Origin of the sequence: Oerskovia sp. NPDC057915 (genome assembly GCF_042887685.1) — a bacterium.
Taxonomy (GTDB): domain Bacteria; phylum Actinomycetota; class Actinomycetes; order Actinomycetales; family Cellulomonadaceae; genus Oerskovia.
On sequence record NZ_JBHVOS010000003.1, the window covers coordinates 187816 to 235262 of the forward strand.

The following is a 47447-nucleotide window of genomic DNA, read 5'->3' on the forward strand; positions in this document are numbered from 1 at the left end:
GCACGGGCGGTAGCCCCCCAGGGGTCGCGCGCGATGGTCTCCGCGAGGTCGTCGAGCGTCTGTGCGAGCGCCGATGCCGGCATGGGCCGCGCCTTGGGGTCCTTCGCGAGCATCGCGTAGATGAGCGAGGCGAGCGACGGGTGTACGTGCGCGGGCAGCGGCGGCACCTTCTCGTTGACGTGCGCGACCGCGATGTCCACGGGGGTCGACCCGGTGAACGGCCTGTTCCCGGCCACCGACTCGTACGCCACGATCCCCAGCGCGTACACGTCCGAGGCACCTGTAGCGGCCTGCCCGATCGCCTGCTCGGGCGACAGGTACTGGGCCGTGCCCATGACCATGCCCGTCGCCGTCATGGGGATCTGGTTCGCGGCCAGGGAGACGCCGAAGTCGGTGATCTTCACGACGCCGCGGGGCTCGAGCAGGATGTTGCCGGGCTTCACGTCGCGGTGCACCACACCCGCGACGTGCGCGGCGTGCAGCGCCCGGGCGGTCTGCGCCAGGATGGGCAGGAGCTTGGACGGCATGAGGACGGGCTCGCGCTCCAGGAGGTCGGCCATGGGCTCACCCATGACGAGCTCCATGACCAGGTAGCCCGACTGGTTCTGCTCGCCGTAGTCGTACATCTGGGCGATGTTCGGGTGCGACAGCGCGGCGCTGTTGCGCGCCTCGGTGCGCAGGCGCTCCAGGAAGTCCTCGTTGCCCGCGTACTCCTCACGGAGGAGCTTGACGGCGACCTCACGGCCGAGCGCGCGGTCGTTCGCGACCCACACCTCGCCCATGCCGCCGATCGCGATGCGGCGGACGAGGCGGTAGCGGTCGCCCAGGGCGAGCCCTTCCACGGGCCTCACTTGTTCAACACCGCCTCCATCACTGCCTTCGCGATGGGGGCGGCCACGGCACCGCCGGTCGCCTCGTTGCCGCGGTCGCCGCCGTTCTCCACGATCACCGCGACCGCGACCTGCGGGGCCTCGGCGGGGGCGAAGCCCGTGAACCACGCGTGCGGGGCCTTGTTCGGGTCGTTCTCGGCCGTGCCGGTCTTGCCGGCGACCTGGACGCCGGGGATGCGAGCGGGCTTGCCCGAGCCGTTGTCCACGACCCCGACCATCATCGACGTGAGCTGCTGGGAGACCGTCGGGGAGACCGAGGTCCGCAGGACCGAGGGCTCGGTCTGCTCGACCACGTCGAGGTCCGCGCCCCGGACCGTCTGCACGGTGTAGGGAGTCATCTGCTTGCCGCCGTTGGCGATCGCGGCCGAGACCATGGCCATCTGCAGGGGCGTGACCTTGACCTCGCCCTGGCCGATCGAGGCGCGCGCGAGCTCCGCAGCGTCGTCGGTGACCTCCGCGGACGGGAAACGGCTCGGCGTGACCGTCATGGGGACGGAAAGGTCCGTGTCGAACCCGAAGGCCTCGGCCTGGTCCCGCATCGCGTCGTCGCCGAGCGTGACGCCGAGGTCCGCGAACGCCGTGTTGCACGAGATCCGCAGGGCGTCCGCGAGCGTCTGCTCGCCCGTCGGCGAGCAGCGGGTCCCGCCGAAGTTCAGGAGCGTCCGCGTGGAGTTCGGGTACTGGTACTCGTCCGGGGCGGGGATCACGGTGTCCGGCGTGTACTGCCCGGACTCGAGCGCGGCCGCCGAGGTCACGACCTTGAACGTCGAGCCGGGCGGGTAGGTGTTGCCCGCGATGGCGCGGTTGACGAGCGGGTCGCCGTCGGCGTTGATCAAGGACGTGTAGGCCTCGCTCGCCGCCTTGGTGTCGTGGTTCGCGAGGACGTTCGGGTCGTAGGACGGCTTGGAGACCATCGCGAGGATCTTCCCGGTCGACGGCTCGATCGCGACGACCGCACCGCGCTGCTCGCCCAGCGCGTCGTACGCGGCCTGCTGGGCCGCGGGGTCGATCGTGAGCTCGACGGACGCGCCCTGGGGCTTCTGGCCGGTGATCATGCCCTGGAGCCGGTCGATCCACAGCGTGCTCGCCTGGCCGTTGAGGAACGCGTTCTCGCTGCGCTCGATCGCGGACGTGCCGTTGACGATCGAGAAGAAACCGGTGACGTGCCCGAACACGGGCCCGTTGGTGTAGGAGCGCTGGTAGCCGTACGGGTCGTCGACCGGCGTCGAGAGCGCGACCGACTCCCCCGCGACGACGATGGGCCCGCGGAAGTTGCCGTACTCGCGGTACACCTGGCGCTTGTTGCGCGGGTCGGCGTTGAGCGAGTCCGCCTGGACGAACTGGATGTAGGTGGTCGAGACCATGAGCGCCAGGAACATGACGAGCACGACGGTCGCCACGCGGCGCAGGGGGACGTTCACAGGTTCTTCCGCTCGGGGTCGTCGATGATCTCGGTCGCCCCGGTCATCGGGTCGCCGCCGTCAGGGCGGTCGGTGCGCACGACCTGCGTGGGCAGGTCCTGGGAGGGCGCACCACGCGAAGGCCCGACGGCGGCGCTCGCCTCACCCGCCTCGACGGCCTCCTGGGAGCCCGCGCCCACCGCGACGGGCTGGGGGCCCGACCCCGGACCGGTCGCCGCCTGCGACGGGGCGACCTGCCCGCGCACCGGCAGGGACGACGGTCGGCGGGCGTTGTCGGAGATCCGGAGCAGCAGGCCGACCACGAGCCAGTTCGCGAGCAGCGACGAACCGCCCTGCGCGACGAACGGCATGGTCAGGCCGGTGAGCGGGATGATGCGCGTGATCCCGCCGATCACGACGAAGAGCTGCCACGCCATGACGAACGCGAGGCCGCCCGCGAGGAGCTTGCCGAACCCGTCACGCACGCCGATCGCGGTCCGCAGGCCGCGCTCGACGAGCACGAGGTACATCACGAGGATCGCGAGCAGGCCCGCGAGCCCGAGCTCCTCGCCGAGAGACGTGTAGATGAAGTCCGAGTAGGCGTACGGCACGAGGCGCGGGTAGCCCTGGCCCCAGCCCGTGCCGGTCAGGCCGCCGTTCGCGAGCCCGAACATGCCGCCCACGAGCTGACCCGAACCGCCCGGGTCGCGCCCGTAGATCTCCGGGGCGAGGGGGTGGAGCCACACGTCGACGCGCGCCTGGACGTGGGGGAACGCCGACGCCGCGACGACGGCGCCCACCGCGAACATGCTCAGGCCGATCGCGACCCAGCTGAAGCGCTCGGTCGCGATGTACAGCATGGCGACGAAGAGCCCGAAGAACAGGAGCGAGGTGCCCAGGTCGCGCTCGAAGATCAGGACTGCGAGCGAGGCGGCCCACACGATCACGAGCGGGCCGAGGTCGCGCAGGCGCGGGAGCTGGAGACCGAGGACCTTGGGGCCGGCGAGCGCGAGCGTGTCCCGGTTCGTCACGAGGTAGCCCGCGAAGAAGATCGCGAACGCGATCTTCGCGAACTCGGCCGGCTGGAGCGACATGCCCGCGATGTTGACCCAGATGCGGGCGCCGTTGATGTTCCGCCCGATCACGGGGAGCAGGGGCATCACGACGAGCACCAGGCCGACGATCATCGCCGTGTACGAGTACTTGCGCAGGGTCCGGTGGTCCTTGAGCAGCCAGACGACGGCGCACGCCGCGACGACGCCGAGCACGGTCCACATGAGCTGCTTCGAGGCGAGGTCCTGGGTGCTGCCGACGATCTTGCCGCCGATGTCGATGCGGCTGATCATCGCCAGACCGATCCCGTTGAGGGCGATCGCGACGGGCAGGATGACCTGGTCGGCGTAGGGGGCCTTGAGCCGCAGGACCACGTGCCCGACCACGGCCAGCGCGACCAGCGCGAGGCTGTAGAGGGCGAAGTTGTCCGGGAGCTCGTCCGTCAGCCCGAAGCCGACCGAGGCGTAGGCGCCGATACCGAGTGCCAGGGCGAGCACGAGCAGGCCCGCCTCGGCCCGTCGCGACGGGCGCTTGGCGGAGGCCACGGCGTGCGGCTCGATCGTGGCCATCAGGGCGCCACCGGGGTGCCCGTGGTGTCGGCGGGCGGGACGGCGGGGTCCACCGGTGCCGCCGGGTCGACCGGCAGCGTGACCGGGTCGGTCGCCTGGTCCGTTCCCGCTTCGGTCTCCGTGTCGGTCTGGGCGTCGGCGACGAGACGGGTCGCGCGTTCGCGCGCGTCGTCGAGCGACGTGGCGCTGATCGTCTCGTGGAGGCGGTCCACGACGTACGGCGGCAGGTCGTCGACCTTGTCCCCCGTGAGGACGACCGGGGTCGACAGCGTGAGGGGCCCCGCGCTCGTCGGGACGCCACGGAACACCGCGACCTGCCCGTCGGCGACCCCCACGTAGTACTGGTCCTGGGTCCAGCGGTACGCGAGCAGAGCACCAGCCCCGATCGCGGCCAGGACCACGACGGTCACCACCGGGGCGATCCAACGCCTCGTGCGCTTGGCGGGCCGCACGTCCGAGTCGTCGCCGGCCGGTGCTGCGGTGCCCTCCGTGCCGTCGGCGGGCCCCGCGGAGGGGTCGGAGGGCTCCTCGTCGGTGGTGGCCTGCTGCTGGGCGGCGCTCGCCGTGGCGACGAGCGAGGCCGCGCGCGCGGCCGGCCCGTCCTGGGCGGCCGTCGGGCGGTCACGGTCGATCGCCGCGGAGCCGACGACGATCGGCGCCGTCGAGGGGCCCGCGCCGTCGGGAAGGGTGTCCAGGTCGACGACGTCGATGACGACGACCGTCACGTTGTCCGTGCTCCCCGCGCGCAGCGCGAGGTGCAGGAGACGCTCGGCGCTCTCGTCGGTGTCCTCGACCGAGATCAAGGTCTGCTCGAGCGTCTCGAGGCTCACGAAGCCCGAGAGGCCGTCCGAGCAGAGCATCCAGCGGTCGCCCGGGCGGGCCTCGCGGACCGACATGTCGGGAGTCAGGTCGACGTCGAAGTCGCCGAGGACCCGCATCACGACGTTGCGCTGCGGGTGGTACTCGGCCTCCTCCGGGGTGATGCGGCCCGTGTCGACGAGGTGCTGGACGAAGGTGTGGTCGGTCGTGACCTGGTTCAGGACACCGTCGCGCAGCAGGTAGGCACGCGAGTCACCGAGGTGCGCCATCGCGAGCATGTTGCCGCTGCGCAGGAGGGCCGTGACGGTCGTGCCCATGCCGGCGAGCTCGGGCGTCTGCTCGCTGCGCTCGACCAGGTCGAGGCGGGCGTTGTCGATCGACGACTCCAGGAGGGCGAGAGCCTCGTCGGGGCCGTGCGACTCGCCGTCGAGCGGGGCGAGGGCCGCGACCGCGAGGGACGACGCGACGTCGCCCCCGGCGTGCCCACCCATCCCGTCGGCCACGACGACGAGGTGCGGACCCGCGTAGCCCGAGTCCTGGTTGTTCGACCGGACCAGGCCCACGTCCGAGATGGCGGCGTACTTCAGCGCGATGTTCATCCCGGGCGCTACCGCTGCAGCTCGACGATGCTCTGACCGACCCGCACGCCCACACCCAGAGGCAGGGCCTCGATACCGGTGATGCGTCGGTCGTTGATGTACGTGCCGTTCGTCGAGCCGAGGTCCTCCACGTACCAGGCCCCACCCTGGGGGAAGATCCGGGCGTGCCGGGACGACGAGTAGTCGTCGTCGAGGACGAGCGTGCAGCTGGGAGCCCGTCCCAGCAGGATCGACGAGGCCGAGAGCGGGACGGTGGTGCCGCGCAGCGGGCCGGCGGTCACGACGAGCCGCGTCGGACCGGTCGGCGCCGGTGCCGCAGGCGTGGGAGCCGACGGAGCAGCGCCGCGCGACGGCGCGGAACCACGGGACGGGGTGGCACCCGTGGCCGGGTGCGACTCCTGGGTACCCCGGCCCTTGCGCGCCGTGATCTTGGTGCCGTACAGGTCGCGTCGCAGCACACCGATCGCGGCGAACACGAACACCCACAGGAGGACCAGGAATCCCAGCCGCAGCAGGGTGAACGTCAGCTCGGTCATGCGGAGGGGATCACCAATCCTCGTTGTCGGGCGCACCCGTCCAGAACATGATGCGGGTCCGCCCGATGGTCAGGCTGTTCCCGTCGAGCAGGGTAGCGGCCGGGACCTGGTGGCCCTCGACGAAAAGACCGTTGGTCGAGCCGAGGTCCGTCGCGATCACACCGTCCGGCGTGACCCGGATCTCGAGGTGGCGGCGGGAGACGCCCGGGTCGTCGACCACGATGTCGGCCTCGGAACCACGCCCGATGACCGTGACGGGGCCCGTGAGCAGGTACCGCTGCCCGTCGATGTCGACCAAGGGGTGCCGAGCACTGGGGGCCGAGGTCGTCGCAGGCGCGACGTTCCCCCGCACGCTCGCCGACCGCAGCTGGAACCGCCCCGTGTCCAGGGAGTCCTCCTGCTCGAACGACACGCTCACGGGGCCGACGAACGCGTAGTGCTGCGACGCGGCGTGCTCCGTCACGTTGGCGGCGAGCTCGTCGGCGAGCGACTCGGCCCCCCAGCCCTCGACCTGCGCGTAGTCGTCCGGCGACAGCTCGATGGTGAACTGGTTGGGCACGACCGTCCGGTCGCGGTCCACGACCGCGGCCCGGTCGTCGACCTCACGACGCAGAGCACTCGCCAGCTCGACGGGCTTGACCTCGCTGCGCCCGACCTTGAAGGCGTTGTTGACGACGCGTTCGACGCCCTTCTCGAAACGATCCAGGACTCCCATGCCACCTCCTCCCTCATCGACGTTGCTTCGACCGGGTACACGGTCCCCGGGCAGACTACCTAGATCGTAACGACCCGGGGCCTCGCCGAGCCGGTGATCCACTGAAGTGGACGAGGAGATCAGGAGGAGATCGGGTGCCCCGGGCGTGAGACGACCCTCGGGGCGGGGTACTGTTCTCTCTGGTGCAGCACCGGGCTCCGGCTCCGGTGCAGCGCCTGCGGAAGACCTCCCGAGCGTGGCCCGACGACCGATGCAGGTCTGGGTCGGCACTCGTGATAATCTTCTGCGGCACGCGCGAGTGGCGGAATGGCAGACGCGCTAGCTTCAGGTGCTAGTGTCCGAAAGGGCGTGGGGGTTCAAGTCCCCCCTCGCGCACGTGACGTACGAAAGGCCCCGGATCTCAGATCCGGGGCCTTCGTCGTTCTCCGGTGGTGGCCGTGCCCGCTCACCCCACGGCCACCGTTCTCGGTCGTGCCCCAGGACGCGAATCGCCTCGGTGAGGGCGTCGAGCGACGCGTGGCTCCGGTGTCGTGCCGCGCGCCCCTCCCTTGTGATGGCGGTTGTTCGACGGGGTTGCCGCGGAGATCCGGCCGCCCCCGGGTGTGGCACGCGCGACGTCGTCGAACCGTCTGCGGACGCGGTGAAGCGTGTCGATCAGGGCGATGGTCACGCGAAGGTGGCACCCCGCGACGGCGAGAACTCAGGTCGTCGGCCGCACCTCCTCTCCATACCTAGATCTGCTAGGTTAGTTACCCCTAGCAGTCCTAGGTATTGGAGCACCATGCACATCGACAAGGACCTCGTCGCCGCCTCGGCCACGCCGCTCGTCCTCGGCATCCTCGCGGACGGGGAGTCCTACGGCTACGCGATCGTCCGACGCGTCAACGAGCTCTCGGGCGGTCACATGCAGTGGACTGACGGCATGCTCTACCCGCTCCTCCACCGGCTGGAACGGCTCGGGCTCGTCGAGGCGTCGTGGGGAGTGTCCGACGTCGGGCGGCGGCGCAAGCACTACGCCCTGACACCCGCGGGCCACGAGGCCCTCGCCGAGCGCCGCGCGCAGTGGCAGGTCGTCGCCGGCGCGCTCCAGCAGGTGTGGAAGGACATGGGCGACGTCCAGTCCCCCCGCGCCGTGGCCGAGGGGTGGGCATGATGGCCGGCACCCCGGAGCTCGAGGCCCAGATCGACCAGTGGCGCAGCTACGTCCAGCGCCGCCAGGCGATCTCCACGGCCGACGTCGACGAGATGGAGGACCACCTGCGCGAGCAGGTAGCCGACCTGACCGCGACGGGCCTCGACGACGACGAGGCCTTCCTCGTGGCGGTCAAGCGCATGGGCAACCTCGACGAGGTCTCGCGCGAGTTCGCCCGCGAGCACTCGGACCGGCTGTGGAAGCAGCTCGTCCTCGTCCCGGACGCCGGCACCACGGGTCGGGACGGGCGCTCCTGGCGCGAGCTCGCCGTCGTCCTCGCTCTCGCGGTCGGCGCCGGTGTCGCGGTCAAGGTCGCGTCCGAGCTCGTCGGCGACGAGACGGTCCTGATGCGCAACGTCAGCCTGCTGGTCTTCCCGTTCCTCGCGGGCTACTTCGCCTGGAAGCGCCGCCTCACGTGGGGCGTGGGCGCGATGCTCCTGGTCCCGTTCGCGGTGCTCGCGGTCGTGCTCAACGTCTACCCGTTCGAGGCCGACGGCGCGACCCTGCTCCTCGCCGCCCTGCACACCCCCGTCGTCCTGTGGGCGCTCGTGGGGATCGCGTACGTGGGCGGGCGGTGGCGCTCGGACAGCGGCCGCATGGACTTCGCCCGGTTCACGGGCGAGCTCGCGATCTACTTCACGCTCCTCGCCCTCGGTGGCGGCGTCCTGCTCGGCCTCACGTTCGGGACCCTGAACCTCGTGGGGATCGATCCCGAGCCGTTCTTCGAGGGATGGGTCCTGCCCTTCGCCGTGCCCGGGGCGCTCGTCGTCGCGGCCTGGCTCGTCGAGGCCAAGCAGGACGTCGTGGAGAACATCGCCCCCGTCCTGACCCGCGTGTTCACGCCGCTGACGATCGTCATGCTGCTGGTCCTCTTCGTGGTCCTGGCAACCGCCGGCTCCCTGATCGACACCGACCGCGGCCTCCTCATCCTCATGGACGCGATCCTGGTCCTCGTCCTGTGCCTGCTGCTCTACTCGGTCTCGGCCCGCGACCCGCTCTCGCCGCCCCACCTGTTCGACGCGCTCCTGCTCGCCCTGGTCGTCGCGGCGTTCGCGGTCGACGCGGTCGCGCTCACCGCGATGCTGACCCGCATCGCCGAGTTCGGGTTCAGCCCGAACAAGGTCGCGGCCCTGGGGCTCAACCTCCTGCTGCTCGTGCACCTCGTGGGGTCCGCCCTCCTGCTCATCGGGTTCCTGCGGGGACGGCGCCCGTTCGCCGCCCTCGGGCGCTGGCAGACGCAGTTCCTGCCGGTGTACGCCGTGTGGGCGGCGGTCGTGGTCGTGGCGTTCCCGCCGGTCTTCGGGTTCGTCTGACCGGTGACCCGACGGCGCAGGGCGACCCTGCGCCGTCGGGCCCGGAGGGACACCTGCCGGACGGACTTCCTTCCTCTCCCCCGGTGTGTGACAGTGGGCCGGATGCCCCGGGCGCGTCCGCGCCCGTGCTGCTCGCGTCGGTCGTGCGACCGGTGCACCCCCCGACAGCACCGCAGGACCCTGGAGGAGCCATGACCGACGTGCACGTGCCCGTCGCCGCCGACCACGTCGTCACCGTCGACACCGACGGGAACCGGACCGGGACCTTCGCGCGCAGCGACGTCCACACCACGGAGACGCCGCTGCACCTCGCGTTCTCCTGCTACGTGCTCGACGGCGCAGGCCGCCTTCTCGTGACGCGTCGCGCCCTGTCGAAGCGCACGTGGCCGGGAGTGTGGACCAACTCGTTCTGCGGCCACCCGCGCTGGACCGAGACGACCGAGGAGTCCATCACGCGGCACGCCGCGCACGAGCTGGGCCTGCGGATCGAGGGTCTCGAGGTCGCCGTGCCGGGGTTCAGGTACCGGGCCGTGGACGCGTCGGGCGTGGTCGAGAACGAGATCTGCCCCGTGTACGTCGCGCGCGCCGCGAGCGACGTGACGGCCAACCCGGACGAGGTCGCCGAGCTCGAGTGGGCCGCACCGGGCGCGCTGGCGCGCGCGGTCGACGCGACGCCGTGGGCGTTCAGCCCGTGGATGGTCCTGCAGGTCGCGGCGCTGCGCGACGCGGCGAGCGGGCCCGACGGCGCCGTCCCACCCCTGCTGGCCGAGGTCGCCGCGGCCCTGGGCTGAGCGGGCGAGCGGGTCCGACCGTCAGGGGACCGGCCCGGGCGGCTCAGCCGACCGGGGCGCCGACCTGGACGCTCGTCGAGCGCAGCCGCTCGGGCAGGCGCAGGTGGTCGGCGTCGGCCACGCTCGCGCGCAGCCGCCGCGCCGGCAAGGCGTGCGGCAGCACGAGCTCGGCACCCGGCTGGCCGGACCGGTGCAGCGCCGCGGCGAGCTCGTGCACCAGGATCTCCTGACGCCGCGCGCCACGCACCGAGAACACCCACAGGTCCTGCTTCTCGGGCTGGGGCTGCCACGTCCCGGTGCGCGTGAACGCGCGGGCGGCCTCCGCCGTCGGCCCGACGAACGTCACGGACCGCAGCGACCACAAGGCCGTCCGGTTGGTCGCGGACGCCCCCTGGTCGGCCTTGAGCAGCGTCACCGGACGCTGGGTCCCGACGATCGCCGAGACGCTCGGCGCGACGACGTCCGCGTACGGCACGGCGTACGGCGCCATGAACGGCCCGAACGAGCCCACGACGAGGCCACGCTCGAGGACGAGCAGCTTCTCGCTCGCGACGAAGCGCAGGACCACCGCCAGGACCAGGCCCATCGCGAGGGCGAACGCCGCGACCTGGAGCACGCTCCCGTTGAAGACCATCACGGCGACGACCACCGCGAAGATCCCGGCGACCGTCCCGACGGCGCGCGCGGACAGCGTGCAGGACTCGACGTGCCGGAGCTCGCCGAGCGTGCTCCGGTGCTGGTCGGCGACGGCACGGACCTTGCGGGTCGCGCGGTCGCTGAGGGGGTGCGGTGCGGGGCTCAGAGGATGTCCTTGTCGTCAGGTGGGGCGGTGCGGTGCCGGCGCACGAAACTACCGCTTTGTCGCATCCTGTGCGAAGGGCACGTCGGCCCTGGACGCCCGGCACGGTTCCCCCTGGTCCGGTGGAGGTCGTCGTCGTGGGGGCGGGCGTGCCGTTTCGACCGAGCACGCTCTGCCGGGGGACAATCGACGCATGTCTGAAGCCGGAGCCCTGCCCGTCCCCGACCGCGCCGCCCCGTTCGAGGCGCACGTCGAGTGGGCGCGGACGACACCGGTCGTGGGCTTCGACCTATCCCCGATCGACGACCGCTGCATCGAGGACGCCCCGCCCTGGGACTACCTGGTGCTCGCGCGAGAGCTCGTGGGCAGCGGCCGGGGCGCGGTGCTGGACCTCGGCACCGGTGGCGGCGAGGCCTTCGGCTCGCTCGCGCCCTTGCCGGAGGGATCGGCCGCGACGGAGGGCTGGCCCCCGAACGTCCCCGTGGCCCGACGGCGCCTCGAACCCCTGGGCGTGGACGTCCGGCAGGTGGGGAGCAGCAAGGGTGAGGGACTCATGCTGCCGTTCCTCGACGGCCGGTTCGCTGTGGTGCTGGACCGCCACGAGGAGTTCGAGCCGTCCGAGGTCCTGCGCGTCCTGGAACCGGGAGGCGTGTTCATCACGCAGCAGGTCGACTCCCGGGACGGCATCCGCGTCAACACCGCGCTCGGCGCACAGCTCCCCTGGGACCCGGACGACGTGACGCTCGAGGGAGCGGTCGCGGACCTGGCCGAGGCCGGCTTCGTGATCGACGTGGCGCGTGAGCACGTCGGCACGCGGCACTTCCACGACCTGAGCTCTCTGCTCTGGTACCTCAAGGTCATCGCGTGGCAGGTCCCGGAGATCGCGAGCCTGTCGCCCGAGGCGATCGGGCGCTACGAGGCGCCGTTGCGTGCCCTGCACATGCACTTCGCGGCGGGCAACGACTTCGTGGACGAGGCCCCGCGGTTCCTCGTGGTGGCCCGCAAGCCGTTCTGACGGCCACCACCCGCCGAGGCTGACGCCCCCGCCCGCCGACGGTGACGTCGCGACCTGCCGAGGGTAACGTGCACACCCGTCGAGGGTGACGTCCCCACCCGCCGGGGGTGACGTGCGGGCCCGTCGAGGGTGACGTATACGTCCGCCGGGGGTGACTTGTAGGACTGCCGTAGCGGTCATTGCCTGGCAGCTCGCGCAGGTCGACGGCTCGCAGTCCGGTAGGCGGAGTCTTGACGTCGGCGGCCGGTCACGTACCTCGATCTGACGAGACACCTCTCCGCCCGGACGGAGGTGCCGCCTGCCACCAGGACGTGAAGAAGCCCGCGGGCTGGTGGATTCCTCCACCCGTCGCGCTGGACAAGGGCGCGACTCCCGCGGGCTCCGGTGGCTGCATGGTTCTCGCTGGTCGTGGGTGACGTGACGGTCACCTGTCGGCTGCGGGATCCTCGCAAGGTCCGTTGCTCGATGGCACGACTAGCGTGCAACCACCTCATGTGTCCGAAGAATCTTCACTTCGTGGACCACCTCCTTTCGATGTACTGGCGACGTTACGCCTGCCGTCCGCCGGGCCGCCAGGGCTTTTCTCGACAGGTTCACGCCCGTCACCGCCGACGGTCTCGGGTGTCACCCTCGGCGGTCCTGCACGTCACCCTCGGCGGCCCAGCGCGTCACCCTCGGGCTCCGGGTCGGTCACCCTCGGCGGCCCAGCACGTCACCCCCGGCGGCCCAGCACGTCACCCTCAGCGGTCCAGTGCGTCGCCCTCGGCGCGTGACCGGTCGCCCTGGTCCACTCCCTCGCGTCGGGACGCCGCGACGACCCTCGTCGAGCACAGCAGGCCCAGGAGCAGGAAGCCTCCCGCGACGTACAGGGAGATGCGCGTCGCGTCGCTGAACCCGTCGGAGAGCGCGTCGACGACGTCGGGCGTCGTCTCGCCGAACTGGCTCCGGGTGCCCTGCGCGCGCAGCTGCGGGATCGTGCCGCCCGCCGACTGGGCCGTCGCGTCGGCGACCTGCGACGCGACGGCGGGCGAGACGCCGTCGACCCCGTCGAGCGCGGGCGGGACCGCGGTCGTGAGGCCGATCGCGAGGGCCGCCCCGATGAACGCCGTGCCGAGCGCCGAGCCGAGCTGGCGTGACGTGGACTGGGTCGCGGACGCCTGGCCGGACTCCTCCTCGGGGACGTCGACGAGCGTCGTGCCCGTGAGCTGCGCGGACGCGAGCCCGAGACCCAGGCCGTAGACCACGAGCAGGACCGCGATGAGCCACGACGACACGGTCGGGGTCACGACGAGCGCGACCGCGAGCACGCCCACGACCTCCAGGACCAGCCCCAGGACGATCGTGCGCGGCGACCCGATCGCGGCCGCGAGGTGCCGGGCCATCGCCCCCGAGAAGAACGCGCCCGCGGCCATGGTCGCGAGGACCACCCCCGCGCCCAGGCTCGAGAGGCCCAGGATGTTCTGCAGGTACAGCGGGAGCACGAAGATGAGGCCGAACTCGCCGATCGCGACGAGCATCGCGGTGAGGTTCCCCCAGCGGAACGTCGCGACGCGGAAGAGCGTGAGGTCGAGCAGGGCCGATCGTGCGACCTGCGCCCGGTGCCGTTCCCACAGGGCGAACAGCACCAGGAGCAGCACGCCGGCCGCGCCGACGACCGGGACGGGCGAGACGGGCGCGTCGGTCCCCCACACGGCACCGAAGACCTTCAGCTCGGCCTTCGGCACCCACCAGCCGAGCGACTGCCCCTCGATGAGCGCGAACACGACCGCCCCGAACCCGAGCGCGCTCAGGAGCAGCCCGACGACGTCGAGACCTGGCACGGTGATGTGCGCCCGGGTCTCGGGGACGACGAGCAGCGCGCCGACGACGACCGCTACCCCGATCGGGAGGTTCACGAGGAAGATCCACGGCCACGTGAACGACGTCGTGAGCCACCCGCCCAGGAGCGGCCCGACCGCGGCCATGCCCGAGATCACGGCTCCCCAGATGCCGAACGCGACCGCCCGGTCCTTGCCGCGGAACGTCGCGTTGACGGTCGACAGCGTCGCGGGCAGGACGAACGCCCCGCCGACGCCCTGGACGAGGCGCGCGACGATCAGGGTCCCGGCGTCGTCGGCCTGCGACGCGAGGAGGCTCCCGGCGAGGAAGACCACGATGCCCCCGAGCAGCATGTTCCGCCGCCCCAGGCGGTCGCCCAGGCGGCCCGCGGTGAGCAGGAGCGCCGCGAACACGACCGAGTAGGACGCGTTGACCCACTGTGCGTCGTTGAGGTCCAGGTGCAGGTCCTCGATGATCGTGGGGAGCGCGACGCCCACGATCGTCCCGTCGAGCACGATCATCGACAGCGCCGTGGCGAGGACGAACAGCCCGGCCCACCGGTGGTCGGGGACCACGGGGCCTTGCGCGGCGCGTGCGGGAGGCGGCTGGCCCGTCTCGTGGGACTGCGCGCTCATGGACGCTCCTTCGACGTGGCGCCGCGGTGCGCGGCCCGTGGCTGTGCGGTCAGGCCGGGAGGAGCCGGTCCCACTCCTCGGGGTAGTCGTCGAGCCATTCGGCGAAGCTCTGCGCCGGGCGCCCGGCGAAGCGTTCGACGACGTCGCTCACCCCCGCCATCTCGCCCGCCGCGATCGCGGTGTAGGACGAGACCCAGCCGTCGACCTCGAACGGCGGCGCGGCGTAGACGGCGCGCGACGAGTACGCCTCCTCGATCGTCTCCGGGTGGTAGGTGATGGAGCGGCCGGTGACGCCGGAGAGCACGTCCGCGACCTCGCTGAGGGTCAGCGCCTGGGGGCCGGTCACGTCGTACGTCGTGCCGTCGTGCGCGTGGGGACGCTCGTCGAGGAGGATCGCGGTCGCGACGTCGGCGATGTCGTCGTGCGACACCGACGCGAGCCGCCCGTCGCCGGCCGGGCCGCGGATGACGCCGTCGTCGCCGACCATGTGGACGAGGCCCTGGTGGTAGAGGTTGTCGCGCAGGAACGTGTACTTCAGGCCTGTGCCCTTGATGTACTCCTCGGTGTGCCAGTGGTCGCGCGCGAACGTGAAGGTGGCCTCGGGCGCGGCTCCCACGAACGACACGTAGACGATGCGCTCGACGCCTGCGGCGACGGCCGCGTCCACGGCTGCCCGGTGCTCGGCGACGCGGTCGGGGGCCTCGCGCGCCGAGACGAGGAACACCGAACGGGCGCCGCGGAAGGCACGGACCATGCGTTCGGTGTCGGTGTACCCGGCGGTGACCGCGACCTCGGAGTCCGGCAGGGGGTCGCCGTCGGGCAGGCGCGGCGTCCGGGAGGCGTCCCGCACGACGAGGCGCTGGGCGGCCCCCTCGGCCGCGAGCCGCAGCGCGAGCTTCGATCCGAGCTGCCCGCTCGCGCCGGTCACCGCGACGATCCCCGAGTCCGTCCTGATGGTCATGCGTCCACGGTAGGCCGGGCACGCGGGAAGTGCCCGACGGCGGACGGCGGCCGCGAGACGGTTCGGTGCGTCCGAGGCGGGTCGCCCGGGCCCCGATCCGAGCCACCCATCTCGTGCGGGAGCACCCGTCTCGGACCACCCGTCTCGTGCACGCGCACCCGTCCCGTCGCGCCGGAGGGGTCCTGCGCCTGGCTCGGGCAGACTGGTCGGGTGACGACTCCCCACGACGCGACCCCCGACCCCGGCCACGGCCCGTACCGCGTGATGACGGTCTGCACGGGCAACATCTGCCGCTCGCCCATGGCGGAGATCGTGCTGCGCGACCGGTTCGAGGCCGCCGGGCTGGGCGGGCGCGTGGTCGTGGACTCGACGGGCATCAGCTCGGAGGAGCACGGCAACCCCGTGGACCGTCGCGCGCGCCGCGTCCTGGCCGAGCACGGGTACGACACGGGAGACGGCCACCACGCCCGCCAGGTCCGCGCGAGCGACCTCGTGTCCCGCGACCTGGTGCTGCCCATGACGTCGCAGCACGCGCGCGCCCTGCGCCGGATGCACGGCGACGGGAACGTGCGCATGTACCGGTCGTTCGACCCGTCGGCGCCCGTCGTCCTGCCGGAGAGGGCCGAGCGTGACGAGCACCTGCTCGACATCGACGACCCCTGGTACGGCGGCATGCAGGACTTCGAGGACTGCCTGGCGCAGGTCGAGGCCGCGGCGGACGGCGTGGTCGAGTTCGTGCGCGGAGAGCTCGCGCGGCGTCAGGCCTGAGTGCTCCGCGCCCGGGAGCCGCGCGGCCCCCGCGCCCGGGCGGCCCACCCGCGGACGCTCGCGCCCACGGCTCCCGCCGTCGAGCGTGCCCACCGGACCGGTGCCCACGCGCCGACCCCGGTCGCCGCCTCGTCCGACCCGGGCCCTGACACGGGCTCGGGCTCCGGCTCGGGCACGTACCCGTGCACCCACGTCGCGATCTGCTCGTAGGCCGCCGCCCGGACGGGCGCGGCCGAGAGCACGACGTCGTGCAGCGCCCCCGCTATGCGTGCGAGCACGACGAGGGTCCCGAGGTCGGTCGACCGCCGCGCGATGCCGACGACGTCGAGAGCCGTGTCGCTGTGCATCATCTCGGGGGTCCACCGAGGCAGGAGCGTGCTGCTCGTGGACAGCAGCACGAGCACGGGCACCGCGATCCCGAGCCCCAGCTCGACCGCCGCCTGCCCGCGCAGGACCGCGTTGAGCCAGCCCCCGTGCACGACGAACCCGCGCACGGGCCGCCACGTGAGGTCGTAGTCCCACTCGCCGTCGAGCGTCCTGGACACCGAGCGCGTGTAGAAGCCGAGGTCGACCTGGGGCAGGGGCACGCGCGGGTCGAGCCGTGCCTGGAGCGCGATCGCGGGGGCCAGCACCTTGCGCCCGATGTCGCGCGCCTGGAACTCGAGCCACGGGCTGTTGAGGACGAGCCCCGCGACGCGGGCCTGGTTGCGCGCGGTCCACAGGCTCAGCGTGAGGCCGCCCGTGGAGTGGCCCATGAGGACGAGGCCGCGCTCGCGCATCACGGGGTCGGCCGTCAGGACGCCGTGCCCCATCGCGGCGAGCGCGGCCTCGATGTCCTCGTCGTACGTCGAGAGCTCGGTCACGAAGCCGGAGGTCTGGCCCGGACGCAGGCTGCGGCCGTACTTGCGCAGGTCGAGCGCGAAGAACCGCGCGCCCTGGTCCTCCCAGAAGTCTGCGAGCCCGGTCTGGAAGAAGTAGTCGGACCAGCCGTGCACGTACAGGACGTCGATCCCGCGGTCGCGCACGCCTGCGGGGCGCGCTCCTCCGTGGAGCGTGGCACCGGCCGCGTCGCCCGTGGCCCGACGGCGCCGCACCAGCGTCGCGACGACGTCACCCTCGTCGTCGGGGGCGAGGGGCAGGGTGAGCTGCTCGAACCCGTCGAGGACGTCGGGTACCCAGCCCGTCGTCTCGGCGGTCGGGGCGGTGGGTTCGGGCATGTCCCGAGGGTAGGAGCCGCTGCGTGGGAGCGCTCGCCGGGAGCGGGTGAGTCAGGTCGCCTCCGTGCCGTCGGCCGGTCCGCCCCGCCGACGGCGCCACCACCGTCGGGCGCCCGTCGCGCCCGAGCCGTCGCTCGCCCGGGGCGGGCGGTCCCGGGAGGTGCGCGACGTCGTCGGGCCGGAGGACGCTGCCGCGGCGCTGCGGGCCGCCCGTCGTCCGTGCCAGAGGGACACCTCCTCCTCGACGTCCCGCACGGGGGTGACCACGGGCGGACCGCCCAGGAGCTGGCGCCGCGCGTCGACCACGCGCGCGTTGAACTCCGCGAGGACCTCCCGGACCGATGCCTCGGAGAACTGGCGGTCGAGCTCGTCGCGCAGCCGGGCGTCGTCGGCGCGCAGCTGCGCCGGCGGCAGGATGCCCGTGATCTGCTCGCGCTCGACGAGGTTCTTGAGCCACCAGTCGGGGTCGTGGCGCGCGCTCAGGCCCGGGATGGGCTTGCCCGCGAGCGGCAGGTCGTCGAACTCGCCGCGGGCCATGGCCTGGCGGACGAGCTCGTCGACCCACTGGCCGCGGTTCTCGAGCGGGAGCCGCGGGCGCGCGTGCCCGTCGCCGTCGGCGGGGGGCTCGTCGGCGGGCTCCTGGGTGCTCGCCTCGGCCGCCGCTTCGGCCGTCTCGCGCGCGGTCTCGCGGTCCACGCGGTACTGCGCGGCCCGGCGCACCGGGTCGTCCTCGGTCATCGGGTCCTCCCACGGTCGTCGCTGGACGGGTGCTGCTCCCATCCTCGCCGATCGCGGGCGATGTAGGCTGGGCCGCTCGTGCTTTTCCTGGACGGGCCTGCTCGTTCCCGGTGATGAAGCCCGCCGGGACCTGGTCGGCAGCACGCTGCCGTGAACGGCCCGCACCCTGCGGGAGGTGGAGTGCACATGACCCAGCGCACGGACGACGAGCTTCTCAGCCCCGCCGAGGCGGTCGACCTCGAGAACTGCGCGCGAGAGCCCATCCACGTCCCCGGGCGCATCCAGCCCCGCGGTGCGCTCCTCGTGGTGCGGGAGTCCGACGGGCACGTGGTGCAGTGCTCGACCAACGTCCGCGAGGTCCTGGGGCACGACGTCGAGCAGGTGCTCGGCGCCCCGCTGGCCCAGGTACTCGGTCCCGACGACGGCGCCCGGCTCCTCGCGCACGTCGCGCTCCACCCCGACCTGGCCCCGCACAACCCCGTCGAGATCCGCACCGGGACGACCCGCGACGTCGAGACCGACGCGATCCTGCACCGCCCACCGCTGCCCGCCGGGGCCGAGCCCGTCGTCGTGATCGAGCTCGAGCCCGCCGTCGTGCGACCGCTCAGCTTCCCCAACACGTACCAGGCCGTGCGCGTGGCGCTCGCGGACCTCGACCGGGCCGGGACGCTGCCCGCGCTGTTCGGGACCGCGGCGCAGCACGTGCGGCGGCTCACGGGCTTCGACCGCGTGATGATCTACCGCTTCGACGCGGACTACAACGGCGAGGTCGTCGCCGAGGCCAAGCGCGAGGACCTCAACTCGTTCCACGGCCTGCACTACCCGGCGACCGACATCCCGCGCCAGGCCCGCGCGCTGTACGAGAAGAACTGGATCCGGCTGATCGACGACGTGGGCTACGTGCCGTGCGACGTCGTCCCGACCGCCCTCCCGACCACGGGGCAGCCGCTCGACCTCACGTACTCGACGCTGCGCAGCGTCTCCCCGATCCACCTCGAGTACCTCGCGAACATGGGCGTGGGTGCGTCGATGTCGATCTCGCTGCTGCGCGACGGGAAGCTGTGGGGCCTCATCGCGTGCCACCACTACTCTGGGCCGCACCACCCGCCCTACGCGGTGCGTGCCGCCGCGGAGTTCCTGGGCTCCGCTCTGTCGGTGCTGCTCGTCGCGCAGAGCGAGGAGGACCGCCTGGCCGCGTCGCGCGCGTCGTCGCGCCTGCTCGCAGCCCTGGTCGCCGACAGCCGCGACGAGGACGCGACGCTCGTCGAGGCGCTCACGGCCGACCGGCGGTTGCTCGACCTCGTGGGCGCCGACGGTGCCGTGGTCGTCGCGGAGGGCCGCTCCGGCTCGCTCGGCCGCGTGCCCGACGACGCGGGGGTCGCCCTGCTCGCCGGGTGGGTCGCGGACCGGCTCGCGGGCACGGGCGACGAGGTCCTCGCGATCGACTCGCTGCGTGTGGCCGCCCCCGAGGTCGCGGCGCACCTGCCCGACGTCGCGGGCGTGCTGGGCGTGCACCTGAACGACGGCCAGGTCGTGCTCTGGCTGCGTGACGAGGTGCTGCGGAGCGTCGACTGGGGCGGCGACCCCCACAACAAGGCCATCGCGCGCAGCGAGGGCGACACGGTCCGGCTCAGCCCCCGCAAGTCGTTCGAGCGCTGGCGCGAGGTCGTGAGCGGTCACAGCGACCCCTGGGCCGAGGAGGCCGTCGAGACGGCGGGAGCGCTGCGCAGCCACCTCGTCGAGGCGCTCTACCTGGCCGGGCGCCGGGACGTCCGCGCGGCCGAGGCCCTCCAGCGGAGCCTGCTCCCCGCGTCGCTGCCCGACACCCCGGGCTGGACCGTGACCGCACGGTACGAGCCGGCCGGCGGCGGATTCGTCGGCGGTGACTGGTACGACGCGCTCCGCCTGCCCTCGGGCGCGCTCGGGCTCGTCGTCGGGGACGTCACGGGCCACGGGCTCCAGGCCGCGGCCTCGATGGGGCAGCTCCGCAACACGCTGCGCGCCGCGCTCGTCCAGGCCGGGACCGCGCGCGGGGCCGTCGAGCAGCTCGCCGCGACCGTGCGATGGACCATGCCGGGGCAGATCGCGACGCTCGTCGTCGCGGTCGTCGACCTCGACGAGGGCTCGGTCGAGTACGTGACGGCGGGTCATCCGCCCCCGTTCTTCCTCGTGCCCGGCGAGGGCGTCGTGTGGGGCCGTCTGCTGGGCGGTCCGCCGCTCGGGCTGGGTGCGCTGCGGTTCGAGCCCGGGACCACGTCGATCCCGCCCGGCGGTGCCCTCGTGCTCTACAGCGACGGGCTCTTCGAGCGCCGTGACGAGTCGCTCAAGGTGGGGCTGCGGCGGCTCGCCGGGACGTTCGCCGAGCACGTGGGCGACGTCGACGCCGTGCTGCGCGAGACCCGGGACCCCGCGTCGGAGGACGACGCGACGCTGCTGGTGCTGCGCCGTCGGGCCACCGACGAGGCCGGCGGCCCGGCCGGCGAGGCCACCGGCACGGCCGGCACGGCCGGCGGCACGACCACCGGCACCGTCACCGACGACTGAGGGCCGACCTGCGCCTCGCGCAGACCGGCCCTCAGCGGGAGCGAGCGGTCAGGGGACCGCTGCGACAGGCAGCGGTGGAGCCACCGCGTCGCGCGGCACTCCGAGCCGCGCCCAGACGTGCTTGCCGTCCGCGACGAACCAGCCCACGTCCAGGGCGATCCGCTGCGCGAGCACGAGCCCGAAGCCGCCGTCGCCCGGCAGGCGCGGCGCCGCGACCACGGGGGCACGGCTCGTGTCCTGGTCGATCACGTCGACGATGTACTCCTCGCCGTCGGTCAGGAGCTGGACAGTCGTCGGCGGGCGCCCGTGGCGCAGTGCGTTGGTCGCGAGCTCGCTCGCGACGAGCACGATCTTCTCGGGTACCTCGGCGAGGGCGCCGTCGGGAGCGAGCGGGCGCCCCGTCAGCTCGAGGTGGAGCGAGGTGCGCAACGTCGAGAGCTCGTCGATCGAGTCGAGCTGCCAGACGCGGACCACGTGGAAGTTCTCGGGCGGACGGGACGAGGCGATCGAGGTGTCCAAGAGGTTCCTCCGATGGGTCCGGTGGGATGTGCGGGTGGGTCGGGCACGACCGTGCGGCCAGGGGTGGTGGCCGGTGCGCCGGAAAGGGGTCAGTCGACGATCGTGAACTGCGCGAGGACGCCGCTGATCTCCAGCAGGTCCTTGATGCGCTCAGGGACACCGACCAGGACCGGGGCCTCGCCACCGGCCAGGAGGGACAGGTACAGCAGCCGCAGGCCGCCCGAGTCCATGAAGGTGACGTCGGCCAGGTCGATCGTCACAGGGCCGTCCGCGCGCTGGAGGGAACGGACGAGGTCGTCCTCGGAACGGTCCTGGACCGCGGCGTCGACCTCGCCCCACATCGTCCATCGAGGTCCGGAGTCGTCGATCCGGACTCCCCCTTGCGTCGTGTGCTCCGGCACTGCTCGCCTCTCGATCGGTTGACCTGAACGTCCTCCCGGCCGCGCTGGGCGACCGGGACTCGTGCCAGGTTACGGAACTTCCCGCCCGGTTTCCTTGTGGGACTCGCCCCGTCACCGGACCTGCACAGTTCACCCGGTGCTCACCGAGCCCGTGAGCCCCGGAATCCCGGGCATGATGGGCTCATGAAGGTCTCGCGCAGGTCGCACGTCCCCCCGTTCGCCGTCATGGAGGTCCTGGCCGCGGCCAACGCCCGGCGGGACGCGGGCGAGTCGATCCTCAACCTGTGCGCCGGGGAGCCGTCGACGGGGGCGTCCGACGTCGTGCGGCGCCGGGCGATCGAGCTGCTCGAGTCGGGCGACCTCGGGTACACCGAGGCCCTGGGCGTGCCCGCGCTGCGCCAGGCGGTCGCCGAGCACTACGAGCGGACGTACGGCGTGGTCGTCGACCCGGCGCGGGTCGCGATCACGACGGGGTCGTCGGGCGGGTTCATGCTCGCGTTCCTCGCCGCGTTCGACGCCGGCGACCGTGTCGCGCTGGCTCGCCCCGGGTACCCCGCGTACCGGAACATCCTCGCGGCGCTGGGGTGCGAGGTCGTCGAGCTCGACTGCGGCCCCGAGACCCGCTACCAGCCCACCGTCTCCCAGCTCATGGAGGCGTACTACGGGGGCGGCCTCGACGGGCTCGTCGTCGCGAGCCCCGCGAACCCGACCGGGACGATGATCCCGCCGGCCGACCTCGCCGACCTCGCGGCGTGGTGCACCGACCACGACGTCCGCCTGATCAGCGACGAGATCTATCACGGCATCGTCTACGCGGACCCCGCGTCGGAGGCCGGCGAGACGGCGACCGCGGCCCAGTACCTCGACGGCGGCGCGGTCGTCGTGAACTCGTTCTCCAAGTACTGGGCCATGACCGGGTGGCGGCTCGGGTGGCTCGTGCTGCCCGAGGACCTCGTGGCCCCGGTCGACGCGCTCGCGGGCAACATCGCGCTGAGCCCGCCCGCCCTCGCGCAGCACGCGGGCGTCGCGGCGCTGTCCCCCGAGGGGTACGCGGCCGCACGGACGAACGTCGCCCGGTACGCGGACTCGCGCGCGCTCGTGCTCGACCGGCTCACCGACCTGGGGTGGGACCCGGTCGCCCCGGCCGACGGAGCGTTCTACGTGTACGCGAACGTCGCGGGGTCGGGGCTGGACTCCGTCACGTGGTGCGAGCGGCTCCTCGCCGACACGGGGGTCGCGCTCACCCCGGGCACGGACTTCGACGGCGTGCGCGGCCACGAGTGGGTCCGGCTGTCCTTCGCGGCCGCGCCGGAGGTCGTGGCCGAGGCCGTGGACCGGATCGTCGCGTGGCGGGCGGCGGGCTACCGGCGGGCGTGAGGAACGGTCAGGCGGCCAGGTCGACGGTGCGTGCGTGGGCGGCAGGCACCTCGAGAGGGACGACGACGGCCTCGGTCGCGCGGCGCCGTCGGGCCTTGACGAGGACCACGATGGCCTGACCGCCGATGACGATCCACACCACGTTCGCGACCGCCGAGGGCCACACGCCGTTGACCGCCGCGACCAGGCACATGAGACCCGCGCCCACGAAGTTCGTGAGCTGGAACCGCAGCGAGTCCCCCGACCAGCGACCGCGTGTGACCATCGCGTACGCCGTGACGGCCGCGATCGCGCCGACCCATCCGAGCGGGGTCACGACCAGGTCGACGAGGGCGGGGGAAGCGGACATGGCGGTCTCCGGGCAGGGGTAACGAAGGGATCGGGGAGGGGGGACCTGGTGGGAGCTGCGACGCTGCAGCAACCAGGTGGATTGTGGGCGCCAGCCCCTTTTGAGGAGGACCGGCCGGCGCCACGTCACCAGTGTGGCCCCCAAAATCATTCAGCACAATTGAAGAACTCTGACGTGGCCGTTTAGCATCTCTACATGGCCACGGACCCACGAAGACTTGGTTTCCTGCTTGCCGTGCACCGGTCCGGAGGTGTCCTGGCGGCCGCCGACCTGCTGCACGTGACCCCCTCGGCCGTGTCTCAGCAAATAGCACGTCTGGAGGCCGAGGAGAAGGTCCAGGTCCTCGACCGCGGGCCACGTGGCGTGACCCTGACGCCCGCCGGCCGCATCCTCGCCGAGGCCGCCGAACGCATCGAGTCCGAGATGGTCGAGGCCCGCAAGGCCATCGTCGCGATGAGCGAGGAGATGACGGGGACGGTGTCGGTCGGGTCGTTCCAGACGGCGATCCGCGCGGTCGTCGGGCCCACGTTCGCGACGCTCGAGTCGCGCTACCCCGGCGTCGAGCTCGACGTCCAGGAGCTCGAGCCCGCAGAGGCCCTGCGGCTCCTGCGCAGCGGTGACCTGGACGTCGTCCTCCTGGAGCGCGACGAGGACGCGGACTCCCCCGCGCCGCGCGGCATGCGCGAGGTCCCGCTGCTCGACGAGCCGTGGCGCGTCGTCGTCCCCGCGACGTTCCCCACGCCCGCGCGTCTCGACGACGTGCGCGACGCCGTCTGGCTCGGCCCCGAACCCACGACCGCCGCGGCCCGCGCCCTGCGTCGCCTCTCGCGCACGCTCGGCACGACCCTGCGCACACGTCACTCGTACTACGACTTCGACGTGGCCCTCGCGCTCGTCGCGGCCGGGCAGGGCGTCGCGATGCTCCCCGCGCTCGCCGTCCAGGGCGAGATGCCCGACGGCGTCACGGTCGTCCCGCTCCCGGGTCTCGGGTCGCGGCGGCTCGTCGCGCGACACCGGGCCACCCGGCACGAGCCCCGGCCCGTCGTGAACGCGGTCATCGACGAGATGGTCGCGGCGGCCGCGGCGATCGAGCTGGGCTGAGCGGGGACCGCTCAGCGCCTCCCGAGCGACAGGCTCCCGTCGTCGAGCACCGACAGCTCGTCCAGCACCCGGGTGAGAGTGACCGCCGACCGGTCCCAGCGCATCGACCGAGGGTCCGCAGGCAGGTCGGCGACCCGGGCCGGAGCGGCCGGCGAGGCGAGGTGCCGAGGGACGTAGGCGGTCGTTCGGGGCTGCTTGTCCTGCGACGTCATGTCCATGCTGGGTGAAGCCCCCTCGGGCGCTCGTGGTGGTCCCCGGCGCGGGCACGCGACGAGGTGAGCAACTCATCCTGCCCGGCTCGCGCGCGACGCGACGGAGGCGCGCCCTCGGACGTGGGCGGGAGCGTGGCGAGACTCGTGGAGATCGTGTGGCCGCTACTCACGGACGAAGACCTGGTAGCGCTCCGGGTCCTTCTGGGCCGCGACGGTCGCGGCGACCCGCTCCTCGGCCTCCTCCTTGGTCGGCAGCACGTCGCAGTCGAACGCGTCGTACAACGTGATCGAGGTGTGCGCCCACCCGAGGATCGGTGGGGTCCCTGCGGGGCAGGACCCGACGAGCGGGTAGACGAAGACGATCTGCTTGCCGGTCTGGAGACCGACCTTCCGGGCGATCCCCTGCGCGGTGTCGACGATCAGGCTGCGGTTCGTCGTGATCTGCCCCGGGACGCCCGGGTCCTGGACGGTCCCGTCCACCTGCCCCTGCACCCACGCGCGGACGCGTTCGGGCAGGGGTTCGGCGCTCGTGACGACGACCCGTGTCTCGTCGGGCAGGACGAAGGCGCGCTTGCCCGCGGGAAGCCTGCCGACGTCCTCCACGGCGATCGTCTCTCCCGTGGTGACGGCCAGCTCCTCGGGTGGGGGGGACGCGGCTGCCGCCTCGGCCACGGACGACCCGTCGGCCGGGCCCGCCGTGTTCCCGCGGTCGTCCCCGACACACCCCTCGAGCAGCGCGAGCAGCGTGAACATCACGATCGTGGCCGCAATCAGCAAGAACCCCGTGCGGCGATTCTCGGGGCTCGTCACCGAGCGCACCTCCTCGATCTCGGGCGTGCCCGCCAGGAGGACACGTCGGTTTTCCACCTCCTATGCGCCGGGACCGTCCTTGGCCTGCTTCTCCGCGCTGCCCGGGGCTCTCTCGCGCTGCCGAGGGTCTCGCCCTGGTCGGCGGAAGCGGCCTGCACCGTCGGGCACGCCCAGGCCCGGTCCCGGTCGAGCGCCCTGCCTGCGGAGCGGACTTTCCGGACGTAGCCTGCTCGGATGGACGTAGCGGTGCTCGGAGCGACCGGTGACGTCGGGCGGCAGGTCGTCACGCAGCTCGTCGAACGGCGCGTCCTGCCCACGACCTCCCGGCTGCAGCTCGTGGGCCGGCCCGGCGGCGCGTCGGGGCGCGCGGTCCACGGGCTGCGCGCGGACCTCGTCGACGCCTACGACGAGCACGCCCCGCTCATCGACGTGGCCCACTCCCCCGCCGACGTCGTCGCCGACGTGGTCGTCGTCGCGGCCGGGGCGACGACGCCCGCCCGCTCGGGCGCCTCGCTCGACCGGACCGGGCTCGCCGTCGCCAACCGCGAGGTCTTCGCCGAGTACGCCGACGCGATCGCACGGCAGGGCTCGGGGCACGAGGTCGTGATCGTGGTGTCCAACCCCGTCGAGGTCGGCGTCGCCGTCATGGCCCGGGCGCTGGGCGCGCGACGCGTCGTCGGGATGGGAGCCTGGCTCGACACGCTGCGCTTCCGGCGCGAGATCGCCGTCGAGCTGGGCGTCCGACGGCACCGCATCGGCGGCTTCGTCGGAGGCCAGCACGGCGAGGACGCGGTACCGCTCTGGTCGACCGTCCGTCTCAGCGGGCACGACCTCGCCGAGCGCGACCGGGCCGTGCGCCTCCTGCGGCGCGGGCGCACGCTCGACGGGTTCCCGGACGAGATCGCCGCCGCGAAGGCAGAGCTCGTCGAGGTCGCGGCCACCGACATCGGCGCCGCCTACCGCCTGATCGACACCTGGCCCGCCGACCTGCGAGTCGTCGCGCGCCCCTGGATGACGCACCAGAGCGGCGCCAAGACCGCGACCGCCACGGCGTCCGCGACGGTCGACCTCGTCGAGGTCGTGCTCGACGGGCGAGAGATCGTCGTCGCCGGGCAGGTCGCCCTCGACGACGAGGTGGCGCTCGCGGGCGAGCCGCAGCGCGGCGTCCTGGGCGTCCCGATCGTGCTGGGCCCGGAGGGATGGACGCGCGTCCTCCTGGACTCCCTGCCCGACGACGAGACGCACCGCCTGCGCGGAGCGGCGGCGGCCGTGGGCTCGGCGCTGCGGACGGCAGGTGTGGAGGGAGGGCCGGGCGGCTCGGCCGCGGCGGCCGCCGGGGCTGCCGACGCTGCGGAGCGTGCGGGGTCTGCCGGGGCTGCGGGGGCCGACGCCTCCGAGGGACCCGGGGAAGCCGTCCGCCCCGACGCGGCCGAACCCTCCTGGGTGGCCCAGGTCGAGGGGTTGCACCGCGCGGGCACCCTGACCGGTCTCACGGGCGTGTTCTCGACGCGTGGCGTGAGCTTCGAGCACCTCGCGACCGAGGAGGTCGAGGGCGACGGAGACGCGGGCACGATCCACGTGAGCTTCCGGGCCAGCGAACGTCGCGCCCGGGCGCTCGAGCGGGCCGTGGGACGGCTCGCGACGGTGCGCTCCGTCGTCGTGCACGGCGCTCCCCGCGAGACGGCCGCACCGCCGCGCGACCGCGGGCGCTAGGCTGGGCCCACAACCACATACTGCTGCTCGAACCACTGCGGGAGAGCCCGGCCACCTCAGGGTGAGGTCGGCGCCGAAGGAGCAACTCCTCCCCGAGAATCTCTCAGGCCGACGTACCGCGGTGGCGAGGCAACTCTGGAAAGCGGTGACTCCGCGACCGCCCTCGGGCGGAGGGGTCCCCTACCGACGGTGCAAGCCGGCGCGCCCCGGGTCCGCGAGGACCATGGCGGACCGGCAAAACTCTCAGGTCGACGCTGCGCGTCCGATGACAGAGCGGGGAGGAACGGGTGGGCCCCAGGGTCTGCCGTCGTCTTCCTCGCCGACCCCCGGAGACCTCCGTGACACAGCAGTCCAGCGACGCGTTCGACCGCGCGCACTTCCCGTTCCGCCACCTCGGGCCCCGCCCCGTGTCGGCCGAGCCTGCGGCGGCGCCCTCGGGCGAGATCGCGACCATGCTCGCCGAGCTCGGCTACGACTCCCTCGACGCGCTGATCGACGCCGCGGTCCCGGACTCGATCCGGACCGACCGTCCGCTCGACCTGCCCGCGGCCCGCACCGAGTCCGAGGTCCTCGCGGACCTGCGTGCCATCGCTGCCAAGAACGTCGTCAAGACCCAGATGATCGGGCTCGGCTACTACGGGACCATCACTCCCCCGGTCATCCGTCGCAACGTGCTCGAGTCCCCGGCCTGGTACACGGCGTACACGCCCTACCAGCCCGAGATCTCGCAGGGGCGTCTCGAGGCGCTGCTCAACTTCCAGACCGTGGTGCTGGACCTGACGGGGCTCGAGGTCGCCAACGCGTCCCTGCTCGACGAGGCCACCGCGGTCGCCGAGGCCGTCGCGCTCATGTGGCGCGCGGCCAAGGGCGGGGCGGGCGTCGTCGCCCTGGACTCCGAGCTGTTCCCGCAGACGATCGCGGTGACCCGGGCGCGGGCCGAGTCGGTCGGCCTGCCGGTGGTCGTGGTCGACCTGTCGGAGGGCGTGACGGCGGGGCTCGTCGCGGCCGGGGTGGCGGACCAGAGGCTCATCGGCGTGGTGCTGCAGCAGAGCGGCGCCTCGGGCGTTGTCCGCGACCTGCGTCCGCTCGTCGCCGAGACCAAGGAGCAGGGTGGCCTGGTGACGGTCGCGGCCGACCTCCTGGCTCTCACGCTGCTCGTCTCCCCCGGCGAGCTCGGCGCCGATGTCGCGGTGGGCTCGGCCCAGCGCTTCGGCGTCCCGCTGTTCTACGGCGGCCCGCACGCGGCGTTCATGGCGGTCCGCAAGGGCCTCGAGCGGTCCCTCCCGGGCCGCCTGGTCGGGGTGTCGGTCGACGCCGACGGCGACCAGGCCTACCGCCTGGCCCTGCAGACCCGTGAGCAGCACATCCGCCGTGAGAAGGCGACGAGCAACATCTGCACGGCCCAGGCGCTGCTCGCGATCGTCGCGTCGATGTACGCGGTCTACCACGGGCCCGCCGGGCTCAAGGAGATCGCGGAGCGCGTGCACTCGCGGGCCGTGGCGCTCGCGAACGGGCTGCGTGCCGCGGGTGTCGAGGTCCGGCACGACGTCTTCTTCGACACCGTGGCCGCCGTGGTGCCGGGTCGTGCGGCGTCGCTCGTCGCGGCCGCCGCCGACGCCGGCATCAACGTGTACAACCCAGACTCCGATCATGTACAGATTGCGTGCGACGAGACCACGACGCCCGACGACGTGCTCGCGCTCGTCGAGGTCTTCGCGGCCGGCCAGGACCTCGGGTTCGTCGGTGGCGGCAGCGTGCTGCCCCAGGAACTGCTGCGCACCACCGGGTACCTGACCCACCCGGTGTTCCGCCGTCACCGCTCCGAGACCGCGATGCTGCGCTACCTGCGCGCTCTCTCCGACAAGGACCTAGCGCTCGACCGCACCATGATCCCGCTGGGCTCGTGCACCATGAAGCTCAACGCGACCGCCGAGATGGAGGCGATCTCCTGGCCGGGCTTCGCGGACCTGCACCCGTTCGTGCCCGCCGACCAGGCGCTGGGCTACGCCGAGCTGATCGACGGTCTGCAGGGCCAGCTCACCGAGATCACGGGTTACGCGGGCGTCTCGGTGCAGCCCAACGCGGGCTCGCAGGGTGAGTTCGCCGGTCTGCTCGCGATCCGCGACTACCACCGGTCGCGCGGCCAGGAGGGGCGCGACGTGTGCCTCATCCCCGCGTCGGCGCACGGCACCAACGCGGCGTCGGCCGCCCTGGCCGGCATGCGCGTCGTGGTCGTGGCGACGTCCGAGAAGGGTGAGGTGCAGCTCGACGACCTGCGTGCCAAGCTGGGCCAGCACGGTCCCCAGGTGGCCGCGATCATGATCACCTACCCCTCGACGCACGGCGTCTACGAGGAGCACGTGCGCGAGGTCTGCGATCTTGTACACGAAGCCGGTGGCCAGGTGTACATCGACGGGGCGAACCTCAACGCGCTCGTCGGGCTCGCCCGGCCCGGCGAGTTCGGGGGCGACGTCTCGCACCTGAACCTGCACAAGACGTTCTGCATCCCGCACGGCGGTGGCGGCCCCGGCGTCGGACCCGTCGCCGTCGCCGAGCACCTCGTCCCGTTCCTCCCCGGGAACCCGCTCACGGGCGAGGGAGCGGCTCCCGTCTCGGCCGCACCGTTCGGCTCGGCCGGCATCCTGCCGATCTCCTACGCCTACGTCGCGCTCATGGGGCCCGACGGCCTGGAGGCCGCGACCAAGACCGCCGTGCTCGCCGCGAACTACCTGGCCAGCCGCCTGACCGAGCACTTCCCCGTGCTCTACACCGGCGAGGCGGGCCTGGTCGCGCACGAGTGCATCCTCGACCTGCGCCCGATCACCGCGCAGACCGGGGTCACGGCCGAGGACGTGGCCAAGCGCCTCATGGACTACGGGTTCCACGCGCCCACGCTGTCCTTCCCGGTCGCGGGCACGCTCATGGTCGAGCCGACCGAGAGCGAGGACCTCGCCGAGCTCGACCGGTTCGTCGCGGCGATGGTCGCGATCAAGGCCGAGATCGACGAGGTCGCGGCCGGTACGTGGGCCATCGAGGAGTCGCCCCTGCGCGGGGCCCCGCACACGGCCGCCGCGGTCGTCTCGGACTCCTGGGACCGGCCGTACTCGCGCGAGGTCGCGGCCTACCCGCTCGCTACGCTGCGGTCGGGCAAGTACTGGCCGCCCGTGCGGCGCATCGACGGGGCGCGCGGCGACCGCAACCTCGTGTGCTCCTGCCCCCCGATCGAGTCGTACTCCTGAGGTCGTCGGAACCAGCGTCGCCTCGCGGCCACGCTGGTTCCGACACCTCGGACCCACCCCAGGACCGCCAGGACGCGCGTGACGCAGAGGTCGCCCTCGTCCTGACACCCCGCAGAGAGGATCACCATGACGGAGTCCGTGCAGGACACCACCCCGGCCGCCGACCGCCTCAGCCCGCTCCACGACGAGCACGTCGCCCTGGGGGCCTCGCTCACGAGCTTCGGCGGGTGGCAGATGCCGCTGCGCTACACGAGCGACCTGGCCGAGCACCGTGCGGTACGCGAGGCCGCGGGCCTGTTCGACCTCTCCCACATGGGCGAGATCGAGGTCAGCGGGCCGCAGGCGGCTGCCGCCCTGGACCACGCCCTCGTCGGCAACCTCACGGCGGTCGCCGTGGGACGTGCGCGCTACACGATGATCTGCGCCGAGGACGGCTCGGTCCTCGACGACCTGGTCGTCTACCGGACGGGCGAGGAGACGTTCCTCGTCGTGGCCAACGCCGGGAACGCGCCGCTCGTGACCGCCGAGCTGGTCCGACGGAGCGAGGGTTTCGAGGCCACGGTCACGGACCAGGCCGCGGACACCGCGCTGATCGCGGTCCAGGGCCCGCGCGCGGAGGAGATCGTCGGCTCGCTCGTGACGCCCGACGATGTACAAGTCGTCAAAGACCTGAAGTACTACGCCTCGGTCGAGCTCCGCGTCGCCGGGATCGATGCCCTCGTCGCCCGCACGGGGTACACGGGGGAGGACGGCTTCGAGCTGTTCGTCCCTGCCGGGCAGGCCCGCGAGCTGTGGCAGCAGGTGCTGGCGGCGGGGGAGCCCCTCGGCCTGGTCCCCGCCGGGCTCTCGGCGCGCGACTCGCTGCGCCTCGAGGCCGGGATGCCGCTGTACGGCCACGAGCTCGACACGACCACGACGCCCTTCGAGGCAGGCCTGGGGCGCGTCGTGAAGCTCGACAAGGTCGACGCCGAGGGAGAGCCGATCGACTTCGTGGGCCGCGCCGCCCTCGCGTCGCGTAAGGGCGCCCAGCCCGCGCGCGTGCTCGTGGGCCTCCGCGGTCTGGGCAAGCGACCCGCTCGCGCGGGCTACGCAGTCGTGATCCCGGGCAAGGAGCCCGACGTGCAGATTGGTGTCGTGACCTCGGGCGCCCCCTCGCCGACCCTCGGGTACCCGATCGCGATGGCCTACGTGACGCCCGAGTTCAGCGCCGAGGGCACCGAGCTCGCGGTCGACGTCCGCGGCCGTGAGGAGCCGGTGGTGATCGTGCCCATGCCGTTCTACCGTCGTCCTCAGACCCCCTGACCCGGGCGCACGGCCCGGTCCTCTCCCGCCCCCGACCCTCGACCTACCACCAGCAGACCAGGAGCACCTCATGGCAGACTTCCCCGCCGACCTGCAGTACACCGCCGAGCACGAGTGGCTCGACGCCTCGACGCCCGCCGTCGTCGGCATCACGAGCACGGCCGCCGAGGCCCTCGGTGACATCGTCTACCTCGAGCTCCCCGAGGTCGGAGCGACCGTCACGGCGGGCGCGGTGATCGGCGAGGTCGAGTCGACCAAGTCCGTCTCCGAGCTGTACTCGCCGGTCACCGGGACCGTGGCCGAGGTCAACCAGGCCGCGATCGACGACCCGTCGCTCGTCAACGCCGAGCCTTTCGCCGGGGGATGGCTCCTCAAGGTCGACGTGACCGAGACCGGTCCGGTGCTCACGGCCGAGGAGTACAGCGCGCTCGTGGGCGGCTGACCCTCTCGCTTCCTCCCGAGGTTCCCCCCGAGGGCCGCTCCGCGACGACGTCGCAGGGCGGCCCTCGGGCGTCTCCGGTTGTCACTCAGCATGCTGTGGCGCCAGACTGTGAGGCGGATCACATTTCTTTCCGCAACGGCCTAGGGGTGATCCGAGACACATCGGAGATATCGACCGTTGTCGCCAGAGCCGGGATTTTTGGCATCTGACCTGCGTGGATACTGTGCAGCACGTTGGAGGGGACCCTCTCGTGAAAGACCGCTGAGATTGAGGGTGAAGATCCGCGTCATGAATCGCGGGTTCGCCCATCTCTCCCAGTAGCAGCACCTCACCGGATCGACCCATGACGCGATGGGAAGACCGGTCAGCACATGGAGGAAGCATGAGCATCATCGAACTGGCCCGGACAGAGACGCCGGCCGTCCAGCTCGCAGCACCACTCACCCGCCGTGAGCAGGTCGTGCTGTCGAACCTTTCCGAGGACATCACCTTGGAGCAGATCGCCACCAAGCTGTTCGTCACCCGCAACACCGTGAAGTCGCAGGTGCGCAGCCTCTACCGCAAGCTCGGCGTCTCGACTCGTGCCGAGGCGGTCCAGTGGGCCAAGGACGCGGGTATCCGCTGACCTCGGCTCTCGGGGGAGGGCCCGCCCGTTCTGCGGGCGCGACAGCGAGTACGGCAGGGGACGAAGGGCTTCCTGGCCCGTGGGCAGGAAGCCCGGCGCACGTGGCCGCGCGCGACGTGCCGGACCACGGTCCGGCCAGGTCCCGTCATGGTCGGCGTGAAACACTGCGCACATGATCTCCCGCCGTCTCGTGGTGGCCGCCGCCGTCGTCGACGACCTCACGACCCCCCGCCTGCTGCTCGCCGCCCGCCGTTCTCGGCCGGTCGAGCTCGCGGGGCGCTGGGAGTTCCCGGGGGGCAAGGTCGATCCGGGGGAGACGCCCGTCGACGGGCTGCACCGCGAGCTCCGGGAGGAGCTGGGGGTGCAGGTCGAGCTCGGTGACGAGCTGGTCGGACCTGACGACGGGGGCTGGAACATCACGGACCGCCACGTCATGCGGCTGTGGCTCGCTCGCGTCGTCGCAGGGGAGCCCGAGCCGCTCGTCGAGCACGATGCGCTGTCCTGGCTCCCCGTCGGGGAGTGGGGGAGCGTCGACTGGCTGGACGGCGACGTCCGGATCGTCGACGCCCTCAGCGACTGGGTGGCGCAGGAAGCCGTCTGACCCAGGTCTCGACCTGTCGCCTGCTGCCCAGCCGCACGAGGGTCGGCGGTGAGTCCTGACGTGCGACCGCGGCCGGGAGGCCGCGCAGCGAGTGGCGCGTCGACCACGCCCACCTGACGACGTGCCCCGGGTCCGAGAGGACCGTGCGCAGCGGCGGTTCGACGTTGCCGTTCCACAGCACCTCGCGTGTCCACGCGCGCTTCACCGTACGAGTCACGACCTGACGCATCGTGGTCGCCACAGGCAGGTCGAGCCACACGACGAGGTCGGCCTCGTCGAGGAGCAGCTGACGTGCCGCGCGGTACTGCCACTCGACGACGAAACCCTCCTGCCCGACGACGTCGCGCACGTCGTCGAGGAACGTCGCCCGGGGAGTCCAGCCCGGGCCGTGGAAGAGCGCGTCGATCTCGGTGTGCGGCAGGTCGAGGCGTGCGGCGAGCCGCCTCGCGAGGGTCGTCTTCCCGGCCCCCGAGACCCCGGCCACGACGACGCGGCGAGGGCTGTGCCCGAGGTGCGCGACGACGTCGTCCAGGGGGCCGAGGGTGGTGTGCACCCCGGGACCCTACCCGGTGACGACCTGCGGCCCCCGCCTCCTGGCCGGTCTCGCCGCGCGGTCCTGGACCGGCGCTGGTATCACGGAGGGGTGTGAGGTGCGCCGAGACGTCGGACCGGGGCGCCGGGTGCTCACCTCCGACCGGTCGACCGGGCCTCGTGCACGCACGACGCCCCCTGCAGAGAGGTGACCCGCATGAGCGACCTCACCGGACTGGGAAACCCGGCACGGCCCACGAGCGTCACGGTCGCGGTCGTGCTCACCTGGATCGCCGCCGTCACCGACATGGCCGGCAGCGTGGCCCTGTTCTTCCTCGCAGGGGATGCGGCCGTCGTCGACGCGCTCGCCGCGACCCGCGCCGAGATCCAGTTCTTCGCGCTCCTGAGCCTCGTGGTCGGGGTCCTCGTCGCGCTCGTCGCGCTCGGCCTCCAGACCCGCGGACGGTGGGCGCTCATGGCGGTCACGTTCGTCATGCTCGTCCGCATCGGGATCGGCGTGTACTCGCTGCTCCGGTTCGGGCCGCACCAGCTGACGGGCGCCGTGCTGACGATCGTCGTCGCGCTCCTGGTGCTCGCGCTGCTCTGGAACGGGGCGTCGCGGCGATACTTCCGGGGGTGACGACGCGCCGTCACCCCGCCTCTGCCCGCGGTGATCCGACCAGACGCTTGCGGACACGTGGGGACGCGTGCGGACGCGACCGAACCTTGCGGACCCGGCGACCGGGCGACCGCCCGGACGGCCGACTGGACGAACACCCGGCCGACCGGACGACCGACCGGACGGCCGACGCCCCCGACCCCTGGGCAGGGGGCGGGGGCGTCGGCGTGACCGCGTGGAGTGGTCAGCCGTCGGCAGGCTCGCGGGCGGGGGTGCCCTGCGCCGAGGTCTCGGCGGCCGACACCTTCTGCTCGCCGAGGTGCTTGGGCGTCCAGCCCGTGCTGACCGCGCCGATCATCTGCGGCGGCGTGTGCTTGCGGGTCCAGGCCTTGAACACGAGGTACATCGCGACGACCAGGCCGTAGCGCACCAGGGCGAGCAACGACTGGACAGCGGGGGTGTCGCACCCGAGCGTCGCCGAGGTGTCGTTGAGCGAGTGGACGACCATGACGAGGAGGATCCCGCCGATCGCGGCGGGGGTGCCCTTGCGCCCGTACAGGTGCCAGGCTCGCCATGCGATCGCGACCGCGATGCCCGTGAAGAGCCAGTGGAACGGAGAGACGCCGAAGATGCGGGCGACCTGTGCGGAGACGACCATCCCCGTCGTGACGGCGGGGGTCTCCGTGCCGCAGAAGTTCGGCCCCGAGGCGGCGGCGATCTCGTAGGCGTAGAGCGTGGTCTCGGCGATCGCGAAGCCGAACCCTGCCGCGAGCCCGATCGCGACGCCCGCTCGCGGGTTGCGGTAGGTCCCGAGCAGGAACAGGACGATCGGGACCAGCAGCTTGGCGCTCTCCTCGGTGAACCCGACGAGCGCGGTGGCGAGCGAGATCCCGCCGATCGAACCCGTCAGGTTGTTGAGGTTCAGGGCGATGAGCAAGGTCGCCCCGGCCGATCCGACGGCCACCGCGGCGATCTGACCGAGCCCGACGACGTCCCGCAGCGCGAGCTGCCGCTCGACGAAACCGTAGAACGCCCAGCAGACGAGGGCCATGGCGACGAAGCTCGTGACGGCCATGACGTGCACGTTCTCGGTCGTCTGGTAGACCACGATCCCGACCACCAGCACCACGACGGCAGCAGCGAGGATCCAGACCCAGCGTCCCCAGAAGCGCCCCCGGAAGTGGTGGCCACGGTTCGCCTGCTCGGTACCGTCCGCCACCTGTGCCGTCCAGGCCTGGCCGTCCCATCGGCGGCTGCGCGGGGCCTTCGCCGCGGGGTCGGGGAACCACCCCGCAGCAGGGACGTCGGGGCGCTGCGGGGCGAGTCGCCACGCGGCGAGCAGGCCGACGATCAGCAGGACCGCACCGAGGATGTTGAGCATCATGGCTGAAGCCAATCATGAGTTTCTTGTGAAGATGACAGGGGAATCGTGACACGCCGTCCACGTCCGCGACCTCGACGCGTCGACGCGTCCGACTGTGTGATCGAGAGCTGACGGTGGGCCATGTCTCGACCCTCTCGCGCCGGGCGGGGGGTGCGCGTCGGCCGCGCTGAGGATCCGGCCGGCCGTCGTCTACCGCAGCCGCAGTACGTGGCCCGTCGGTCGCACCGGCCCCTGGCGCCGCCGGTATCGTCGGGGAGTGACTCCAGACCACCCTGCCTCCGGGGTCGGGGCCGACCCGTCCCGACCGGAGCGCGCGGGCGTCGCCGCTCGCCTCCGTACCCGGTGGCGGAGCCTCCCGCTGCTGGTGCGCGACGCCGTCGGGGCGTTCGTCGTCCTTGCGCTCTTCGCGGTGCCGCTGGTCGTCGCACCCGGCACGAATCCGAGCTCGGTCATGTCGGTCGCCGCGCTCGTCGTCGCGTGCGCGGGGCTCGTGTGGCGACGGGAGAGCCCCCTGGTCGCCGCCGGTGCGGTCCTGGTGGCGACGGTCGCCTCGGCGGCGGTGGACCCCGAGTCGGCGCTCGCGCTCGGCCCCGGCCTCGTCGCGATCTACTCGGTCGCGGCGTACGCCCGGCACGTCGATGCCGCTCTGCTGACGGGGGCCATGGCGGTCGCCTACCCGGCCGTGCTGGTCCTCGTCGGAGGGATGGAGGCGACGGGGTCCACGGTCGTGCTCGTCGTGGTCCTGCTCGTCCTGGCCGCGACGCTCGGCTTCGCGATCGGCGCCCAGCGCGCGGTCGTGGCCGGGGCCCGCGAGCGTGCCGAGCGTGCCGAGGAGTCCCGCGAGGCCGAGGCCGCGCGCAGGGTCACCCAGGAGAGGCTGCGGATCGCGCGCGAGCTGCACGACGTCGTCGCGCACCACGTGGCCGTCATCAGTGTGCAGGCGGGTGCCGCCGAGGCCTTGTTCGACCGGCGTCCGGAGGCCGCCCGGGAGGCGATCGGGCACGTGCGCGACGCGGGGGAGCGGGTCCTCGCCGAGATGTCCTCCCTGCTGCACCTGCTGCGCGAGCCGGACGACCGGCCGGACGCGGCGCCCGCCCCCGGAGCCGCGAGCCTGCCCGGTCTGCTGGACGAGGTCCGGGCGACCGGTCTCGAGGTCGTCGAGCGGACGTCGGGCTCCCCCCGCGCCCTGCCCCCGGTCGTCGACCTCACGGTGTACCGGGTCGCCCAGGAGGCGCTGACCAACGCGCACCGGTACGGCACGGGGCGGGCCGAGGTGTCGCTCGTCCACGGTCCGGGGGTCGTCGTGCTCGAGGTCGTCAACCCGCTCCCGGTGCGCACGGCGGGGGCTGGGGCGGGCCCGACGGGTGCGGCGTCCGGGGCCGGGCCTGCGGGTGCGGTCGCGGGAGGGGCCGGGCCCGCGGCCGCGGCGCGTGGAGGGGCCGGGGGCGGGGCCCGGGGGAGCGGGCTCGGTCTGGCAGGTCTCCGAGAACGGGTGGCGGCGGCCGGCGGCACGTCCGAGATCGGGTCGCGCGACCGGACCTGGGTGGTCCGGGTCGAGCTTCCCGTGCCCGACGGGGCGCGCTCCTCCGACACCGTCGACCCCGCGTCGCCCGCCGCGCAGGAGGCGCCGTGACCGTCCGCGTGCTGGTCGTCGACGACCAGGAGCTCATCCGTGCGGGGTTCGCCGCGCTGCTCGACGTGAGCGACGGGATCGAGGTCGTCGGAGAGGCGGCGGACGGGGCCCGGGCCGTCGAGCTCGCGCGGGAGCTGCGTCCCGACGTCGTCGTCATGGACCTCCGGATGCCCGGGACCGACGGGATCTCCGCGACCGCGCAGATCGCCGGGGACCCGGCGCTCGGCGACGTGCACGTCCTGGTCCTGACGACGTTCGAGGACGACGAGCACGTCCTGGGCGCGCTGCGTGCGGGCGCCGCAGGGTTTCTCGGCAAGGGGGTCCGGCCCCAGGTGCTCGTCGATGCCGTCCGGACCGTCGCCGCGGGAGAGTCGCTGCTCTCGCCGACCGCGATGCGCAGCCTCGTCGCCCGGGCGGCCAGGTCGGAGCCGCGGGTCGACGGGGACGTGTTCCGCTCGTTGACGGATCGCGAGCGTGAGGCGGTCCTGCTCGTCGCGCAGGGGATGAGCAACGACGAGATCGCCGCGAGCCTGCACGTCACCCCGCTCACGGCGAAGACGCACGTGAACCGGGCCATGGCCAAGCTCGGGGCGAGGGACAGGGCGCAGCTCGTCGTGCTCGCCTACCGGTCGGGGCTCGCCGCGCACGAGGGCTGAGACGGTCCGCGGGAGCTCGTCGGGGGCCGGGGACCCCAGCGGTGATTCGTCGAGTGTGCAGTTCGGGTCGCCACGGGACGGCTGAGACGACCCGAACTGCACACTCGACGCGGTCGCCCCTCGGGTCGCTGCAGCGCGTACCGAAGGATCGGGCAGAGGCGCCCCTCCCGCGCGCGCGTGATCGGCATCTGTGCCCTACTAGTGAGCGGCAGGTTTCGACTTTTGATTGACAGGCGATAGAAGTCGCCTTAGATTCCTACCAGGTGGTCGAGGAAGACCATCGTTCTCGCAGGTAGATCCACCCTGAACCATGACAAACCGAGCGTCGCGCCTCCGGTGGGAGAACGCTCGTCCCGACGGGGGAGACCCCGGTGTGCTCAGCCGGTGCGACCTCAGGGTCCCACCACCACTCGACGGCGAGGGGAGGACAGCAGCAGCGGCGCGGGCACGAAGACCCGGACGCCGCCCCCGTACAGACACAGACCGAGCCACCCGTAGTCCCGCTGTTCCAGCAGCGAGCGGTGGCTCGGCCCGGCGATGAACCCCGATGAGGAGCTGCATCACTGTGAAGTCTATTCCTGAACGAAGGACCGTGAGATCAAGGGTGGTCGCCGCCTCCCTCGCGGGCGTCCTGGCCCTGACCGGCCTCGCGGCCGCGACGGTCCCGGCCACCGCGCATGACGGCGTCGACCACGGCAGCGAGCCCGGCGCAGAGGCCGCGCTCGACTGGTCCAACTACGAGAAGATCCTGCTGACCAAGGACGTCGGCGAGCCGATCGACCTCGCGATCCTGCCCGACGGCAAGATCCTGCACACCGCACGCAACGGCGACGTCCGGCTCACGGACCCCCAGACCGGCGTCACGTCGGTCACCAACAAGGTCCCCGTGTACGCGAACTCCGAGGACGGCCTGCAGGGCATCGCCGTCGACCCGAACTTCGCCGAGAACAACTGGGTCTACCTCGTCTACGCCCCGCTCAGCGGCACGCCCGCAGGCTCGGCACCCAACACGCTGCCCGCAGGTGCCGACGCCAGCTACTGGGACCAGTGGAAGGGCGTCAACCGCCTCTCCCGCTTCCAGTGGACCGGCACGGGGCTCGACCTGGCCTCCGAGCAGAAGATCCTCGACGTCGAGGTACAGCGCGGTCAGTGCTGCCACGTCGGCGCCGACATCGACTGGGACGGCGACGGCAACCTCTACCTGTCGACCGGTGACAACACCCCCGCCAGCGCGCCCGGAGCCAACGGCTTCGCCCCCAACAACGACGCTCCCGGGATGAACCCCGGTCTGGACTCGCGTCGCGGCGCCGGCAACACCAACGACCTGCGCGGCAAGATCCTGCGCATCACGGTCCAGGAGGACGGCACCTACACGATCCCCGAGGGCAACCTCTTCCCGGTCGGTACCGAGAAGACCCGGCCCGAGATCTTCGTCATGGGCGTCCGCAACCCGTTCCGCATCGACGTCGACCCCGAGACGAACAGCCTCTCGTGGGGCGACTACGGACCGGACGCGGCCAACGCCGACCCGAACCGTGGCCCCATGGGATACGTCGAGTGGAACACCGTGAGCCTCGACGACCCGCACAACGCGGGCTGGCCCTACGTGCACGGGCCCAACGCGGCCTACAACGAGTGGAACTTCGCGACGAGCACGCCCGGGGCGTTCTTCGACCCGGCCGCGCTCAAGAACAACTCGCGCTGGAACACGGGCCTCGTCGACCTGCCGCCGGCCCGTGCGGCGACGCTCTACTACGGCGACCGCCCCGGCGACCAGCCGTGGGACGAGCTCGTGAACTTCGGGGCCGGCAGCGGCCAGGCACCCATGGGCGCCCCCGTCTACCACTACGACGCCGAGAACCCTTCGACGTCGAAGCTCCCGGAGTACTGGGACGGCAAGGCGTTCTTCGGTGAGTTCTCGCAGGACTACCTGGCGGCCTTCACGGTCGACTGGGACACCTACGAGGTCACGCACATCGAGGACTTCACGCCCAACGCGCAGCTCGCGAAGAACGCGCAGCCGCTCAACGACAACATGATCGACATGGAGTTCGGGCCCGACGGCTCGCTCTACGTGCTCGACTACGGCGACGGCTTCTTCCGCGCCAACCCGGACGCCGGCCTCTACAAGGTGTCCTACGCCGAGGGGAACAAGGCCCCGCAGGCCCGGTTCACCGCCGACCCGACCTCGTCCTCCGAGGCCCCGCTCGCGGTGGCCTTCGACGCGGGCACCTCGAGCGACCCCGACGGCGACGCCCTCACCTACCAGTGGGACTTCGACGGCAACGGATCGTTCGACGCGACGGGCGTCACGGCGAACCACACCTACACGACCCTCGGCCAGTACAACGCCCGGCTGCGCGTCACCGACGCCAAGGGCAAGTTCACGCTGACGTCCAAGGTCATCTCGGTGGGCAACCAGGCGCCGAAGGTCACGGTCGACTACCCCGGCGACGGCTCGTTCTTCAGCTGGGGCCAGGCCGTGCCGTTCAAGGTCTCGACGAACGACGCCGAGGACGGGACCGCGACCGTGTGCAGCCGCGTCGCGTGGACCTACGGTCTGGGCCACGACGAGCACGCCCACCCCGAGGTCTCGGGAACGGGCTGCACGGGCGCGTGGAAGACGTCTCCCGACTCGCCGCAGCACGGTGAGGGCGCGCACATCTACGGCGCCGTCGTCGTGTCCTACACCGACAACGGGCACAACGGCCTGCCCGCCGCTCCCGGCGAGGCGACCGTCCAGCTCAACCCGTTCGTCCAGCAGGCCGAGCACGCCAAGAGCAAGGGCGTCGTGGCCTACGAGGACGAGACCGCGGGTGCCGGTCAGGCGATCCGTGGGCTCGGCAACGGTGACCACCTGTCCTACAGCCCGGTGAACTTCGCCGGGATCACGGGCGTCAAGGTCCGGGCCAACGGTGGCGGGCAGCTCCAGCTCCGCTGGGGTGCGGCCGACGCCGCGCCGTTCGCCACGGCGCAGATCCCCGCCGGTGCAGGCTGGAAGGAGGTCACGGTGCCGTTCACGAACGCCCCGCAGGGTTCGGGCACGCTCTTCGTGACCTCGGCCAACGAGCTGGCCGTCGACTCGTTCGACTTCCAGGGCGTGGGCGTCGGCGACGTCAAGGCACCGACCATCAAGCACACGCTCGACCCGGCAGCGCCCACGGGCGTCGGCGGCGTCTACAACAAGGCCGTGCGCATGAACCTCGACGTCAAGGACGACGGCGCGCTCGCGAGCGTCCAGTACTCGACCAACAACGGTCAGACCTGGACGAACGTGGCCGCGGCGTCCGGCGCGTACAGCGTCAGCTTCACGACCAACGGCGTGCGCAACCTCCAGTACCGCGCGACCGACACGGGCGGCAACGTCTCGACGGTCGGGTCGGTCGCCTTCACGATCGACCTCGCCGCGCCGAACGAGCCCACGGTCTCGTCGGTCACCAAGGTCGCCGTGTCCTCGGCCCGTGTCTCGTACGGGGCACCGGGCGAGGCCACGGTCACGGTCACGGGTGCGGGAGGCACGCCCACGGGCGACGTCGTCCTCACCTCGGGCGACACCGAGGTCGGTCGCGGGACCCTCGTCGAGGGCGTCGCGACGGTCGCGCTCGACCCGTCGCTCGCCGTCGGGACGCACACCCTCAAGGCCAGCTACCAGGCCGACCAGGTCTTCAAGAAGTCCTCGTCGACCGTGCGCCTCACGGTGGCCGCGGCCTCCTCGACCGTCACGGGCTCCATCTCGCCCGACCCGGTCAAGCCCTCGATCGCCGCCAAGGCGACCATCTCGGTCGAGAGCTCGACGGGTGTCGCCGCCACGGGCGACGTCACGGTGACGATCAAGCGCAACAACGCCACGGTCGCGACCCGTACCGGGACGCTCGACGCCGAGGGCAACGTCGTCGTGACGCTCCCGAAGCTCCCCGAGGTCGGCACCTACAAGGTCGAGATCGCCTACCAGGGCTCGACCGGCGTCACCAAGAGCGCGACGTCGCTCAACCTCACCGTCCGCAACTAGGCACGTGGTGGCCCGGGGCTCGCGCCCCGGGCCACCGAACCTCACCTCGAAGGAGAGACATGAGTTCACACGAGCACTACCACGAGTCCATCCCGGCTCGCCCGATGAGCCGGCGGAACCTGCTCAAGGCCCTCGCGGCCTCGACGGTCGCCGTGGGCGTCGGCGCGGCCCTGGGCCCGACGGCGGCGTCGGCCCTCGGTGGTGTGGCCGCGGCTCCCAGCAGCGGACGCAACCGCCTGGTCCCGGTCAACCGCATCGGCATCCAGCTCTTCACGATCCGCGACAAGGTCAGCTCGCTCGGCTTCCGGGCCGTGTTCGAGGAGCTCGCCGACATCGGCTACTCCGAGGTCGAGTTCGCCGGGTACACGCAGGGCCAGATCGGTGCGATCACCCCGGCGCAGATCCGCCAGCTCCTCGACGACAACGGCCTGCGGGCCGTGGGGTCGCACGTCAACCTCAACCCGAACAACATCGACGCCGAGATCGAGAAGGCGCTGATCCTCGGCATGCCGCACCTCGGCCAGGGCGGTCCGATCAACGGCACCAACACGGTCGCGGCGTGGACGGCCGCGGCGCAGACGTGGAACGCCATGGGGGAGAAGGCCAAGGCGGCGGGCCTCAAGCTCTACGCGCACAACCACGACGGCGAGTTCCGCTTCACGTCCGACGACCCGAACCGTCGCGTGTACGACCTGCTGTGGGACGAGTTCGACCCGTCGCTCGTCTACTTCGAGATGGACGTCTACTGGGCGCACGTCGGCCAGTTCAAGTACCCCGGGTTCGAGCCCATCGAGTACATCAAGCGCGACCCGCGCCGCTTCCCGATGCTGCACCTCAAGGACGGCAAGGCCAACCCGAGCAGCGCCAACGGCTACGACATCATCGAGTTCGGCGCCGGCAGCATCGACTACCAGTCGTTCCTCTCGCAGCTCCGCACGCGCGGCCAGCACTTCGGCCTGTACGAGCAGGACAACGCGAGCTCGGTCGCCGAGCCGCCGAACCCCTTGAACTCGCTGGGCAACGCACGACGCAGCTACACCTCCATCTACGGCCTTCGCGGCTGACCCACCGAGATCACAGGAGAATCGACATGAAGTGGAAGGTCTCAGCAGCCGCGGCCGCAGCGTTCGCGCTGGTCGCCGTTGCCGCACCGTCGGCGCACGCCGCGGTCACGAACTGCACGACCGAGCTCGACGACGTGGTCGTGGCGGGCGACCTGTTCGTCCCCGCGGGGGCGACCTGTGTCCTCGGCGGCACGACGGTCCAGGGTTCGATCACGGTCGGTGACGACGCGTGGCTCGACGCGACCGAGGCGGTCATCGAGGGCGACGTCGTCGCGACCGACGCGTACGGCGTCCTGATCGACGGTGCGAGCGTGGGCGGCGACATCAGCTCGTACACCGCGGGTTCGCGCTCCGGGTTCCTCTACCTGTACGACCTGCGCGTGGGTGGCAGCGTCGCGACGGGCGGGGTCGACGTCGAGATCTCGGACACGAAGATCACGGGCAACCTCACGACGCAGGCCGCGACGTACGTCGACCTGCTGCGGACGAGCGTGGGCGGCGACGCGACGCTCGGCGACAGCGACTTCGGCGTGAGCGTCGGGGGCGCGGTCGTCGGGGGCAGCCTGTCGGTGACGGGCACCTCGCGTGACGCGCTCGTCGGCGCGAAGGCCGACGGGACCGCCGACCAGTGGGGCAACACGGTGGGTGGGGACCTCGTCCTGACCGGCAACACCGCGAACCTCCAGGTCGCGGGCACCACGGTCCACGGGGCCGTGCGCCTCGCGGACAACACCCCGGCGGCGAACTTCGGTCCGGGCAACACCGCGGGCTCGGTCGAGGGCGACCTCACCGGCACGGCCCCGGGGGCGCTCGCGGCGGGCGACCAGTCGGTCGCGGTCGTGATCCCCGAGCCCCGTCCGGGCGAGCTCACGTGGAGCCTCGAGGGCTCGACGGGTCTCGTCGACCTGGGCGTGGCCGAGGAGCAGGGCGACCACTTCGCGGCCTCGGGCGACCTGGTGCCGGTCCGTGTCACGGACACCCGCATCAACGCCCCGGCGTGGTCGGTCTCGGCGCAGGTCGGCGACTTCGTCGCGGGTGGCGAGACGGTGTCGGGCAAGTACCTCGGGTGGACGCCCGAGCTCCTGGAGAACGACGGCGGTGCGGTCGCGGGTGCGGCCGTCGCGTCGGGCTTCGTCGAGGGTGACGGCCTGTCCGTCGCCCGCACCCTGGGCAGCGCGGAGGCCGGGCACGCCCGCGGCTCCGCGGTCATCGGGGCGGAGCTGGACCTCAAGCTCCCGCTCTCGGTGAACGAGGGGACCTACAACGCGACGATGACGCTGACCGCGCTCAGCTAGTCACGCCGTGACCGTGGTGCCGGCCGGCCCGTTCCTCCACAGGCCGGCCGGCACCACCGCTCGACAGCCCGCCCGACCGGCCCGGACAGCCGCCGGACGGGTCGGACGACCCGGCCTCACCGGTCGGACCTCACGAAAGCAGGCACGACCATGGCGATGCAGCAGCACTTCCTCCGGCCCGAGCGGGACGCCGACGGGCGGTCCGCGCTGACCAACGTGCGCGCGCACCAGCGGGAGAACGGCCACAGCCATGCCCTGTGGATCCTCGCCGTCCTCGCGGCGACCCTCGTCGTGGGCCTGCTCGTCTCGCTGCTGGCCCCGGGCGCGTCCGCCCTGGCTCTCTCCTCGCGGTCCGCCGCGCTCCCGCACGCGGTGAGCGCCGCCGTCGGGCCCGAGGATCCTGCGGCCGCCGATGCGGCGCCGGCCGGACCGGTCGCCTCGCCGGTCACGTGGGGCGTGCGTCCCGCCGACACCGTGCACGGCACCGAGCGCCCCAACTACGCCTACGCTCTCGAGCCGGGCGCGAGCCTGGACGACGGGATCATCGTCTCCAACTACACGCAGGGCCCTCTGACGTTCCGCGTCTACGCAGCCGACGGGTTCATGACGGACGCGGGCGAGCTCGACCTGCTTCCCGCGGGCGAGGAGTCCTCCGCGCTCGGCGCGTGGGTGTCCTTCGCGGGAGAGGAGGTCACGGTCGACGGTGGCGACAGCGTGGTCGTCCCGTTCACCGTGACCGTCCCGGCCGACGCGACGCCGGGCGACTACGCGGCGGGCGTCGTGTCCTCGCTGCTGGTCGAGAACGCCGAAGGCGTGAGCGTCGACCGCCGCCTGGGCTCGCGCATGCACCTGCGCGTCGCGGGAGACCTGGTCCCCGCGGTCGTCCTCGACGACGTCTCGGTCACCTACGACGGCACGCTCAACCCCTTCGCCGCGGGGGACGCGACCGTGACCTTCACCGTCACGAACGACGGCAACACGCGCCTGGCCGCCGGTCAGGTCGTGCGGGTCGCGGGGCCCTGGGGGGCCGGCGCGCAGAGCGCGCCCCGCGTCGAGCTCCCCGAGCTGCTCCCCGGGACGTCGGTGACGCGCACCGTGACGGTCGACGGCGTGTGGCCGCTCGGCCGGGTCTCGGCGGACGTGCGGGTGACCGCGGAGGTCGTCACGGCGATCGGCGCGACCGACGCGGACACCGTCCCGTTCGTGGCCCCCGCGACGGCCTCGGCCTCGACGCTCGCGGTGCCGTGGGCCGCGCTCGCGCTGCTCGTCCTGCTGGTCGCGGGGGTCGTCCTGTGGCGGCGTGCTGCCCGACGGCGGCGCGCGAGCGACGAGCGCAAGGTCGCCGAGGCCGTGGCCCAGGCCCTCAAGGAGCGTGACGAGCAGCCCGTCGCCTGACGCGCCGCGCTGCTCGTCCGGTCGAGGTCAGGAGAACAGCGGGTCGAGCCGGTTGTCGACCGTCGAGAGCGCCGACCCGATCGCCATGTGCATGTCGAGGTACTGGTACGTGCCCAGGCGGCCGCCGAAGAAGACCTCGGGCTCGCCCTCGGCCAGGCGACGGTAGGCCGTGAGCCGTTCGCGGTCGGCTGCGGTGCTGACCGGGTAGTAGGGCTCGTCGATCCGCTCGGCGAAGCGGGAGTACTCCCGCATGACGACGGTCTTGTCGGTCGGGTAGTCGCGCTCCGGGTGGAAGTGCCGGAACTCGTGGATCCGGGTGTAGGGCACGTCGGCGTCCGGGTAGTTCATGACGGACGTGCCCTGGAAGTCGCCCACGGGCAGGACCTCCTGCTCGAAGTCGAGCGTCCGCCACGAGAGCTCGCCCTCGGCATGGTCGAAGTAGCGGTCCACTGGCCCGGTGTACACGACCGGGACGTGGCCGACGACGGCCCGCTTGTTCACGGGCTGCGAGGCGTCGAAGAAGTCGGTGTCGAGCTGCACGGTGATGTTCGGGTGGTCGGCCATGCGCTCGAGCCACGCCGTGTACCCGTCGACGGGAAGGCCCTCGTGGGTGTCGGCGAAGTAGCGGTTGTCGTACGTGTACCGGACCGGGAGGCGGGAGATGATCGACGCCGGCAGGTCCCGGGGGTCCGTCTGCCACTGCTTGGCCGTGTAGTCGCGGACGAAGGCCTCGTAGAGCGGCCGCCCGATGAGGCTCACGCCCTGCTCGTCCAGGTTCTGCGGTGTCCTCCCGCCGAGCTCGGCCGCCTGCTCGCGGATCAGGGCGCGCGCCGCGTCGGGTCCCAGGGCGCTGCGGAAGAACTGGTTGATGGTCCCCAGGTTGATCGGCAGGGGGTACACCTCGCCGCGGTGCGTGCTGTAGACACGGTGCACGTACGACGTGAACCGCGTGAACCGGTTGGCGTACTCCCACACGCGCTCGTTCGAGGTGTGGAAGAGGTGTGCCCCGTACTGGTGCACCTCGATCCCCGTCTCGGGCTCGGTCGCGCTGTACGCGTTCCCCCCGATGTGCGACCGGCGGTCGATCACGAGGACCTTGAGGCCGCGCTGGGTCGCGAGGCGCTCCGCCACGGTCAGGCCGAAGAAGCCTGCTCCCACCACCACGAGATCCGTCATCATGCTCCCAGCTGAACCGGCCGTCGTGTCGCTCGGCGCACCTGCGTCGAGGGGCGTCCGTGCTGCCCGGGAGCCTCACCGGGCGTCTCGGGATCGAGGTCACGGGCGCCGACGAGCTCGAAGGACTGCAGCATATAGGGCCGCGCTGAGCGTGCGGCCGGCAGCGCCCGTCGAGCCTCCGTGACGGCCTCGGCCGCCGTCGAGGGGTGCCGCGGCGCGACAGATCATGCGTCCTGACCGACAGGTTGTGCACGACGCGCACGGGACCGACCCCCGGGGTGCTTGACTGCCGACGACGCTGCTCCCGGACGGGGAGACGGCGCCGCAGTACTCACGACCCCCACCACGAGGACGACCCGCCGCACCTGCGAGCGGGTCTCCGGACCGGGTGCACGGGCGACGAGCCGTCGTCCGTGCACCCCGTCACCGAGACGCACGACGGAGCACCCGAACGGCAAGGAGGCCGATGACGATCGAGACGCCCCCCGTCCCTGCGGTCCCGGCATCCCTCCACGCTGCGCGGTACCCCTTCTTCCTGAGAGTGAGTGTGTGATGTTCGGTCGGTTGGGTCAGGCGTGGTCGGGGTTTGCTGAGCGGCGTCCGGGGGTGGCGCAGTTCTTGT

General features: G+C 72.4%; 40 protein-coding genes, 1 tRNA gene and 1 riboswitch (1 of these 42 running past the window's edge). Of the genes, 22 read left to right on the top strand and 19 right to left on the bottom strand.

The window, feature by feature from the left end; all coding sequences use genetic code 11:
- The 6 genes in view from ACFVQ3_RS03355 to ACFVQ3_RS03380 are tightly spaced (at most 10 nt apart) and all read right to left on the bottom strand, a layout consistent with a single transcriptional unit that may run on beyond the window.
- Window positions 1-842 carry the 5' portion of a serine/threonine-protein kinase gene (locus tag ACFVQ3_RS03355; protein WP_387635032.1) on the bottom strand. Its footprint begins 883 nt before the window's first position, so the window shows 842 of its 1725 coding nt (coding positions 1-842); it begins with the start codon at window positions 840-842; its stop codon lies beyond the left edge, outside the window.
- A 5-nt stretch (window positions 843-847) separates the two neighbouring features.
- Window positions 848-2311 (bottom strand): peptidoglycan D,D-transpeptidase FtsI family protein, encoded by a 1464-nt coding sequence (locus ACFVQ3_RS03360; protein WP_387635035.1) that lies wholly within the window; start codon window positions 2309-2311, stop codon window positions 848-850.
- A complete protein-coding gene (locus tag ACFVQ3_RS03365) occupies window positions 2308-3912 on the bottom strand; it encodes an FtsW/RodA/SpoVE family cell cycle protein (RefSeq protein ID WP_387635038.1) in 1605 nt (534 codons plus the stop codon). The genes ACFVQ3_RS03360 and ACFVQ3_RS03365 overlap by 4 nt, the downstream gene beginning before the upstream one ends.
- Entirely contained in the window at window positions 3912-5330 is a 1419-nt protein-coding gene (locus ACFVQ3_RS03370) for a PP2C family protein-serine/threonine phosphatase (RefSeq protein ID WP_387635040.1), read from the bottom strand. The genes ACFVQ3_RS03365 and ACFVQ3_RS03370 overlap by 1 nt, the downstream gene beginning before the upstream one ends.
- Window positions 5331-5338: 8 nt before the next feature.
- On the bottom strand, window positions 5339-5866 hold the full coding sequence (locus ACFVQ3_RS03375) for an FHA domain-containing protein (protein ID WP_387635043.1): 528 nt from the start codon (window positions 5864-5866) through the stop codon (window positions 5339-5341).
- Window positions 5867-5876: 10 nt separating this feature from the next.
- A complete protein-coding gene (locus ACFVQ3_RS03380; RefSeq protein WP_387635046.1) occupies window positions 5877-6581 on the bottom strand; it encodes an FhaA domain-containing protein in 705 nt (234 codons plus the stop codon).
- 292 nt (window positions 6582-6873) lie between these two features.
- Between ACFVQ3_RS03380 and ACFVQ3_RS03385 the strand changes: the two genes are divergently transcribed.
- The 4 genes from ACFVQ3_RS03385 to idi all read left to right on the top strand — a co-directional run bounded on the left by ACFVQ3_RS03385 (window position 6874) and on the right by idi (window position 9877).
- Window positions 6874-6956, top strand: a tRNA-Leu gene (locus tag ACFVQ3_RS03385).
- A 406-nt stretch (window positions 6957-7362) separates the two neighbouring features.
- A complete protein-coding gene (locus ACFVQ3_RS03390; protein ID WP_387635048.1) occupies window positions 7363-7734 on the top strand; it encodes a PadR family transcriptional regulator in 372 nt (123 codons plus the stop codon).
- Window positions 7731-9086, top strand: a complete 1356-nt coding sequence (locus tag ACFVQ3_RS03395) for a permease prefix domain 1-containing protein (RefSeq protein ID WP_387635050.1) — start codon at window positions 7731-7733, stop codon at window positions 9084-9086. Before ACFVQ3_RS03390 ends, ACFVQ3_RS03395 begins: the two co-directional genes overlap by 4 nt.
- 191 nt (window positions 9087-9277) lie before the next feature.
- Window positions 9278-9877: an isopentenyl-diphosphate Delta-isomerase gene (gene idi / locus ACFVQ3_RS03400; protein ID WP_387635053.1), complete on the top strand. Its 600-nt coding sequence runs from the start codon at window positions 9278-9280 to the stop codon at window positions 9875-9877.
- 43 nt (window positions 9878-9920) lie between these two features.
- Here idi and ACFVQ3_RS03405 read toward each other — a convergent pair whose 3' ends face one another.
- Window positions 9921-10526 carry a hypothetical protein gene (locus ACFVQ3_RS03405; RefSeq protein WP_387635055.1) on the bottom strand — a complete coding sequence of 202 codons (606 nt, stop codon included), beginning with the start codon at window positions 10524-10526 and terminating at the stop codon, window positions 9921-9923.
- Between the two features lie 343 nt (window positions 10527-10869).
- On the opposite strand from ACFVQ3_RS03405, the gene ACFVQ3_RS03410 reads away from it, so the two are divergent.
- Window positions 10870-11691 (top strand): class I SAM-dependent methyltransferase, encoded by an 822-nt coding sequence (locus ACFVQ3_RS03410; protein WP_387635058.1) that lies wholly within the window; start codon window positions 10870-10872, stop codon window positions 11689-11691.
- Between the two features lie 740 nt (window positions 11692-12431).
- Here the strand turns inward: ACFVQ3_RS03410 and ACFVQ3_RS03415 are convergent.
- Together ACFVQ3_RS03415 and ACFVQ3_RS03420 are read right to left on the bottom strand one after the other, a co-directional pair.
- Window positions 12432-14144 carry an MFS transporter gene (locus ACFVQ3_RS03415; RefSeq protein WP_387635060.1) on the bottom strand — a complete coding sequence of 571 codons (1713 nt, stop codon included), beginning with the start codon at window positions 14142-14144 and terminating at the stop codon, window positions 12432-12434.
- A 49-nt stretch (window positions 14145-14193) separates the two neighbouring features.
- On the bottom strand, window positions 14194-15105 hold the full coding sequence (locus ACFVQ3_RS03420) for an SDR family oxidoreductase (RefSeq protein ID WP_387635063.1): 912 nt from the start codon (window positions 15103-15105) through the stop codon (window positions 14194-14196).
- 264 nt (window positions 15106-15369) lie between these two features.
- On the opposite strand from ACFVQ3_RS03420, the gene ACFVQ3_RS03425 reads away from it, so the two are divergent.
- Entirely contained in the window at window positions 15370-15873 is a 504-nt protein-coding gene (locus tag ACFVQ3_RS03425; RefSeq protein WP_387635158.1) for a low molecular weight protein-tyrosine-phosphatase, read from the top strand.
- Here the strand turns inward: ACFVQ3_RS03425 and ACFVQ3_RS03430 are convergent.
- Together ACFVQ3_RS03430 and ACFVQ3_RS03435 are read right to left on the bottom strand one after the other, a co-directional pair.
- Entirely contained in the window at window positions 15864-17090 is a 1227-nt protein-coding gene (locus ACFVQ3_RS03430; RefSeq protein ID WP_387635066.1) for an alpha/beta hydrolase, read from the bottom strand. The two genes, ACFVQ3_RS03425 and ACFVQ3_RS03430, sit on opposite strands and share 10 nt — an antisense overlap.
- Window positions 17091-17141: 51 nt before the next feature.
- The gene (locus ACFVQ3_RS03435) at window positions 17142-17828 is read right to left on the bottom strand and encodes a DUF1992 domain-containing protein (RefSeq protein WP_387635068.1); all 687 of its coding nucleotides are present in this window, start codon (window positions 17826-17828) and stop codon (window positions 17142-17144) included.
- Window positions 17829-18014: 186 nt separating this feature from the next.
- On the opposite strand from ACFVQ3_RS03435, the gene ACFVQ3_RS03440 reads away from it, so the two are divergent.
- Window positions 18015-20372, top strand: a complete 2358-nt coding sequence (locus ACFVQ3_RS03440) for a SpoIIE family protein phosphatase (RefSeq protein WP_387635070.1) — start codon at window positions 18015-18017, stop codon at window positions 20370-20372.
- A gap of 48 nt (window positions 20373-20420) precedes the next feature.
- Here ACFVQ3_RS03440 and ACFVQ3_RS03445 read toward each other — a convergent pair whose 3' ends face one another.
- Together ACFVQ3_RS03445 and ACFVQ3_RS03450 are read right to left on the bottom strand one after the other, a co-directional pair.
- Window positions 20421-20891: an ATP-binding protein gene (locus ACFVQ3_RS03445; RefSeq protein ID WP_387635073.1), complete on the bottom strand. Its 471-nt coding sequence runs from the start codon at window positions 20889-20891 to the stop codon at window positions 20421-20423.
- A gap of 89 nt (window positions 20892-20980) precedes the next feature.
- Window positions 20981-21292, bottom strand: a complete 312-nt coding sequence (locus tag ACFVQ3_RS03450) for an STAS domain-containing protein (protein WP_387635076.1) — start codon at window positions 21290-21292, stop codon at window positions 20981-20983.
- A gap of 183 nt (window positions 21293-21475) precedes the next feature.
- Here ACFVQ3_RS03450 and ACFVQ3_RS03455 point away from each other — a divergent pair, with 183 nt between their 5' ends.
- Window positions 21476-22669 carry a pyridoxal phosphate-dependent aminotransferase gene (locus ACFVQ3_RS03455; RefSeq protein WP_387635078.1) on the top strand — a complete coding sequence of 398 codons (1194 nt, stop codon included), beginning with the start codon at window positions 21476-21478 and terminating at the stop codon, window positions 22667-22669.
- Window positions 22670-22676: 7 nt separating this feature from the next.
- Here ACFVQ3_RS03455 and ACFVQ3_RS03460 read toward each other — a convergent pair whose 3' ends face one another.
- Window positions 22677-23018, bottom strand: coding sequence for a hypothetical protein (locus ACFVQ3_RS03460; protein WP_387635080.1), 342 nt, complete (start codon window positions 23016-23018; stop codon window positions 22677-22679).
- A 195-nt stretch (window positions 23019-23213) separates the two neighbouring features.
- On the opposite strand from ACFVQ3_RS03460, the gene ACFVQ3_RS03465 reads away from it, so the two are divergent.
- The gene (locus tag ACFVQ3_RS03465; RefSeq protein WP_387635083.1) at window positions 23214-24119 is read left to right on the top strand and encodes a LysR family transcriptional regulator; all 906 of its coding nucleotides are present in this window, start codon (window positions 23214-23216) and stop codon (window positions 24117-24119) included.
- An 11-nt stretch (window positions 24120-24130) separates the two neighbouring features.
- Here the strand turns inward: ACFVQ3_RS03465 and ACFVQ3_RS03470 are convergent, their stop codons facing one another.
- Both ACFVQ3_RS03470 and ACFVQ3_RS03475 read right to left on the bottom strand, forming a co-directional pair.
- A complete protein-coding gene (locus ACFVQ3_RS03470) occupies window positions 24131-24331 on the bottom strand; it encodes a hypothetical protein (protein WP_387635086.1) in 201 nt (66 codons plus the stop codon).
- A 162-nt stretch (window positions 24332-24493) separates the two neighbouring features.
- Window positions 24494-25198, bottom strand: a complete 705-nt coding sequence (locus ACFVQ3_RS03475) for a hypothetical protein (protein WP_387635089.1) — start codon at window positions 25196-25198, stop codon at window positions 24494-24496.
- Window positions 25199-25375: 177 nt separating this feature from the next.
- On the opposite strand from ACFVQ3_RS03475, the gene ACFVQ3_RS03480 reads away from it, so the two are divergent.
- The 6 genes from ACFVQ3_RS03480 to ACFVQ3_RS03505 all read left to right on the top strand — a co-directional run bounded on the left by ACFVQ3_RS03480 (window position 25376) and on the right by ACFVQ3_RS03505 (window position 33063).
- Window positions 25376-26854, top strand: coding sequence for a lactate dehydrogenase (locus ACFVQ3_RS03480; RefSeq protein ID WP_387635092.1), 1479 nt, complete (start codon window positions 25376-25378; stop codon window positions 26852-26854).
- A 28-nt stretch (window positions 26855-26882) separates the two neighbouring features.
- A riboswitch (glycine riboswitch) is annotated at window positions 26883-26983 on the top strand.
- Between the two features lie 209 nt (window positions 26984-27192).
- On the top strand, window positions 27193-30093 hold the full coding sequence (gene gcvP, locus ACFVQ3_RS03485) for an aminomethyl-transferring glycine dehydrogenase (RefSeq protein WP_387635094.1): 2901 nt from the start codon (window positions 27193-27195) through the stop codon (window positions 30091-30093).
- Window positions 30094-30219: 126 nt separating this feature from the next.
- Window positions 30220-31395: a glycine cleavage system aminomethyltransferase GcvT gene (gene gcvT, locus ACFVQ3_RS03490; RefSeq protein WP_387635097.1), complete on the top strand. Its 1176-nt coding sequence runs from the start codon at window positions 30220-30222 to the stop codon at window positions 31393-31395.
- A 70-nt stretch (window positions 31396-31465) separates the two neighbouring features.
- Complete coding sequence (gcvH, locus tag ACFVQ3_RS03495; RefSeq protein ID WP_387635099.1) at window positions 31466-31837, top strand: glycine cleavage system protein GcvH; 372 nt, start codon at window positions 31466-31468, stop codon at window positions 31835-31837.
- A 382-nt stretch (window positions 31838-32219) separates the two neighbouring features.
- The gene (locus tag ACFVQ3_RS03500; RefSeq protein WP_387635102.1) at window positions 32220-32462 is read left to right on the top strand and encodes a LuxR C-terminal-related transcriptional regulator; all 243 of its coding nucleotides are present in this window, start codon (window positions 32220-32222) and stop codon (window positions 32460-32462) included.
- A gap of 172 nt (window positions 32463-32634) precedes the next feature.
- On the top strand, window positions 32635-33063 hold the full coding sequence (locus tag ACFVQ3_RS03505; protein ID WP_387635104.1) for a (deoxy)nucleoside triphosphate pyrophosphohydrolase: 429 nt from the start codon (window positions 32635-32637) through the stop codon (window positions 33061-33063).
- Here ACFVQ3_RS03505 and ACFVQ3_RS03510 read toward each other — a convergent pair.
- Window positions 33032-33616: an AAA family ATPase gene (locus ACFVQ3_RS03510; protein ID WP_387635107.1), complete on the bottom strand. Its 585-nt coding sequence runs from the start codon at window positions 33614-33616 to the stop codon at window positions 33032-33034. The genes ACFVQ3_RS03505 and ACFVQ3_RS03510 overlap by 32 nt on opposite strands.
- Before the next feature lie 195 nt (window positions 33617-33811).
- On the opposite strand from ACFVQ3_RS03510, the gene ACFVQ3_RS03515 reads away from it, so the two are divergent.
- On the top strand, window positions 33812-34234 hold the full coding sequence (locus tag ACFVQ3_RS03515) for a hypothetical protein (protein ID WP_387635109.1): 423 nt from the start codon (window positions 33812-33814) through the stop codon (window positions 34232-34234).
- A 223-nt stretch (window positions 34235-34457) separates the two neighbouring features.
- On the opposite strand, the gene ACFVQ3_RS03520 is transcribed toward ACFVQ3_RS03515, so the two are convergent.
- On the bottom strand, window positions 34458-35609 hold the full coding sequence (locus tag ACFVQ3_RS03520; protein WP_387635112.1) for a PrsW family glutamic-type intramembrane protease: 1152 nt from the start codon (window positions 35607-35609) through the stop codon (window positions 34458-34460).
- A 244-nt stretch (window positions 35610-35853) separates the two neighbouring features.
- Between ACFVQ3_RS03520 and ACFVQ3_RS03525 the strand changes: the two genes are divergently transcribed.
- The 6 genes from ACFVQ3_RS03525 (at window position 35854) to ACFVQ3_RS03550 (ending at window position 45649) form a co-directional block, all read left to right on the top strand.
- Entirely contained in the window at window positions 35854-37230 is a 1377-nt protein-coding gene (locus tag ACFVQ3_RS03525) for a sensor histidine kinase (protein WP_387635115.1), read from the top strand.
- On the top strand, window positions 37227-37886 hold the full coding sequence (locus ACFVQ3_RS03530) for a response regulator (RefSeq protein WP_387635117.1): 660 nt from the start codon (window positions 37227-37229) through the stop codon (window positions 37884-37886). Before ACFVQ3_RS03525 ends, ACFVQ3_RS03530 begins: the two co-directional genes overlap by 4 nt.
- A gap of 592 nt (window positions 37887-38478) precedes the next feature.
- Window positions 38479-41895 carry a PQQ-dependent sugar dehydrogenase gene (locus ACFVQ3_RS03535; RefSeq protein ID WP_387635120.1) on the top strand — a complete coding sequence of 1139 codons (3417 nt, stop codon included), beginning with the start codon at window positions 38479-38481 and terminating at the stop codon, window positions 41893-41895.
- Between the two features lie 59 nt (window positions 41896-41954).
- Window positions 41955-42959: a TIM barrel protein gene (locus ACFVQ3_RS03540; protein WP_387635122.1), complete on the top strand. Its 1005-nt coding sequence runs from the start codon at window positions 41955-41957 to the stop codon at window positions 42957-42959.
- A gap of 26 nt (window positions 42960-42985) precedes the next feature.
- The gene (locus ACFVQ3_RS03545) at window positions 42986-44254 is read left to right on the top strand and encodes a hypothetical protein (RefSeq protein WP_387635125.1); all 1269 of its coding nucleotides are present in this window, start codon (window positions 42986-42988) and stop codon (window positions 44252-44254) included.
- A gap of 150 nt (window positions 44255-44404) precedes the next feature.
- Entirely contained in the window at window positions 44405-45649 is a 1245-nt protein-coding gene (locus ACFVQ3_RS03550; protein WP_387635127.1) for a DUF916 domain-containing protein, read from the top strand.
- 27 nt (window positions 45650-45676) lie between these two features.
- Here the strand turns inward: ACFVQ3_RS03550 and glf are convergent, their stop codons facing one another.
- Entirely contained in the window at window positions 45677-46828 is a 1152-nt protein-coding gene (gene glf / locus ACFVQ3_RS03555; RefSeq protein ID WP_387635130.1) for a UDP-galactopyranose mutase, read from the bottom strand.
- Window positions 46829-47447: the final 619 nt, after the last annotated feature.

What these genes read in the sequence shown, in the direction of transcription:
- ACFVQ3_RS03365 (WP_387635038.1), bottom strand. Translation starts at nt 3,912, where the DNA reads ATGGCCACGATCGAGCCGCACGCCGTGGCCTCCGCCAAGCGCCCGTCG.
- ACFVQ3_RS03370 (WP_387635040.1), bottom strand. Translation starts at nt 5,330, where the DNA reads ATGAACATCGCGCTGAAGTACGCCGCCATCTCGGACGTGGGCCTGGTC.
- ACFVQ3_RS03375 (WP_387635043.1), bottom strand. Translation starts at nt 5,866, where the DNA reads ATGACCGAGCTGACGTTCACCCTGCTGCGGCTGGGATTCCTGGTCCTC.
- ACFVQ3_RS03380 (WP_387635046.1), bottom strand. Translation starts at nt 6,581, where the DNA reads ATGGGAGTCCTGGATCGTTTCGAGAAGGGCGTCGAACGCGTCGTCAAC.
- ACFVQ3_RS03390 (WP_387635048.1), top strand. Translation starts at nt 7,363, where the DNA reads ATGCACATCGACAAGGACCTCGTCGCCGCCTCGGCCACGCCGCTCGTC.
- ACFVQ3_RS03395 (WP_387635050.1), top strand. Translation starts at nt 7,731, where the DNA reads ATGATGGCCGGCACCCCGGAGCTCGAGGCCCAGATCGACCAGTGGCGC.
- idi (WP_387635053.1), top strand. Translation starts at nt 9,278, where the DNA reads ATGACCGACGTGCACGTGCCCGTCGCCGCCGACCACGTCGTCACCGTC.
- ACFVQ3_RS03410 (WP_387635058.1), top strand. Translation starts at nt 10,870, where the DNA reads ATGTCTGAAGCCGGAGCCCTGCCCGTCCCCGACCGCGCCGCCCCGTTC.
- ACFVQ3_RS03415 (WP_387635060.1), bottom strand. Translation starts at nt 14,144, where the DNA reads ATGAGCGCGCAGTCCCACGAGACGGGCCAGCCGCCTCCCGCACGCGCC.
- ACFVQ3_RS03420 (WP_387635063.1), bottom strand. Translation starts at nt 15,105, where the DNA reads ATGACCATCAGGACGGACTCGGGGATCGTCGCGGTGACCGGCGCGAGC.
- ACFVQ3_RS03425 (WP_387635158.1), top strand. Translation starts at nt 15,370, where the DNA reads ATGACGGTCTGCACGGGCAACATCTGCCGCTCGCCCATGGCGGAGATC.
- ACFVQ3_RS03430 (WP_387635066.1), bottom strand. Translation starts at nt 17,090, where the DNA reads ATGCCCGAACCCACCGCCCCGACCGCCGAGACGACGGGCTGGGTACCC.
- ACFVQ3_RS03435 (WP_387635068.1), bottom strand. Translation starts at nt 17,828, where the DNA reads ATGACCGAGGACGACCCGGTGCGCCGGGCCGCGCAGTACCGCGTGGAC.
- ACFVQ3_RS03440 (WP_387635070.1), top strand. Translation starts at nt 18,015, where the DNA reads ATGACCCAGCGCACGGACGACGAGCTTCTCAGCCCCGCCGAGGCGGTC.
- ACFVQ3_RS03455 (WP_387635078.1), top strand. Translation starts at nt 21,476, where the DNA reads ATGAAGGTCTCGCGCAGGTCGCACGTCCCCCCGTTCGCCGTCATGGAG.
- ACFVQ3_RS03460 (WP_387635080.1), bottom strand. Translation starts at nt 23,018, where the DNA reads ATGTCCGCTTCCCCCGCCCTCGTCGACCTGGTCGTGACCCCGCTCGGA.
- ACFVQ3_RS03465 (WP_387635083.1), top strand. Translation starts at nt 23,214, where the DNA reads ATGGCCACGGACCCACGAAGACTTGGTTTCCTGCTTGCCGTGCACCGG.
- ACFVQ3_RS03470 (WP_387635086.1), bottom strand. Translation starts at nt 24,331, where the DNA reads ATGACGTCGCAGGACAAGCAGCCCCGAACGACCGCCTACGTCCCTCGG.
- ACFVQ3_RS03480 (WP_387635092.1), top strand. Translation starts at nt 25,376, where the DNA reads ATGGACGTAGCGGTGCTCGGAGCGACCGGTGACGTCGGGCGGCAGGTC.
- gcvT (WP_387635097.1), top strand. Translation starts at nt 30,220, where the DNA reads ATGACGGAGTCCGTGCAGGACACCACCCCGGCCGCCGACCGCCTCAGC.
- gcvH (WP_387635099.1), top strand. Translation starts at nt 31,466, where the DNA reads ATGGCAGACTTCCCCGCCGACCTGCAGTACACCGCCGAGCACGAGTGG.
- ACFVQ3_RS03500 (WP_387635102.1), top strand. Translation starts at nt 32,220, where the DNA reads ATGAGCATCATCGAACTGGCCCGGACAGAGACGCCGGCCGTCCAGCTC.
- ACFVQ3_RS03505 (WP_387635104.1), top strand. Translation starts at nt 32,635, where the DNA reads ATGATCTCCCGCCGTCTCGTGGTGGCCGCCGCCGTCGTCGACGACCTC.
- ACFVQ3_RS03515 (WP_387635109.1), top strand. Translation starts at nt 33,812, where the DNA reads ATGAGCGACCTCACCGGACTGGGAAACCCGGCACGGCCCACGAGCGTC.
- ACFVQ3_RS03540 (WP_387635122.1), top strand. Translation starts at nt 41,955, where the DNA reads ATGAGTTCACACGAGCACTACCACGAGTCCATCCCGGCTCGCCCGATG.
- ACFVQ3_RS03545 (WP_387635125.1), top strand. Translation starts at nt 42,986, where the DNA reads ATGAAGTGGAAGGTCTCAGCAGCCGCGGCCGCAGCGTTCGCGCTGGTC.
- ACFVQ3_RS03550 (WP_387635127.1), top strand. Translation starts at nt 44,405, where the DNA reads ATGGCGATGCAGCAGCACTTCCTCCGGCCCGAGCGGGACGCCGACGGG.
- glf (WP_387635130.1), bottom strand. Translation starts at nt 46,828, where the DNA reads ATGATGACGGATCTCGTGGTGGTGGGAGCAGGCTTCTTCGGCCTGACC.